Genomic DNA, 57,276 nt, shown 5'->3' with positions numbered 1-57,276 from the left:
ATCCACGAGCGGGCCACCCGAGTTACCGGGGTTAATCGCAGCGTCTGTCTGCAGCCCGTCCATCAACGAGCTCTCCCCACCGCCCTGGGCCGCACGCACCGGGCGGTTCTTCGCCGAGATGATGCCACTGGTTACAGTCGCCGAGAGCCCAAGTGGAGAACCAACTGCGACAACCTGCTGGCCAACCTTCAGCTCGTCCGAGTTGCCGAAGTCAAGCACAGGGAGATTTTCGACGCCATCAACCTTCAGCACGCCAATATCAGTGTTGACGTCCGACGCTACAAACGTAGCCGAGTGCTTCGAGCCGTCGTTGAACACCACCTGAATCTCGGACCGTTCGGTCGCCGCAGCGCCGATCACGTGGTGGTTCGTCAAAATGTAGCCGTCGGAGGAAATAATCGACCCCGACCCTTCCGCGATACCATTCGGCGTCGCCACAGTGATGGATACAACCGAAGGCAGCACTGCGGCCGCAACCTGCTCAACGGAGCCATCAGGCGCAGTCTCTGGCGATGCGAGGCTCGGGTTCTCAAGTGCGTTGTAGTGCTGCTGTTCGCCGTTATCGTTCGCAGCGACGACTGCGTACCCGGCGCCGGCGCCGGCCAACAGCGAAAGCACTACGGAGCACGCCACTGTAGCCGCCCCCAGCCCACGCCGCTGCTTTTGCTGCGGTGCAGACTGCACGAATGCGGTTTCCGGGAAGGCCTCCTGTGGATAGGAGGTCTCGTACGGGTTTTGTTGTGGCGTATTTGATTGTGGTGAATACGGGTTCGTCATGTGCAGTAGTATGCACGACGCCACTGTGGTAGCACTAAAAAGTAAACTCGTTCTCTCGCAATGTTTCCTGAATGTTCACTGTGTTAGCTGAGCTGGGATTTGTTCGGCAATCGCGGAATTTCGATGCCTTCTTCTTCCAGATAAAAATCCTCATCAGCATCCGGAGCCTTCCCCGGGAAGACCACACGGAAGCGCGCCCCGTGGTCATCCGACTCCTCCACGAAGATCCGGGCACCATGCCGGTCCATCACCTGCTTGACGATTGCAAGCCCCAAGCCCGAACCAGGCATCGAACGCGACTCCGCCGAACGGTAGAAGCGTTCAAAAACCCGCTCACGCTCCTCCGGAGCAATGCCCGGGCCGGAATCGTCGACAACCAACACTGCGTACTTCTTCGCTGCCTTCAACGAAATCCTTACCGTTCCGCCTTCTGGCGACCACTTGGCCGCGTTGTCGATCAGGTTTAGCGGAGCGCGGCCCATCGCGAACCGATCACCCATAATCAGCCACGGGTCAGCGTTGAACTGGAACGTAACGTCAGGCCGACGACGCTCAACACGCCGCACAGCCTCCTCCAGGATCACATCCAGGCGGATCTCCTCAAACTCAACGTTCGAGGAATCCTCCCGCGCGAGATCCACCAGGTCTCCGATCAGCGTCGACATTTCTGTCATCTGCGCCAGCACATCCCGCTCAAGATCGGCGCGGTCCTCCGCACTAATCTGATCCTGCCGATCAGCGGAGTACATCATCATGAGCAGCTCAATATTGGTACGCATGGAGGTCAGCGGCGTTTTCAGCTCGTGGCCGGCGTCGGCAACAAGCTGTGCCTGCCTGGTGCGCGAATCCTGCAGCGAAGCCATCATGTCATTAAACGCGTTCGTAATACGCGCCATCTCATCATGGCCCTGCACCGGAAGCGGCTTCAGCTCCTTCGTCCTGGTCACTTCCTTCAGCGCAAGGTGCAATTTACGCAGCGGGCGCATACCGGAACTCGAAACCAGGAACGCCACCAGCGTCGACACTATCCAGCCCAAGCTGAGCAGCACCAACAGCGCCGCGGCAATACTGCGCTGCAGCTGACGCGTCGGGTCGACCGCCTTCGACAGGGCCACGACTGTTCCATCATCCAGCCTTGTAACCAGCACACGGTTACCGTGCAGGGTGCGTGCGGAGACGTCCGCTCCGTAGTTCATTCGAGCAAAGTCCCCACCCACGGGAATTTCATCTCCCACGAACCGGTTCGACTCCGCGCGTGAAGCCGTGGCGAGGATGTGAGGGTTGCGGCGTCGAAAAGTCTCGACCTCAGCCGCCAGCTCCTCATCGCTGGACATTTCCTGCGAGTCGTACGCGAGCATCGCGCCCTGCGTGCGCAGATCGTTGTCCATCATGCCGATAATCGACGTCGACGACGCCCAGTAGCTCACCGATGCCGTGACCAAAATCGTAAGGGCCACGAGCACGCCTGTCAGCACCGCAAGCTGCTGGCGAAGCGTCATCTCCGACCCGAGGTACGCACCACGAATATAGGTATCGAACAGGATCGTCGGCAGGTTCGGACGCGGGGGTTCCTGATCCTGCTCGGCTGCCGACACTTGGCAATCCACCCCCTCAAGGGACATGCCCGTAGTGCGCTCAAAGTGATCCGCCGACTGGCGCAAAATCACAGTGCAGTCTCCCGAAGCACGTAGCCAACCCCACGGACCGTATGGATCAGGCGAGGCTCCCCGCCCGCCTCAGTTTTCTTACGGAGGTACCCGATGTAGACCTCCAAGGCGTTGCCGGACGTCGGGAAGTCGTATCCCCACACCTCTTCAAGAATCTGCTGGCGCGACAGCACCTTGCGCGGGTTCTCAATCAAAACGAGAAGGAGCGCGAACTCGGTACGGGTCAAGGAAATAGCGCGGTCGCCGCGGAAGACGTCGCGGGTATCGGTCTCTACAGACAAGTCCTCAAACTCGTACTTTGTTTTCGGAGCAGACTGCGACTGGATGGCGTCTGCCTGAGCGCGGCGCAGCAGCGAGCGTACGCGTGCCAACAGCTCCTCAAGCGCGAAAGGCTTCGGCAGATAGTCATCAGCGCCGGCATCCAAGCCCGCTACACGGTCCGCGACTCCATCTCGCGCTGTCAGCATCAACACAGGACGGTCGTATCCCGAGGAGCGCAATGTGCGGCACACGTCGAGCCCATCGATCTTCGGCATCATCACGTCCAGAATCGTCAGATCGGGCTGTTCGTCACGGATGACATCGAGCGCCTCCTCGCCGTCGGAAGCAAGCAGTACATCATACCCGTTGAAGCGAAGGGAACGCCGCAGGGATTCACGAACGGCTTGCTCATCATCGGCAACAAGAATCTTCATACGCCCATTATTGCCTATCTGAGAGACTTTTAACACCGGACTGTCAGATACATGAAAAAGCCGGGCCCGTTGGGCCCGGCGAACGCTTATAGTAAGGCGCTTTTAGAACTGCTCGACGTCAATCAAGCCAGCCTGTGCAGCCTTGAGCAGGCGACGTGGGATACGTACTTCCTGGCCGTCAACCTTCGCGGTGATCAGCGGCGCATTGTCAGCCTTCCACTGCGAACGACGCATACGGGTGTTCGCGCGGGACTTCTTAAACTTAGGGGTTGCCATTGTTGTTTCTCCTTACGCCCTATTTTGCGGTCTTCTTCTTGCGGCGAGCCATACCGCCGAAGCGCTGGTTGAACTTCTCAACGCGGCCAGCGGTGTCCATGAGACGCTGTGCGCCGGTCCAGAACGGGTGGGACTCAGCGGTCACATCAACGACGATGAGCGGGTACTCGTTGCCGTCTTCCCAGGTATCGGTGCGGTCGGAGGTCTTGGTGGAGCGCGTCAGGAACTTGTGGCCCGTGTTCGCGTCCTGGAAGATTACCGGGTGGTAATCCGGATGGATATCCTTTTTCATATGTGAGTTCGTCTCCCTCAGGATTGATACTTCAGGTCGGTTCCCCACTTGGGGATCGTGCCTGAGTTGGGTGCGAATGATTCATGTCCGCCCAGCTGTTCACTGGACAACTTTGCACATATTACAGGGTGAATCCGGTTTTACATAATCAAGTTCCACCAACGCCACCGACAAACAACCGGTAGGTGTGCGAAATAGAATTATGCATTTCCTTGCTGGACGTGTATTGTTGACTCTCGCTGTTGTCGAAGTACACGTATACGCCTACGTCAACCGATTACTCAGATACTTTGTCGCGGACCCTCACTCCGCATTTCCGTATCTAACTTTTCAGTGATCAGTGCGTGGGCGGCAGAAGAGAAAGAAGTCAACCCATGTCGGCACATTGCCAGGTCACGGGACGGAAGCCACAGTTCGGCAAGACCGTCTCCCACTCGCACCGCCGCCACTCGCGTCGTTGGAACCCCAACGTACAGAAGCGCCGGTTCTACCTGCCCTCCGAGGGCCGTACCATCACCCTGACCGTTTCCACGAAGGGTCTGAAGGTCATCGACCGCGACGGAATTGAGTCCGTCGTAGCTAAGATCCGTGCACGAGGTGAGAAGATCTAATGGCACGCAACGATATTCGCCCGATCATCAAGCTGAAGAGCACTGCGGGCACAGGTTTCACCTATGTAACCCGTAAGAACAAGCGCAACAACCCAGATCGCATCTCTCTGAAGAAGTACGATCCGGTTGTTCGCAAGCACGTCGAATTCCGCGAGGAGCGATAAGTTATGGCTAAAAAGTCCAAGATCGCCAAGAACGAAAAGCGCAAGGAGATCGTCGCTCGCTACGCTGAGCGTCGTAACGAGCTGAAGGCAATCATCCGCAACCCGGAGACCTCTGACGAGGACCGTCTGGACGCTCAGTTTGAGCTGAACCGCCAGCCTCGCGACGCCTCCCCTGTTCGCGTGCGCAACCGCGACTCCCGCGATGGTCGCCCACGTGGTTACCTCCGTAAGTTCGGTATTTCCCGTGTCCGTATGCGCGAGATGGCTCACCGCGGTGAGCTGCCTGGCGTCCGTAAGTCTTCGTGGTAAGGAGGATGACCAATGAAGCGCAATAATAACCATCGCAAGGCGCGCATGGAGCAGTCCCGCCGCCCGAAGAAGAACCCGTTGAAGGCCAAGGGCATCGAGAAGGTCGACTACAAGGACCTCGACACCCTTCGTCTGTTCATCTCTGATCGTCACAAGATCCGTTCCCGCCGTGTTACCGGTCTTTCCCCACAGCAGCAGCGTGAAGTTGCTACTGCGGTGAAGAACGCACGCGAGATGGCTCTTCTGCCGTTCACCAGCCGCTAAAGTTCGGTTGACGATAACAGCGTAGAGTCTTTCGACGAACTCCCGCCCCCTGGTTTCCAGGCGCGGGAGTTTTTTCATCCCCTGTTGAAGCTGACACGCGGCACGACAAAAGGCCCCCACGTCCGTGGGGGCCTTCGGTATGTCTCGGGTTAGGCGATACTAGTGCGCAAAGTGGCGCGTACCGGTCACGTACATTGCGACGCCAGCGTCTTCTGCGGCCTTAATGACTTCCTCGTCGCGGATGGAGCCACCAGGCTGCACGACGGCACGCACTCCGGCGTCCGCGAGGATCTGGAATCCATCTGCGAATGGGAAGAACGCGTCGGAGGCGGCGACGGCACCGTTGGTACGGTTGCGGCCCTCGTCGAGCGAGTTAGCGCGGTCGACGGCCAGCTTCGCGGAATCGACGCGGTTGACCTGCCCCATGCCGATGCCGACGGTAGCGCCGTCGTGCGCAACGAGGATTGCGTTCGACTTCACGCAGCGTACTGCACGCCACGCGAACACGAGGTCCGACATGGTTGCGTCGTCGACGGCTTCGCCTGCCACTAGCTTCCAGTTTTCTGGGTTATCGCCCTCGGCCTGGAACGCGTCGCGCTCCTGGAGAAGGAAGCCGCCGGAGATCTGCTTGATCTCCTCGGTGTCTTGGCCTGGCTCCACTTCGAGGATGCGAAGGTTCTTCTTGGTCTGCAGCAGCTCGAGTGCATCCGGCGCGTAGGAAGGCGCGATGATGACCTCGGTAAAGATTGGCTTGACCTGCTCGGCAAGCTCGAGCGTGACCTCGCGGTTCGTCGCAATGACGCCGCCGTACGCAGATACAGGGTCGCAGGCGTGCGCCTTTCGGTGCGCGTCAGCGATGGACACCCCAGATACTGCGACGCCACACGGGTTGGCGTGCTTGATGATTGCGACGCACGGTTCTTCGTGGTCCCAGGCTGCGCGCCACGCGGCGTCGGCATCCTGGTAGTTGTTGTAGCTCATTTCCTTGCCGCCGTACTGAGTGGCGTCGGCAAGGCCCCAGCCCTCGTTGATGACGCTTGCCGCCTGGTGCGGGTTCTCACCGTAGCGCAGCGCACCGTCCTCGTCGTCGCCGAGCTGCTCCGCAAACCAGTCTGCAACGGCGGCGTCGTACTCTGCGGTGTGCGCGAACGCCGCAGCCGCCAGTTCGCGGCGCTGCTCGAGGGTGAATCCACCCTGCTCAACTGCTTCTTGCGCCAGCTGGTACTGGTCCGGGGAGGTCAGGATCGCCACTGATGGGTGGTTCTTCGCTGCTGCGCGGACCATGGAAGGACCGCCGATGTCGATCTGCTCGACGCATTCATCGAACTCCGCGCCGGACGCAACCGTTTCCTCGAATGGGTACAGGTTGACCACAACGAGCTCGAACGGTGCAACTCCGAGTTCCTCGAGCTGTTGCTTGTGGCTGTCCTTGCGGAGGTCTGCCAGGATGCCTGCGTGCACGTGTGGATGCAGCGTCTTCACGCGGCCTTCAAGTACCTCTGGAAATCCGGTGACTTCCGATACTTCGGTGACGGGCACACCGCTTGCGGCGATCTTTTTAGCAGTCGAACCAGTAGAGACAATTTCCACACCGGCCGAGTGGAGCGCCTTGGCAAGCGGCTCAAGATCGGTCTTGTCGTACACGCTCACGAGCGCTCGACGAATAGGTGTGCGTTCGTTGTTCATTCGAAAGTGACCTTTCCTTCATGTATCGAAGCAGTAGCTAGTAGCTCAGTAACCTGACGGCGCTCTTCTTGCTTAATCCGTTCGTGCAGCGAGGACTCCGTATCCCCTGGCTGCACCAGCACGGGGCGCTGCGCAATGATGCGGCCTGTGTCCATCCCGTCGTCGACAAAGTGGACGGTGCAGCCGGTGACCTTGACGCCGTAAGCGAGGGCGTCGCGCACCGCGTGCGCTCCTGGGAAAGCAGGCAAGAGCGAAGGGTGAGTGTTAATTGTTTTACCTTCGTAGACATCCAAGAATGGGCGCCCCAAAATGCGCATAAACCCTGCGGAAACAACAAGGTCCGGGCTGCAACTAGAGACGGTTTCCGCAAGGTGGGCATTCCACGCGTCACGGTCCTTTTCCATTTCCACGATTGCAGTCGGGATGCCTGCGTTCTTCGCCCTCTCGATTGCCGGACACACTTGGTCCGCAACAACTAGGTCAACACGGTATACACAAGGGTGGGCGTCCTGGTAGTCCATAATCGCCCGCAAGAGCGTTCCAGTACCAGAAACAAGGACGGCCACAGATAAAGCTTTATCAGCACTCACGGTTCATCAGTGTAGTCATTCTTCTTCCGCGTGTGAGCGGTTCAAGAAAGTTCGCACAAAGCGCACAAGCCACCCCAATCCGCCCACGCCGACGGTCCATATAAAGAGGAAAAGCACTGCGGAAGCTAGGTCAGCGCCAACGACGCCGTACGCCCCCGCGTGCCCACGCGCGAGTAGGAGGCAGACGGCGAACATCGCTGCACTCCACGAGCCAATGGCGGCGACTTCTACCATCGTTGACGTCCGCCGCACGAAGAACGCGCACAGGATGGTCACGGGCACGGCGAGGAGGACGGCTGCCCACGGCGCGACTGTCGCAGGGATTGCCGCGAAGAGTGGGAACGGGGGTAGGGGGACGGAGAGGACGTCGAAAAGCGACACTTCCCCACTGCCGACGTGGAAGGAACCGCCGAGAAGCACTGCGAGCGTGCCCACGACAGCATTCGGAAGGTACAAGATGCTCAGGAGGAGCAGCATGATGGCGCTCCCCCACCCGGAGTTGGGGTATGCCGCGTAGGCTTCGCCAATGCTCTGGTAGCGCGCGGCGAGTACGAGGAGCAGCACAAGTGCGCTCCCCGCGCATAGAAAGAGGAGAAGCAGGCTCGCAGCGCGGGCCGTATCGACGGCCACCACCGGCACACGGACCGTGGTGGCGAGGGCCTGCCAGAGCACATGCCGAATGCCAAAGAGGAAGCCGATGAGATGGATGCAAGGCGGTAGCACTAGCGCTTGCCATGCGGGTGGTGGCTCTATCGCGAAGACTGCGGAGGCGTCAGACACCATGAACAGCGCCATCGCGCTTGCGAGCAGCGGCAGCACAATCACCAGGCCAGCGATCACCGCGAGATCCAAGATGCTGACCTGCTTCGCGGTTGCGGCACGTACTCGCCACGCCATGAGGGCGGCGATCCCAATGGCTGGAAGCAGCGGCACCTGAGACAAGTACACGCCGTCGATCGTGAGGGATACTCCGTGAAGGGCAAACCATGTTTGCCCGATTGCGGCGGGCAGGTACGCAGTCTTCCATCCACCAATCAGGAGCGTCGCGGCGCAGACTGCAACGATGCCAAGGATGACATCGAGCGTCGGGATACCTATATAAGGGAGGTACGTCCGAATACGCGTCTTCCAGGTGCGCTCCTCCGGCGGAACGGTGTCGGCATCAGGCTTTCTTTTCGACGCCCACTTCGCACCGCGCCGTGCATTACTCAGGAAACCGCGACCGCTGCCCCGCGAGGAGCGGTCCACCGGTGATGATTGAGGTCTTGTTTTCTTCGACATTGCGCCTTATATTGCCATTGGTTGACCGTTTTCTGCCGTTCGACACTACCGCATTCCACTCACTGCCTGGCGTTTTAGGCGATGTAACGTAATACGCAAAGAAAACGATTAAGAAATACTCAGGTTATAGCTTGCCTTAGCGCATTCGATTCATTACAGTTACCTCTCGTAGATAACAGGAAGGTTACAAACGTTATAGTTCTGTAACCAACGGGAAGTCTAAAGAGGGTCCATGCTCCACTCAACGAAATCAGCTGGCAAGCACCGCAAGCAGTCCCCTAACAAGGGTCGCGTCGCAATGGTTGCCGTTGCCACTGGCGCCGTCTCCACCGCCGGACTCTCTGGCGCTGCCGCAGCTGCGCTTCAGGGCGATGGCACCCAGCAAGCTGACAGCTACACCTTCGCCGCAGACACCGACCAGCTCACGGCACTGACCGATGAGGCTGCGCCACAGATCCTCGCTATCGCGGAATACAAGCCGGTTGAAAACCTTGCGGATCAGCTCGTGAAGGCAGTCGCACATTCCGAGGAGGTCGCACGCGCCGATGAAGCCGCTCGCGCACCGCTGGTTGTGAAGCCAGCTGAGGGTGTGTTCACCTCCGGTTTCGGCCCACGCTGGGGCTCTTTCCACTCTGGCGTCGACATCGCCAACGTGAATGGCACCCCAATCCTGGCCGTCATGGACGGCACCGTCATCGACTCCGGCCCGGCACAGGGCTACGGTAATTGGATCCGCATCCGACACGAGGATGGCTCTGTCTCCGTATACGGCCACATGGATTCCCTCTACGCAACCGTTGGCCAGGTTGTGCACGCCGGAGAACTCATCGCAGGTATGGGTAGCCAGGGCTTCTCGACAGGTTCCCACCTACACTTCGAGATTCATCCCGACGGCAACACCCCTGTTGACCCGGCGACGTGGCTCGCAGAGCGAGGTATTCAGCTCTAACCCCAAGGCTTCAAACCGTCGTGACTCGTACATGAGTTGCGACGGTTTTTCTTTTTCGACACACCAGCCGGGGGGTATCGTCACCTACCCCCGCCATAAACCACATTGGCACCATTGTTCCCATCTGTCACATTCGTCACGGGCGCCCAGCCAGCGAGTTTGCGGTTATTCTAGAAGCATTCGAACATACTTTTCCCTCCCTACCTGCAGTTACGCATTGCTAAGCCCACGGGAGGTGACTAAGTTTTTTCGCTGTATGTGGCTGCAGCGTGGCCACCCGGATTTTTTAGAAAAGGTTGCTTCTCCGTATGAATCGCACAGTACTTTCGGCACTTGCCGTCGCGACTGCGTCCATGCTCACTCTCACCGCTTCCCCTGCGAACGCTGTAGGTCTCACGCTGAACGGCGCTCCGATTGACCACAATCAGGCCGTGAAGGCCGTTGCGCAAGCAGCAGACACGATTCTGGATAGCGGTGCAACCCTGCGCGTCGGAGACTACTCACTCGTGTACGACCCGCGCGTCATTCAGGAAAACCTCGGTCTCTCCTTCCAGCAGGAAGGTGCGAACGGTGGCGTCCGCTACCAGCGTGGCCGCACCGCCGATGGCCGCACGGTCGTCACCCCGGCAACGGGGACGTTTACGTCCGGGTTCGGCCCACGCTGGGGCACAGTCCACCAGGGAATCGACATCGCGAACAACCTCGGCTCCCCGATCTACGCCGTGATGGATGGCACCGTCATCAACGCCGGTCCGGCCCAGGGCTTCGGCAACTGGGTCGTAATCAAGCACGACGGCGGCGAGGTCTCCGTTTACGGCCACATGGCGGTCTACAACGTCAGCGTCGGCCAACGCGTGACGGCCGGCCAGCAGATCGCGCAGATCGGCAACGAAGGCTTCTCCACCGGGCCGCACCTCCACTTCGAGATCCACCCAGATGGCGTGACACCAGTAGACCCTGTGCCGTGGTTCGCGCAGGCAGGTATCCGCATCCAGTAGTTAGAGCTTTTCCATCGGGACTCCGCCGATCAGCATCAGGCGGACTGTCCCGGAGGAACCAAAGTCTATCGTCACGGTTTCTCGCACTCCCGCGCCATCGACGGCCAGTACGGTACCCAGCCCGTACTTTGCATGGTTAACCCGGTCCCCGACCGCCAGCTGCAGGTCCTTGTTCACCTTGGTCCTGCTGCTACCGCCGCGCGACTGCGACCGCCCAAACCCGTTGCCACGGCTCCGACCACCAGTGGACCACGGTGAATGCGAAGAGCCCGAAGAATACGTGGGCTCCTCACGCTTCCAATCGATGAGTTCCTGCGGAATCTCCCCAAGGAATCGGCTCGCCGGGTTTGTCACCGGGCTCCCCCATGAGGACCGCAACATCGCGCGCGTCAGGTAAAGGCGCTTACGCGCACGGGTGATGCCGACATACGCCAGGCGACGCTCTTCGGCGAGCTCCGCCGGATCCCCCAAGGCGCGCAGGTGCGGGAACTGCCCGTCTTCCCACCCAGTCACAAACACGACGGGGAACTCAAGACCCTTTGCGGTGTGCAGCGTCATCAACGTGACTACGCCCTGATCGTTCTCAGGAAGCTGATCGGCGTCAGCGACGAGCGCCACCTTCTCCAGGAAGGCTTGTAGGGTTCCTGGCAGCGGTTCACCCTCGTCGAAGATCTCCGAAATTTCCTCGTCGCTCAGGTATGCCAGCTGCAGTGCAGACTCCGAGGAATACTCGCGCGCGACGGACACCAACTCATTCAGGTTGTCCAAGCGCGTCGCGTCCTGTGGGTCGTTCGACTGCTCCAACTGCGCTTTGTACCCGGTGACGTCCAGAATCGTGGAGACCAGCTCCCCGAGGTCACTGTTGCCAGCCTCTTCCTGCTGGTCCGCTGCCATTTCCTCGCGCAATTCATCCATCATGGTGACAAAACCATTGATGGCGTTCTTCGCGCGCGTACCCAGTGCGTCAATGCCGCCATCTGCCGCAACCCGCAGCGCTTGGCCGAAGCTCACCGAGTAGGTCTGCGCGTACAGCGCCACCGTGGACTGCGCCTTATCCCCGATGGCACGCTTTGGCTCGTTAATAATCCTGCGTAGGCTGACCGTGTCGTCCGGGTTTTCTAGCGCCTTGAGGTAGGCCACGATATCGCGAACCTCTTTGCGCTCATAGAAGCGCGTGCCGCCTACCACCTTGTACGGGATCCCGGTGCGAATGAAGATGTCTTCCAACGCACGCGATGCATTGTTGGTGCGGTACATGATCGCGATGTCGGAGTAGGGCACTCCACTGTCTGTGAGCCGGTCGATCTCGCCAGCGATAAACCGGGCCTCGTCGTGCTCGTTGTCCGCGACGTAGCCGACGATCTGGTCGCCGGTGCCGTGGTCCGTCCACAGCTTCTTCGGGCGCCGCCCGGTGTTCTGGGAAATCACCGCGTTGGCGGCGTCCAAGATGGTTTGCGTCGAGCGGTAGTTCTGCTCCAGCACGATGGTGGTTGCGTCGGGGTAGTCGCGCTCAAACTCCTCGATGTTGCGGATCGTCGCGCCACGGAACGCGTAAATCGACTGGTCGGAGTCGCCAACTACGGCAAGCTCAGAAGCCTCAGGCCCCTTGCCCACCAGGGTGTGGATGAGTTCGTACTGCGCATGGTTCGTGTCCTGGTACTCGTCCACGAGTACGTGGCGGAAGCGGCGTCGATAATAATCCGCAACCTGCGGGTGCTCCTTAAAAATCCGCACGACCTCCCCGATGAGGTCGTCGAAATCGACGGCGTTCGCGGCGCGCAGGCGGCGCTGGTATTCAGCAAACACCTTGGCCACAGTGGAATCGAATGGGTTGTGAGTGCGCTGTGCGTCATCGGCCGCCTGCTGCTCATCGATGAGCTCGTTCTTGAGGTTCGAGATCGCGTTCGCGAGCACCCGGGGTGAAAACTTCTTCAGGTCGAGATTGTTCTCTTTAGCAATCATCGAGAGCAGCCGGCGGGAATCGTCGGCGTCATAGATACTGAAGTTCGTGTTCAGCCCAGGAACGAGCTGGGCCTGCTGGCGGAGGATCCGCACACAAATCGAGTGAAAGGTTGCCACCCACATCCGCTCGGTCTGCGGCCCGATAAGCGCAGCGACGCGCTCTTTCATCTCCGCGGCAGCCTTGTTTGTAAATGTAATCGCCAGGACCTGCCAGGGCGCGACGCCTCGCTCCTGCAGTAGGAATGCGATGCGCCTGGTCAGCACTGCGGTTTTGCCGGACCCAGCGCCCGCGACAATCAGAAGAGGCGAGCCGCTGTGGCGCACGGCGGCTTCCTGATGGGGGTTGAGTCCTAGCGTCAGATCATTCATGTCACACACCCTAACTCACACCCCGGACACAACCGCTGGAGCAGTGGCATAATGAGCAACCATGAGTGACTTCGAAATCCGCATGCCGTCCGGGACGGACGATCCGCTCTCCGATGCGGAGATCCAGCAGTACCGCAAAGAGATTGACCGCCTCGACCGTGTGATTTTGGACGCGATTAAGCGTCGCACCAAGGTGTCGAAGGCGATCGGCAAGACGCGGATGGGGTCAGGCGGCACAAAGCTTGTGCACACCCGCGAGGTCGCGATCATTAACCAATTCCGCGATGAGCTTGGGGAGGAAGGCCCGGCGCTGGCAAATATCTTGCTGCGCCTGGGACGCGGAAAGCTGGGCTAGCCCCAGCAACGCACTCCCCAACTTTCGTAGTACCATATCAAGGCAGACAACCATCCGTTTCAAGGAGGAACTATGTCCGATATCACCGCCACGCCAGCCTGGTCTCACTTGGAAAAGCTCCACGCCTCCAAGGCTGATACGACCCTGCGCGAGCTCTTCGACCGCGACGCAGACCGCGCGAAGAAGCTCACCTTCGACGCAGCAGGGCTGCACGTTGACCTTTCCAAGCAGCTTATCGACGCCGACGTCGTCGACGCGCTCGTCTCCCTCGCAGATACCGCACAGCTTCGCACCAAAATCGACGCGATGTTCGCGGGCGAGCACATCAACGACACCGAGGACCGCGCGGTGCTGCACACGGCACTGCGCCTTCCGGTAGAGGCCAACCTTGAGGTCGACGGCCAAGACGTAGCAGCGGACGTGCATGAGGTGCTGGGCCGGATGCGTGACTTCGCATCGGCGCTTCGCTCCGGCGAATGGCTGGGCCACACCGGACACACCATTAAGAAGATCGTCAACATTGGTATTGGTGGTTCGGACCTGGGCCCTGCGATGGCAACCAAGGCGCTGCGCGCCTACGCAACCGCGGGCATTACCGCAGAGTTCGTCTCCAACGTCGACCCAGCGGACATCGCCGCAGTCCTCGACCGTTGCAACCCGGAAGAGACGCTGTTCGTCATCGCATCGAAGACGTTCACCACCCAGGAGACCCTGACCAACGCACACGTGGCGAAGCGCTGGCTCATCGAGCAGTTCGACGGCGACGCCTCCGCTGTGGCGAAGCACTTCGTCGCAGTGTCTACGAACGCGGAAAAGGTCGCCGAGTTCGGCATCGATACCGCGAACATGTTCCCGTTCTGGAACTGGGTCGGCGGCCGCTACTCCATGGACTCCGCGATTGGCCTGAGCCTGATGGCCGTCATCGGACCGATGGACTTCATGCGCATGCTCGAGGGCTTCCACGCCATGGATGAGCACTTCCGCACCACCGAGTTCTCCCAGAACGTGCCGGTGCTGATGGGCCTGCTCAACGTCTGGTACCGCAACTTCTACAACGCCGAGACGCACGCCGTCCTGCCCTACTCCGAGGACCTTTCCCGCTTCCCTGCCTACCTGCAGCAGCTGACCATGGAGTCCAACGGCAAGTCCGTGCGCCACGACGGCACCGCAGTGACCTACAACACCGGCGAGATTTTCTGGGGCGAGCCAGGCACGAACGGCCAGCACGCGTTCTTCCAGCTGCTGCACCAGGGCACCTCGCTCGTGCCGGCGGACTTCATCGGCTTCGCCACCCCGAAGGAAGACTTCCCGACCATGACCGGCGAAGGCTCCATGCATGACCTGCTGATGGGCAACTTCTTCGCGCAGACGAAGGTGCTCGCGTTCGGCAAGGACCAGGCCGCCATCGAGGCCGAGGGGGTCGACGCCACGCTGGCCCCGCACAAGGTCATGCCAGGCAACCGTCCGACCACAACTATCCTGGCCGAGGAGCTGACCCCGTTCACGCTCGGCGCGCTCATCGCGCTCTACGAGCACATCGTGTTCACCGAAGGTGTGATTTGGGACATCAACTCGTTTGACCAGTGGGGCGTCGAGCTCGGCAAGCAGCAGGCAAACGACCTGGCCAAGGCAGTCGCGGGCGAAGAAACTCCAGCAACCGGCGATGCTTCCACCGACGCACTGATTGGCTGGTACCGCGAAAACCGTCGCTAGCGCTTGGTGCATCACTCCTTAGTAGGGCAAGATAGGCAGTTGTTTTACCTACAACTAAGGAGTGAACGTGCAAGCCATCATCGACTGGATCGTCAACCTGATGGAGCTTCTCGGCGCCCCCGGCGTCGGGATAGCGATTTTCTTGGAGAACGTCTTCCCACCGATCCCCTCCGAGGTAGTGCTGCCGCTGGCCGGCTTCACGGTCGCGCAGGGCTCGCTGAGCTACCTGGCGGTGTTCATCTGGTCGGTGATGGGGTCCGTCGCGGGCGCGTTTTTCCTTTACGGCCTCGGTGCCTGGCTGGGCGCCGAACGCCTGCGCGCGATCGCTGACTGGATGTGGTTGGTGAAGGCGTCGGACGTCGATAAGTCCCTCGAGTGGTTTGATAAGCACGGCCGATCCTCAGTCTTCTTCGGCCGCCTGATTCCGGGGGTGCGCTCCCTCATCTCGATTCCTGCAGGCCTGGACCGCATGAACCTCGCGATGTTCGCCCTGTGGACCGGGCTCGGCTCCGCAATCTGGAACGCAATCCTGATCACGCTCGGCATGTACCTCGGCGAAAGCTGGGAGACGGTCTCCCATTACGTGGATACGTACTCGACCGTGGTCTACGTCCTGCTGATCCTGATCATGCTCGGCTTCCTGGCGTACTTCATTCGCCGCTCCATGAAGGAGAAGGCGGCTGGCACTGAGGGCACCACCAAATAACTCGTTCTAAGTCGCCCGCTCCCCCGAGGAATCCTTTCTCGATGAGCGTGCCACACCGCCGACACGGCTTGTTGTTCCTTCCAAATACGTAGCTGGTCTCCCCGGCGCGTTTGATCCCCGTGGTCACTCGCACCGGGGAGTCTTTGTTTGCCCACATGAGGCGCCGCGCGATCGCCACATGCTTTTCGACGTCCACCTCCCCCACCTTGCGTGCCGGATGCGTACCAGCGATGAAGTGAATTTCTGCGCGGTACTCATTGCCGATGCCCGCGACGAAACGCTGGTTGAGCAGCGCGCGCCCCATTTCGAGGTGCGGGTGCTCACTGATCCTGTGCACGACCTCTTCCTGGTCGAAGTCGCGTGCCAGCATGTCCGGGCCCAGGTAGCCCATCCGCTGCGGGTACTCGCGCGCGGGGAACACATCGACGAGGCCCAGCGAGTGTCCGACGAGCTCGATATCAGGCTTCGGCGCGTCCGCGAGGCGCAGCACCACCCGGGCGGTGTGGCCGGGCTTGCGCCAGCGGGTGCCCGCACGATGGATCGCCCATGTGCCTTCCATCTTGAGGTGCGTGTGTAGCACTTGTGATTCGTGGCCTTCGCGGGAAAACTCCATGAAGAGGTGCTTGCCGTAGGGCCAGACGCACTCGCAGGTCATGCCGGTGAAATCGACGGTGGCGAAGCGCGGCACGCGAACACTCGTGGCAGTGACTTCACGGTGTTGCATCCACTGCAGGCGCTTCGACAGCTGATAGACGGAATCCCCTTCAGGCATAGTGGTATCCATGTTCCGCTTCTTACAAAACCTTTTCAACTACGGCCCCACGCCGGAGGAGTCGCTCGTCGGGTTCTTCCCCGACATGGATGCCGCCACCGAGTGGGCGCGGGGTGTGCTGGCAGAGACCGGCACCGACCCCGAAGCCGAGTTTGTTCGCGCCGTGAAAGACGTGCGCGTGGCGAACCCGCGCATCGGCCTGGCCGCGGCAGCACACCTGGTCAAGCAACTGCTTTAGAATCTTTGTTCGAATCTCATTTTTTCAAGTCCGACACGTCTGTATAGTCGCCCTTAGCTACTTGAAGGAGGGGACATGAACGACGTGACCAAGCTCGTTGACCAGGTCATTAACGGCCTGACGCAGCTACGCATGCTTTTCGACGACCCCTCCTCCCTCCGCCTTTCCGCCATCGCCGAAGACATCGCACGCCTCGAACACGCGATGGACAAGAAGGCCTACATCGATGCCGCCTTCGCGCAGGTCTGCGCTATCGCCGACGCCGGCAAACTCGTCGGCGCCAACTACCCGGATACCTACCTCATGGAGAAGTTGGGCATCTCCAAGGGTGAGGCATATAACCGGCTCGCGCGCGCCAAGGCGATGTTCGCTCCGGTGACGGAGCCGGACCGTGGCGGCCTGCTCGATGTGGAGGAGGCGGAGCGGCGTCGTAAAGACCAGGTCCAAGCTCGCCGCCACGCCGACGCGGTTCCCGCGGCCAAGCAGGACATCATCCGGCGCGAGACCGACAGGCTGCTCAAGGCCGCCGAGGGCGAGCACATGAGCATTTACGCCCACGCCATGGAGGAAGCGAAGACCCGAGACGAGCAGGACCTGCGCCTCACGGTCAAGCGCCTCGTGGATAAGGCGAACCGGCCACACGCGAAGAAGAACCCCAACGCGGGCTTTGAGAAGCGCGAGGCCACCCTGGGCAAGGAGAACTCCGACGGCACCTACCACGTGCGCCTGGACATGACAGCAGGCGACTACGCCCTCTACAAAGCGCTGACCGACAAGGGGCTTGCGCCAAACTCCAATATCCCGCCCGATCGCCAGCAGGACCGCGATCCTCGCACCCGTGGCCAGCGCCGCTACGACCAGTTCATGGCCATCATGCGCCAATACGAGCACGGCGAGCAGGCCACTCACGGTGGCGCCGCCTCCGTGGTGGTCTCAGTGACTCTCGACGACCTCGCCGACGCCGACGCCACCACACTGTTCCAAACCAACGTCGGCGTGGAGCTGGACGCCTTCGAACTCGTGCGCCTCGGCATGGATGGCACGTCTGACTTCCTGCTCACCGTCGACGGAATCACCGGCGTGCCGCTGCACCTAGGCAGGTCCAAGCGGCTCGCCTCTGTTGGGCAACGCATCGCCATGTTTGCTATCCAGGGCGTGTGCTCCTGGGCCGGCTGCACCACCGCAATGAGCGAGTGCGAAGCCCACCACATCATTTCCTGGCTGCGCCACGGCGGCACCGACATCACCAACCTCACCGGCCTGTGCCCCACCCACCACCGGTGCAACAACGACCACCGGGACGGCTCCTTCAACAAGGGCTACATGGACTACGACTCCACCACCGGCACCGCGTTGTTGGTCAAGGCCGACGGCACCCGCCACACCAACACCTCGGACCCCGCCATGCACTCGGCGGTGAATCGGATCCGGAACAAACGGGCGATGCGGGCAGGGCCACCGGGGACTACTCACCGGCCGGTGCCTCGCGTGATACTGCGACCCTAAACCCAGCCGAAACACTAATCGTCGAAGGAGAGCCCGTCCAGATCCCCTAGGGCCTCCGTCATGCTGCGCCCGCGCCGCTTCGGAGGCGCGGCCTGCTTGCCTCCGATTCTTACGCCCTTGTGCGTCACCGCCACGCCAAGATCGCGGAGCCGGAACGCGGGCTCGCCGTTGACGGTTTCGACGTTGAGCGGGCGCATCCTCCCGGCGGCGACGGCATCCGATAGTGCGTCGATGACAAGTGGTAGCGGATCTTCGATGCCTTCCGGGAAGGTCTCGAAGAAGGTGGTGAGCTTCTTGCCGCCACGGGTGATGTGGGCCGCCAACAGCCCGTCCACGAGCACCACCATCGCGCCTGCCGATCTGGTCGGGCCGGTCACGGGCCACGGCAGCGCGGCCCCGTAGGGGTTGGCCGGGTCGGTGGCGGCGAGCACGTACACCTTTGGCTCACGCGCACCCGATGGCCAACCGGCGACGTCGTCGCTGTCCTGCTGGCCACGCAGCCGATCAATCGTCGCAGGGGTGGAGAACTGCGCTGCGCCAAGCCCCTCGATGAGGTAGCCGCGCAGCGCCTTGCCGGAGTCCTCGAACCCGGAGAGCACCTTGTACGCCAACGCGAAGCCGCCGATGACATTCTCTGCGACGACGGCGCCCTTGGTCACCACCCCGTAGCGGTCCAGCCATGCCTCCCCAAGCGCGAGCGAGCGCCGGGTCGGGTCGGTGTCGGGCTGCGGGGTTGCCGCCCACCTCCCCACCATGTCGGGCGGGGCGGTTTGCGTAAACGAGGTCCTCCCGGAACGGATGCGGGAGCGGGACGGTCTACGCTTCGCGCGGTGCGCGGCCTTACCGCCGGCGAGGCGTGCGCGCAGCGGCGCGAAGGAATCCGGTGAAACGTGGCCGGCCTCGACGAGGTCCCACATGGATTCGCGTAGCTCTTCGGCAGTCGTCGCTGGCGTGAGCAGGTCGCTGAACAGGTAGCCTCCACCTGCTGCGAGCGTGTCCATGATGTGCTGCTGCGTGAGCGAGAGCAACGGCGGGTCGACTTGCGGCAAGAGCTGCGCGGCGTAGTCACTCGGCAGCAGCATGATCCACAGATCGTTCGCCCCCGCCGACCCGGCGCCCACAATGATAACCTCGCCGGAGGCAGTCAGCTCATCCAACATGATCGGCGAGTAGTCCCCCACCCGCGACGGCAAGATGTGGGACTCCCACGCAGAGGCCGGCAGCCGCACGCCCGCGAGCTGCTCGATGACGGAGTACACCCCGTCGGCGCCGCATAAGGGAGGCACCGTTCCCGCCACGGCGACGTTACTCCACGCCGGCAGGAAACGCCCGTACGCCGATGCCGATACCGGCCGGGCCTGCGCCCGCGCGACCGCCAAGGAGCGGGAGCGGATCACGCGCAGGACCTCGTGCGCGACGTACTCCTGGTCGTCAACGCCTTGGCGGAAGCGCCCCTCGATGACGGAGTTGGCGTCGACAAGCGGTTGGAGCACCGCGTAGGCAGCGCCGAGCGCGAGCCCGAAGGCATCGGCAAGCGCGCGCAGCGTGAAAGGGCCGCGGGTGCGCACCCAGCGGCGCACGAGCTGGGCGAGCGCATCGGGGATGGTGGCCACCTGTGCTGCCACCCCAGGCGGAACCGGCACGCCAAGGCCGTCGCGCAGCAGCGGTGCGTCGAGCGCCTGCGCAACGTGTTCCCTGCCGCCGATGCGCACCCGCATCACGCGTGGCCCGAGCGACGCCTCCACCCCCGCGAGCGGCACCGAGGTGTACACCGCGAGCTCGTCCACAGGCACCGGGCCGGTCAGGCGCAGGGTGTCGGCGAACTGCTCCGGTGTCTCGGCGCGGCCGACCCGGCGCAGCGACGCGTCCACCTCGGCGATCACCTCCGGGTCCAGCAGCTCGCGCAGCTCCACGGTGCCCAACAGTTTGGCTAGCAGTGACGGGTCCAGCGCGAGCGCCGCCGCCCGCTTCTCCGCGAGCGGGGTGTCGCCTTCGTACATGAACGCGCCGGTGTAGTTGAACAGCAGCGATGAGGCGAACGGGCTCGGCTGCTGCGTGGTCACCTCCGCGATGCGCACCCGGCGCGTCTGCAGGTCACGGATCACTTCTTGCAGCGCTGGCAGGTCGTAGACGTCCTGGAGACACTCGCGCACCGTTTCCAGGATGATCGGAAACGACGGGTAATTCCGGGCCACATCCAACAACTGCTCGGCGCGCTGGCGCTGCTGCCACAGGGGCGCGCGCTTGCCGGGGTTGCGGCGGCGACTCAAACGTGACCTGGCTGCAGGAGCACGCAGTGCGCATCGGGAACGGGCTGTCTCTTATGCGCATCTCGGCGCGCTGGCGCTGCTGCCACAGGGGCGCGCGCTTGCCGGGGTTGCGGCGCGGCAGCAAGAGGGCGCGGGCGGCGCACTCGCGGAACCGGGAAGCGAACAGGGCGGAGTTTCCCACCTGCTCGGTGACGATGTCGGTGATCTCGTCGGCGTCGAATTGGAACAGGGCCCCGGAGGGTTCGTGGTCGCCTTGGGGCAGGCGCAGAACGATGCCGTCGTCGCCGGCCACGGCCTGGGCGTCCATCCCGGTCTCCTGCGCGATCCGCCACCCGGCGGCCAGCGCCCACGCGGCGTTCACACCCTTGCCGAACGGCGTGTGCAGCACCACGCGCCAGTCCCCGAGCTCGTCGGTGAAGCGCTCGAGCACCAGCGTCGTCTCGTCCGGCAGCACGCCGGTGGCCTCCTCTTGCTCCTCAAGGTAGGCCCGCAGATTGTCGCGCGCGTACGCATCGAGCGAATTATCGACGCCCGCTCCGCCGCGCACCTCCCTCCTGAACGCGCCGAGCGCCTTGCCGAGTTCGTACGGGCGCCTGACGCCCTCCCCCGACCAAAACGGCAGCCTGCCGGTATGCCCCGGCGCGGGAGAGACCTGTACTTGGTCGCGCGTGATGTTTTCGATGCGCCAGCTCGTCGCCCCGAGCGTGAACACGTCGCCGACGCGGGACTCGTAGACCATTTCCTCGTCGAGCTCGCCGACGCGGCGCGGCGCCCCTCCCTCCGCCTCGGAGCCGACGAGGAACACGCCGAACATGCCTCGGTCCGGGATGGTGCCTGCGTTGGTGACCGCGACGCGCTGCGCGCCCTGCAACGCCTTGAGCACGGTGCCGTCGAGCCAGGCGCGCGGCTTGAGCTCCGCGAAGTCCGTTGATGGGTACACCCCGGTGACCAGGTCGATGACGGCGTTGAATACATCCCGGTCGAGGTTGCGGTAGGGCCAGGCGCGGGTGACGGTCTCGTACCAGTCATCAAGCTCGAGGTCCTCGACTGCCACCGCGGCCACCGTCTGCTGGGCGAGCACGTCCAGCGGGGAGCATGGCGTGCGCAGCTCCTCGATGAGCCCGTCGCGCATCCGCGGCACGGTCACGGCCGTTTGCACCAGGTCGGAGCGGTGCTTCGGATAGAACGAGCCGTGCGAGATCGCGCCTACCGTGTGCCCGGCGCGCCCGACGCGCTGCAGCCCGGAGGCGACCGACGGCGGCGACTCCACCTGGATCACCAGCTCCACCGCACCCATATCGATGCCGAGTTCCAGCGAGGACGTCGACACGACCACTTTGAGCGTGCCCTCTTTCAGCATCGTTTCCGTCGTGGCCCGCTCGTCCTTGGACACGCTGCCATGGTGCGCCCGTGCAATCACAGGCGCCGCCTCCCCCGCGAGGTCGACCCCTTTGCCCAGCTGTGCAGGGGGGCGTCGAGTAGCAGGGCTGAGGGCCTCGGGGTCGTGCTCCTTGGCCCACAGCTCGTTGAGCTGGCTGGTGAGCCGCTCCGCTGTGCGCCGCGAGTTCACGAACACGATCGTCGAGCGGTGCGCCATGACCTCCCGGTACACCGATTCCGCGATGTGCGGCCAAATCGACTTCGGCGCCGGTGGCATCAGCGCCGCTGTCTCCCCGCCGAGGTCCAGGGCGTCGTCGACGGTGGCATCCCCAATTGTCGACGCCTCCTCCGGCACCAGCAGGTCACTCATGTCAGCCACCGGCACCCGCACCGCGAGGTCCCAGCGCTTCTCCCCCGGTGGCTGGATGATCGTCGTTCGTGGCCCGAGGAAGTCCGCCACGGCCTCCAGCGGGCGCACCGTCGCAGACAACCCGATGCGTTGAAAGTCCCCAGCGATGCGCCCGAGCCGCTCCAGCGACAGCGCCAGGTGCACGCCCCGCTTCGTGCCCGCGAGCGCGTGAATCTCGTCCACGATCACGGTGTCTACGGTCCGCAGGATGCCCGAGGCCTTCGAGGTCAGCATCAAATACAGCGACTCAGGCGTGGTGATCAGGATGTCCGGCGGCTTGCGCACCTGGCGAGACCGCTCCGCTTGCGAGGTATCACCCGAGCGCACCGCCACCGAAACATCCGGTATGTCCAGCCCCATGCGCTGCGCCACGCGCCCAATCCCGCCGAGCGGGGCCCGCAAATTATTTTCGACGTCCACACCAAGGGCCTTCAGCGGCGAGATATATAAGGTGCGCACCCCGCCGTGGCTGCTGGCGTTCGCCCCATCGATTGGCAGGGCCTGTTGCCCGTCGCGCTCCACGAGCGAATTCAACGACCACAAAAAGGCCGCTAACGTCTTACCAGAACCGGTAGGCGCTACCACCAGGGCGTTGCCGCCGTCGGAAATCGTGGCCCACGCCTGCTCCTGCACTGGCGTTGGCGCCTCGAATACTTCTTCAAACCAGGTCGCCACCTGCGGTTTGAAGCGTTCGAGGATTCCTTTGGCCATGCCCGCCAGAATACAGATAGTGCAGGCAGGCGAAAAGAAATGGTTCCTTTGGCTGGTTTCGCGCTAAAGTCGAAGCCATGACTGCTCAGTATTCAGACTCTCGGCTGACAAACTTAATCGCGCAAGGCACCGGCGAGATCCTCAAGGGTATTCGCGGTGTTGGCCTTCTCCGCGGACGTGAACTTGGAGAAGCCGGCGACGACCTGGCACAGAACTGGATCGCGCGCGTGCTTGAGCAGCACCGCCCGGGCGATGCATTTCTGTCCGAAGAGGCAGCCGACGACCACTCCCGTCTCAGCAACAACCGCGTCTGGATTGTTGACCCGCTCGACGGCACGAAGGAGTTCGCAACCGGCCGCCAGGACTGGGCCGTGCACATCGCGCTCGTCGAAGACGGCGTCCCGACCCACGCGGCGGTAGGTCTGCCGGACCTTGGCGTCGTATTCAAATCTTCCGACGTACGCCACGTCTCGGGGCCGTTCGCGAAGAAGATCGCAATGTCGCGCAACCGCCCGCCGGCGATCGCCCCGTTCGTTGCTGATGCCCTCGGCTTCGAGACCAACCCCGTCGGTTCCGCTGGCGCGAAGGCAATGCATGTCCTGCTCGGCGATTTTGACGCCTACGTACACGCCGGTGGCCAGTACGAGTGGGACCAGGCAGCACCAGTTGGTGTGTCCATGGCTGCGGGCCTGCACTGCTCGCGCCTCGACGGCTCGCCGCTGAAGTACAACAACAAGGACACCTACATCCCGGATCTGCTCATCTGCCGTCCGGAGCTTGCCGACGACATCCTGGAAGCCTGCGCGAAGTACTACGACGAGCACGGCTCCTTCGAAGGGGTCGTCGCGAAGTGAGCCTGGTGACTCCGTACGAAGACCTCCTGCGCGACGTCCTGGAAAACGGCACCGATAAGGGCGACCGCACCGGCACCGGCACGCGAAGCGTCTTCGGCCGCCAGCTGCGCTACGACCTTTCCGAGTCCTTCCCCCTGCTGACCACCAAGAAGGTGTACTTCAAGGGCGTCGTGGGCGAGCTGCTGTGGTTCCTCCGCGGCGACTCCAACGTGACCTGGCTGCAGGAACACGGCGTGCGCATCTGGAACGAGTGGGCCGACGAAAATGGCGAGCTCGGCCCGGTCTACGGTGTGCAGTGGCGTTCCTGGCCTACCCCCGATGGGCAGCACGTGGACCAGATTTCGCGCGCGCTCGAGCTGTTGAGGGAGGACCCAGATTCGCGCCGCAACCTGGTGTCCGCGTGGAACGTCTCCGAGCTCGAGCACATGGCGCTGCTGCCGTGTCACCTGCTGTTCCAGCTGTATGTAGCTGACGGCAAGCTGAGCCTGCAGGTGTACCAGCGCTCCGCCGACATGTTCCTGGGCGTGCCGTTTAACATCGCCTCCTACGCGCTGCTCGCGCACATGTTTGCACAGCAGGCAGGTCTCGAGGTCGGCGAACTCATCTGGACCGGCGGCGACTGCCACATTTACAACAATCACTTCGACCAGGTGCGCGAGCAGCTCTCCCGCGAGCCTCGCCCCTACCCGCAGCTCAAGCTGCGGAAGGCAGAGTCGCTGTTTGACTACGACTTCTCCGACATCGAAGTCGTCGGCTACGACCCGCACCCGACGATCAAAGCGCAGGTGTCCGTCTAATGCTGGGCGCGATCTGGGCCGAAAGCATCGACGGCATCATCGGCGACGGCGTGGGCATGCCCTGGCACCTGCCTGAGGACCTGCGCCACTTCAAGGAGATCACGCTGGGCCACCCGATCATCATGGGGCGCAAGACTTGGGACCACCTCCCCATCAAGCCGCTGCCGGGCAGGACAAACCATGTGTTGTCCTCGCGCGAGCCCGGCGAGTGGTCCGACGGCGCCTTCGTGTCCCGCGACATCCCAGATTTGAAGACGTCCGCCTGGATCATCGGCGGTGGCCAGATTTACGAAGCAACCATCGACGAAGTAGACGTCATTGAACGCACGATCGTCGATGTCCACGTCGCAGACAAGCTCGGAGCGTCCGCCGTCCGCGCGCCCCGCGTCACCGATGACTTCGCTATCGTTTCTGATGGACCGTGGCAAACCTCCGCCAATGGCACCCGTTTCAAGCACCAACGCCTCGAAAGGTTAGGCCCAAAATCATGACCACTCCCGAAACCTCTTCCCACGTCACCATCTTCGCAACCGATTGGTGCCCGTTCTGCAAGAAGCTTCGCGAGCGCCTCGACCGTACCGAAACCCCTTACGACGTCGTTGACGTCGAAGCCGAAGGCGCCGAGGACGCCGCCGCGTGGGTCGAGTCCGTCAACGACGGCAACCGCGTCGTCCCCACCGTCCTCTATTCTGACGGCACGCACGCGACCAACCCTGCCGCGTCCGCTGTTCGCGCGAAGCTGCGCGAACTGACCGGCGAAGAGGCCTAGCACCCGGGCAAATAGCAATGCCGTCGCGGGCGCCCGCGACTTTGGCATCACTTCTGTCCTGCGGTACTGTTAGTCGAGTTGCCCCAGTAGCTCAGGGGATAGAGCACGGCTCTCCTAAAGCCGGTGTCGGAGGTTCGAATCCTCTCTGGGGCGCAAAACACCCCCGCGGCCTGCGCAAATAGGCTGCGGGGGTTTCGCATTTCTGCAAAGAACGCGAATACACTAACTTATCTACCCTCTTTGCGCAAGATTTGGCCGGCCCAGGAACTCCTTGACCACGGTCATCATGTCCGACTTCTTCATGTCCGGCAGGTAACAGTGAATGACTGCTAGCGAGATATTGGCGAGTGACATTTCGTCTTCGTACAGCAGGTACCAGCCTTGGTGCGTCGGGTGGAATTTGTGCTTCGAGGCAGCGAGTGAGCGGAAGCCGTAGAGTGGCTCGATCGTCGCACCGGCCTTATCCAGGATGATTTCTACGAGTGATTCCGGCGCATCCGTTCGAGCCAGCGGCGCTCCGGAGAGGGAGACCCATCCAAGTCCTTGCTCGGCGGCGATCCGGGCGCTTTCCGCAAGGAGGAATTCGATGGCCGGCCGGAACCCGTTCGCGTCGCGGCGCATGAAGTCAAGGGTGTAGCCGACGAGGGCGCCGCCTTCGTAGACGGGCAGCCAGCTCGTCACTGCGTGCAGGCTGCCGTCGTCGCCCACTGCGAGGAGGAGTTTGGTGTCCGGGTCGCGGAGCTCGTCGAGCCCTCCCAAGGTGAAGCCCATTTCTGGAAGCGCTTTATCCGCGACCCATTGTTCTGAGAGCGCGACGATGCGCTCACGCATTTCCACTGGGCTTTCGGCCCAGCTCGTCCACACGGCGCGCACTCCCTCTTTTGCTGCGCGGTTGCGCGCGGTTCGGATGTTTTGAAATTTCTTGCCTTTGAACTCGATGTTGTCCGTCAGCAACATGGATTCTTCGGCGACGTGGATCCGTCGGAAGTCGGGGCGAGCAAAGGTGCCGGGCACTGAGTACCACGCGACTCTCCAGCCTTGACGTGCGGCGAACTCTTCAAACGCACTGGCAACGGCTTCTTCTGTCATCGTGCCGCGGTACACGGGACTTCCGACCGTGACAGCGACGTTGTAGGAGACGCGGTACGCGACGACGCCTTCTCCGTCGCCGGAGTCCGTCCCGCAGAAAAAGTAGCGGTTTCCTTCCCACAGCCCCATCCACGCGAGGTGGTCACCGGACCCATGGACCAGAATCTCCCGCGCTCGCTGGCGGTCCTGCGCGTGTGCTTCGGACGGCGGCGCGGACAGCACCTTAAACAGCGCAATCAGCGCGGTAATCCAGAATATGATTCCCACCCATTCGTAGAAGATCCACGCCACGGAGCTGATGGGGAACGCATGCGTTGGAGCCAGCACAGCTACCACGGGTGGGAGGTATCTGTTCGGCAGCTCAGCAAGCAGCGCGCTTATCGACGCCCCTCCGAGGAAGCCGTCTCGCACAACCCAGGCTCCGCAGATCCACAGTGCTGCGGTTGCTAACCACGCTCCTCCTATGATCGCAGTGCCACGATACCAGTTGGACGGAACCGTGAACCGGCGGCCAGTGGCAATGAGGACTGCAATGGTGACCAGCCACGGGAGAACGACCAGTATTGTATTCACAGCGGTAGAGCCGTCTGCTCCCCCACCGATTGTTTGCCAGCAGATAACCGCAATGGATCCAACGCTGACGAGGACGGCTGCCCACCATGCCAGTTTCCTGCCATGCACGAGCCCCAGTGCAAGGATGGCTGACAAAACGATAGGCAAGGCGTTCATCAGCAAGGGTCCGAGACCATGCTGACTGTTTACCGCCATCGCTTCCGCGCAAGCGACGGATGTAGCGTCAGCGCACCGCTGGGCTACTAGATGCCCTGCGACTGTCGGCTCCCACATCAGCTTGCTCACCCCTGCGAAAGGGCCTTGCGCGGCGGGGTTGATCGCCGTGATTACTGGCCCGATTGCAACACTGAGAAACAGGGCAGCCACCAGGACCCGTGCTTCCCGCAGCGACATTCTGCGTGGCGTACCTGTGTCCGTGACAAGGACGCCAGCGACGGCTCCTGCGACAATGGCGACAAGTGCAACGACGCCTGAGAGTGAACCGTCGTAGAGCACAAGGGTCGTCATCATCGCAAGCATCACGAGGCGGAGGCGGCGTCGCCACAGCACGCCCATGAAGGCAGTGGCGAATGCGGCGGGCCCGAAGATCCACGCGACCGGAGACACAAAGGTCTCGTTGGCAAGGTCTGGGCCCCACAGGTTAAAGCCTGCTCGCTCGATGGCACTACCGATGATGAAGCCGAAAGGAAGCGCTACAAACTCGGAAGCCGTCGCCACAACCGCGAAGCGAGCAGAGCCAAGTCGCACCTCGGCTGGAACTGCGAATAGCAGCGCTGCGACAGTGGCCAGGATGAGCCCGACGAGGTTACCTGCGGTCAGCCCTGCGGTGGCCCAGTGCCAAAGGTCGGGATCAACGGGAAGGCGCAATCCGAAAGCCTCCCGCGGGGCCGCACCCGACAATACGCAGGCTAAATACGTGGCCCACGCAATACTCAAGACGCCGAGCGTGACTGGAACTTTCCTCAAACAGGTGCTGATCAAGTGTTTCATTGAATTCCTCCGCGTTGAGCAACGAAGTCAATGTCTTGGCGCAACGCCACTCGCCACACTTCGAAGCTGTGCCCACCTGGCAGCGAGCGAAATGTGGTGCTCATCTCGGCTTTCTGCGCGAGCTCGTTTTGGTGCGGAAGCGCTGCCATAGCCTCTTGGTCACGCTTGCCGGCGGCAAACCTTCCAGCGATTCCCTTGTAGGTCGCAGTCCCGATTGCCTCCTGAAGGAGCGTTTCCGGGTTCACCGCTTGGAACGCTGCCTCGTCGCCGCCGAACAGCACGTCGACGGTCCGTTGGTGCCCGCCTAGGTTCGGTTCAGCCTCACCCGAGTAATCAAGGAACGTCCCGTAGGCCGTGGGATCGTTGGTAATCACTTGGAGTGCGCACGTGCCGCCGTAGCTTAACCCACCGATTGCCCACGTGCGTTGGTCTTCTTTCACACGGAAATTGTCCTTGACCAGCTGTGGAATTTGCTGGGCAAGGTAGGTCTGGATTTGCAGATCCGGGCCATCCACGCACCCGGGGTTCCCGGTGGTTGTTCCTGTACCGTCCGCGCTGACGACAATCGGGGCTACGCCGTCGTGTGCAACTTGGTAGTCGTCGAGCGTCTGTTGCGCCCCGCCTTCGTCAAACCACCGGATTGGGCTGCCGGGGCTTCCTGCGAGCAGCACGAGGACTGGTAGGTGCTCGCCATGCCAGTAGGCGGGCGGAACGTACACAATTGCATCGCGCAGCGGTGGGGCAGGCAGGGTCACTAGGGCGCCCACTTCCCTGCCGTCGAGGGTCGGGGCGGTCGTCGTTTCGCGGAACTGATCCAAATTCATGGACACGGTGACCGGGACCGGGCGGAAGGACCCGAGGGTCGGGTACTGCTCATAAACAAGGTTGACCGCGAGGTACGCCAGCATCAAAGGAATCACTGCGAGCGGGGCGAGGCGCCACCGCCACCGCGGCGCCAAGAAGATGGTCGCCACCACGAACACGGCAGCTGCACAGCTGGCGTAGATGTGCCACGGAATTGCATCCGGGAACGGCTTCGGCCACACCGTGAGCAACAGGTACGCTGCTGCGAGCAGCGCTGCCGCGATTGCGAGTGCAATGCGCCGGTGCTGACGGCCGTACCACAACGCGACAACCACGGAAGCAGCTAAGGAGAGGTAGATCGCCCAGGTCGCGCCTGTGCTGACCACGGATAACGAACGGATTGCATCCACGGCGAGTAGTTTAAGACGCTATGGCGTTGCTTTCCTACGTGCCACGGATACTTCCATCGCCTTCAACAGTGAACTCCCAGACAACGGGCCGGATTGTGGTCGCCCTCCACGGCACTGGCTCTTCCCCTTTTGTCTTCCGCCGCCTTGCACACGAACTGGAAAAACATGGGATTGGGTTGATTGCGCCTGGCTACGGCCATCGGGCAACGGCAGGTATCGACGCCTCGTCCCAAGAGATTGCGGCGTTCCTCGACAGCCTGGCTGCGCAGCAGGTCGATGTTGTGGGGCACTCGTATGGCGCGCTGATCGGGCTGAGGGCTGTTCAGCTGAGCGCAATAGCCACACGCTGCGGCACGATCGTGGGCCTCGGAGCCTCGTGGCGTGGCACGCACGGCATTGCGCGTCTGTTTCCGCCTGGACTTGTTCGGGCAGTGGTTGGCGACGCGTTCGTCGAATTGGAGCATTTCCGGGAGGAGCCAGTGGCCCCTTCCGGTACCGAAATCGTCTCCATCGTTTCGGATGCTGACCGCATTGTTCCAGCGTGGTCATCACGGTGGGGAGACGTGATCGAGGTGTCTGGTGTATCGCATGCGGCGCTGGCGTTGCGGACGAATGAGATCCTGGCGGCGCTCGGGGTATGCTCTTCCGGCACCGGCTGAACAGCAACAACCCTACATTGTTGATACATCACCAATAATCACCTACACTCGCACCTGCAATCATTTTTGATGACACGTCAACGAAAGTAGGAATCATGTCTCAGCTCACCGGTACATACAAGCTCGACCCGGCACACTCCTCCATCGGCTTCACCGTCCGCCACGCGATGGTGACGAAGGTCCGCGGCGAGTTTACCGACCACGACGCCACCATCACGCTCACCGACGATCTGGCAGCAAGCACGGCACAGGGCACGGTCCGGACTGCGAGCGTCGATACCCGAAACGAGGACCGCGACGCACACGTGCGCGGCGAGGACTTCTTCGATGTGGAGAAGCACCCGGAAATGACGTTTACCTCCACGGCATTCAACGTAGATAATGCCGGCAACGGCACCGTCACGGGCGACCTCACCATCAAGGGCACCACGAAACCAGTCACGTTCGAGGTTGAGACCTTCGGCGTCGAGGAGGACCCGTTCGGCAACACGCGCATCGGGTTCGAGGCCAGCACGTCAATTAACCGCACCGATTTCGGCATCGATTTCCAGGCCCCGCTCAACTCGGGCGGCATGCTCGTGAGTGAGAAGGTCGCCATTGAAATTGAGGGCTCCGCGATCAAGCAGAGCGCCTAGTCTCTGCCGTACCATCGGGGTATGAGCGCTACCAAAATCCCAACCATGTCGGTCCCCGTACAGGACTCCCGCGGGCCGTACGTCCTCGGCATCGACGTCGGCTCGACCGCGAGCCGCGGCGGCCTTTACGACGCCACCGGCCGCCCCGTCAAGGGCGCGAAGCAGCGCGTTGCGCACGCGTTTACTACCACCGCTGACGGCGCGAGCACCATCGATGCCGACCAGGTCGTCGCCGAGGTACGCAAGGTTATCGACGACACCGTTACCTTCGCCGCAGCGCATGACCTGCGCATTGAGGCCGTCTGCATGGACTCGTTCGCCTCGAGCCTCCTCCTTGTCGACGCCCACGGCGACGCCCTGACCCCGCTGTACACCTACGCGGACTCACAATCCCGCGACTACGTCGAACGGCTCCGCAACACAATCGACGAGGCCGAGTACCACCAGCGCACCGGCGTGCGCCTCCACACGAGTTACCACCCGGCGCGCCTCGCCTGGGCAAAGGAGCAGCTGCCCGAGTTTGCGCGCGCAGCCACGGTCATGACGATCGGCGAGTACGTGTACCACAAGCTCACGGGCATCCATGGCCTGGCGGTCTCTACTGCGGCGTGGTCGGGCGTCGCCAATGCACACACCGGGAGGCTCGACACCGAGATTCTCGACGCCATCGGCGTCCCGCACGACATGATCCAGCCGCTGCGCTTCCCCGACGAACCCGACTACCCGGATGACACCGCGTGGCCCGCGCTCAATGGGGTGGCGTGGTTCCACTGCATCCCAGACGGCTGGCCGTCCAATGTCGGCCCCGGCGCGACCGGCCCCGACACCATCGCGGTAGCCGCGGCGACCTCTGGCGCGATGCGCGTCATCCTTCCGGAGGTGCCAGCTGGCATCCCGGAGGGACTGTGGTGCTACCGCATCGCACGAGACAAGGCCATCTTGGGCGGCGCACTCAACGACGTCGGGCGTGCCGTCACCTGGCTCGAGGAAACGATCCAGCCCGTGGCCCCGGATGAGATCGCCGCGGTGCTTTCCTCCGGGCCAGGGCGCGCCCCGCTAGTGCTGCCGTTCTTTACCGGCGAGCGCTCCACCGGCTGGGCCGCGAGCGCGCAAGCGCAGCTCTTGGGCATCACCGCGGCAACTACACCGGCCAATTTGTGGCGGGGCGTGTTTGAGGGCATCGCCATGTCGTACCTGAGGGTCTACGAGCAGCTCAAAGAGGCAGGCGCGGTCCCCGAGCGCGTGGTGGCCTCCGGCCGCGTCACCGCTGACCACCCGGCATGGTTGTCGGTGCTCGCGGACGCGCTCGGCTGCGAGGTCGTCCCCCTGGAGATGAAGCGCGCTACCCTGCGCGGCACCGTGCTCATCGCACTGGATGTCGTCGCCCCCGAGGTGCGGCGGGCAACCCCGCCGTTTGGCCAGGGCCACGGCAGCGTGGATGCGCACCGCGAGTACTTCAAGGAGCTCCACAGCCGCTTCGAAGCTGCGTATCGCACGTTAGTTGCGCGGTAGCTCTACAATCAGTCTGATTGTCCCAGTACTGTTCTCACAAGGGAGCTTCGTTGGCACGCCACGCAACCCAGTCATCGCCATCCCCGCTGCGCACGGCACGCGGCGCGCTAGTAGCGTTCCTCGCGATTGCCGACATCGCCACGGTAGTGGGCCTCGCCCTACTGTGGCCGGGAGGCAAGCAGCCAGAAGTCCTGCCCGGGTTTGAGCAGACCCAGACGTCGACGGCGGAAACCGTCAAGGCCACCGTCATTGAACACTCGGTGGCTTCCTGTGGTGGCGTCGCAACGCCGAACCACCCTGAGTGCGACTTCCTGCGCGTAGAGCTCAAGTCCGGAGGCACCACCACGATCGAGACAGCGCAGCAGCCGGGTACCCCGGAGCTTTCGGTCGGTGACCGCGTGGTGCTCTCGGTGCACCACAACCCCGAGACTTCGTACTCCTTCCTTGACATGGATCGCTCGATACCGCTTGGGCTGTGGCTCGCGCTCACGCTGCTGGTCGTCGTCGTGGTTGGGGCATGGCGTGGGGTGCGCGCGATTTTCGGCCTACTGTGTACGTTGCTTGTCATCTTCGGCTTCCTGGTCCCCGGGCTGCTGCTCGGCTACAGCCCGGTGGGACTTTCGCTGGTCACGGGGGCCGCGGTGCTCTTCCCTGTCATCTTTGTTGTGCACGGCAGGAATTGGAAGTCCGCGTCAGCCCTGGCTGGCACCCTGACCGCGCTGGGGCTCGCGGCACTCGCCGCGCACCTCGCCATCGATACGACGCAGCTGCGCGGCCTTGCCGACGAAAACAACCTCCTCATCCACATGTACCTCCCCCAGGTGCAAGTGCCAGGCATCATGCTCGCCGGATTCATCATCGGTGCCCTCGGCGTGCTCACCGACGTCACCATTGCGCAGGCTTCAACGGTGCAGGAGCTCTACGAAACTTCGCCCGACGCTCGGCCCCGCGCCGTGTTCGCCTCCGCGATGAAGGTCGGCCACGACCACATTGCGTCGATGGTCTACACCCTGGTCCTGGCGTACATGGGCGCTGCCCTCCCCCTGTCGATGCTGTTGCAGGTCGCCGACCGGCCGCTGACCCAGGTGCTCACCTCCGACGTGGTGGCCACCGAGATCATGCGCTCGAGTATCGGCGCGATCGCGTTGGTCCTGGCAGTGCCGATCACCACGGCGATTGCCGCGTGGACAATCCGCGCTCCCCAACCCCAACAGTAATGTTGCTAGAGTTACGGGTGTGACTACTTTTAATCGACGCCGCTTCCTTCAAACCACCGCACTCGCTCTCGCGGGCGCAACCCTTGGCGCCACCGCGCAAGCCCACGCCCAGGGCCGCATCCTCGGCACCGTGATCGACTACGCGGGCGGGGTTCCGTCCGGTCGCGCAGTAAAGGCCGCCGGGCACCTCGGCGCTGTCCGCTACGTGTCGGAGCGCCGCCCCGGCGCGAACTGGATGCTGGGCAAGCCCGTCACGCTGGGCGAAACACAGGACTTCGCCGCGAACGACCTCGCCACGGCGTCCGTCTACCAGTTCGGCCGTGCCGAGACCGCCGACTGGCTCGGCGGCGCCGGGGGGGCGGGGCGGCGGGGGCCGGGGGGTGGGGGGCGGCGGCGGGCCGGGTGTGAGGTGGAGGGGGCGGGAGGGGGGGAGGAGGGGGGGGCATCGCGATCGACGACAACCCCTCGCGTTCCCAGTACCTGAACCAGATCCGCCCCTACCTCCGGGCGTTCTCCGCGGCGCTGACGCTTGGCGGCTACCAGACCGGTGTATACGGAAACATCAACGTGATCCAGTGGTGCATCGAGGACGGCATCGGCTCGTTCTTCTGGCAGCACGACTGGGGCTCCGGCGGCAAACTGCACCCGCGCGCAAACATCCACCAGAAAGCAAAGTGGACCGGAGTGATCGACGGCGTCACGGTGGACATCAACAACGTCTACAGCGCCGATTGGGGCCAGTGGACCCCTGGGCGACGTGGCCCCGGCTTCACCCTTGGCGACCTGGGCAGCTCCCAGCTTTCATCACGCTTTGATTGGCGCGCGCTGCTGCCGAAGTAGCATCACGCAAAGTAGCGTCACCAGGACATGGCAAAACCCCGGTGCACAGAGCGTAAAGGCTCGCCGCACCGGGGTCTTTGCGTTTGTGCTAGCTAGGGTCTCCCGGGAACTCGCGCGGGTCATTCGACATCCGCTCGCCGCTCAACGCGTCGAGCGCTGCGATATCTTCCTGCGAAAGCTCGACCTCGACCGCCCCGAGATTCTCCTCGAGGCGAACTGGATTCGCCGTCTTCGGCACAACCGAGCATCCCAGGCTCATCACGTACGCGAGCGCAATCTGCGCCGGGGTCCGGCCGTGCTTCTCGGCGAGGCGAGTAAACACCGGATCGTCAAGGTTCGCGCCTCGCGCGAGCGGCGCCCACGCCTCGGTGACAATCCCCTTTTCCTGGTGATAGGCGCGCAGCTCCTGCTGAGTAAACCCTGCGTGCAGCTCCACCTGGTTGAGCACTGGCGCGACGCCGGTGTGCGCGATGATCTCATCGAGCACCTCTTCATAGAAGTTCGCCACGCCTACCGACTGCAACCGGCCCATGCCCTGCAGCTGCACCAAAGATTCGTACGCTTGCACGAAGGTCCCGTGCTGCGGCCACGGCCAGTGCACGAGGAAGAGATCGATAAACTCGAGCCCCATCCGCTGCAGCGACTCCTCGTAGGCTTCCGCTGCACGAGTCTGGTCATCGTTCCATAGCTTCGAGGTGATGAATAGCTCTTCGCGAGTCACATCACCGGCCGCAATCGCGTCGGCGACCGCGCGACCAACCTGCTCCTCATTGCCGTAAAAGGAGGCAGTGTCGATGTGGCGGTAGCCCAACTCAATAGCTCGCCGCACGATGTTGACGCAGTCTTCACCTTGCAGCTTGTAAGTGCCCAGACCTAGCAGCGGAAAATCATAACCGTCGTTGAGTGTTGTCACTGGAATGCGCATATCGAATCCTTAGCGCGCGTCAAGCAGGTCGATAATGAACACCAGCGTCAGGCCGGAGAGCGGGTGGCCGCCACCAGCAGGGCCGTACGCCTTCTCCGGCGGAATCGTCAGCTTGCGGCGACCGCCAACCTTCATCCCCGGGATGCCCTCTTGCCAACCCGCGATGAGGCCAGCCAACGGGAACTCCGCGGCCTCGCCGCGGTCCCACGAAGAGTCGAACTCTTCACCGGTTGCATAGTCAACACCCAGGTAGTGCACCTGCACATAACCGCCTGCTACAGCTTCGGCTCCGTCGCCGACTACGAGATCCTCGATGACAAGGTCCGTTGGGGCAGGTGCTTCAGGTACCTCAATCGTGGGCTTTTCCATACGTGAATACTCCTTGCGTCGTTCATTCATGGCGAAACCGCCGGGTACATATCCCCAAAGTATAAAGGAAGATACGTACCCGGCGGTGAACGCTAGAGATTATCGCTGGTCACGCGGCACAAAGTCACGCTTCGTGTAGCCGGTGTAGATCTGGCGTGGACGGTTGATCTTGGAGTTCATCGCCAGCTGCTCGCGGTACTGTGCGATCCAGCCCGGGAGACGGCCGATGGCGAAGAGCACGGTGAAGAAGTCCGTCGGGAAGCCCATCGCGCGGTAGATCAGACCGGTGTAGAAGTCTACGTTCGGGTAGAGCTTGCGCGAGATGAAGTAGTCGTCCTTCAGCGCGATCTCCTCGAGCTTCATCGCCAGGTCCAGGAGCTCGTCGCCACCGAGGTGCTCCAGCACCTCGTGTGCGGTCTCCTTGACGATCGCTGCGCGTGGGTCGTAGTTCTTGTACACACGGTGGCCGAAGCCCATTAGGCGGACGCCCTTTTCCTTGTTCTTCACGCGGTTCATGAAGTCGGTGGCGTCGCCGCCGTGGTTGTCCTTAATGTCCTCGAGCATCTCGAGCACAGCCTGGTTTGCACCACCGTGCAGCGGGCCTGCCAGCGCGTTGATGCCGCCTGCAATGGAGACGAACATGTTCGCCTGCGCGGAAGCAATCATGCGGACCGTGGAGGTGGAGCAGTTCTGCTCGTGGTCTGCGTGCAGAATCAGCAGCTTGTCCAGAGCCTTCACCAGGATCGGGTCAACCTCGTACGGCTCGGTTGGGTAGCCGAACATCATGCGGAGGAAGTTCTCGCGTGCGTTCAGCGAGTTGTCTGGGTACATGTACGGCTTACCGCGGGATGCACGGTATGCGTACGCCGCCAGCATCGGCACCTTCGCCATCAGGCGAACGGTTGCCTTGTCCAGCTGTTCCTCGTCGAGCGGATCCAGCTGGTCCTGGTAGTAAGCAGAAAGAATGTTCACGGACGACGCCAGCACCGCCATTGGGTGTGCGTTGCGCGGGAAGACGTTGAACGCGGCCTTGAAGTCTTCGTCGAGAAGCGTGTGGTGACGAATCTCGGAGTTGAACTTCTTGTACTCATCCGTCGTTGGAAGCTCGCCATTGATGAGGAGGTACGACACCTCGTTGAACGTTGCATTCTGCGCCAGTTCAGCGATGTCGTAGCCACGGTAACGCAGAATGCCGTTGGCGCCATCGATGTAGGTGATCTTCGACTCGGTCGAGCCAGTGGACACGTAGCCCGGATCGAAGGTGACAAGCCCAGTCTCCCCGAGGAGGTTGCCTAGCACCACTCCGTCGTTGCCCTCGGTGGCGGACTTGATGTCCATTTCGAATTCGCCACCTGGGTAGTGAAGTACAGCTTTGTCTTGACCTTCAGAAGCCATAGCAAACCTTTCTCAGAAGTTTCGGAAACCCTATTCCTTGCGGGATGCAAGGAGGTTGCAATTTACTCCCGCAATGCTAGCAAAAAATGTGACTCGCCCGACACAACTCAATAAATCTATTGACCACCACACCCCCATTTGTTCGATTTTCAAGTATCCGGAAAAGAGCTGGCGAAAGGCGCCCCGGGCGCGTCGTTGGGTAATAAGATGCAGTGAGACGCGAGTGGCGTCGTCAAGTTTCTCTACCCCCTGTTACAGGAAAGGCTGTCATGCAAACATTTCCGGTTCTTCCCCCAGCTCTGCTTCCTAGCGATGGGCGTTTTGGCTGCGGCCCTTCAAAGGTTCGCCCGGAGCAGCTCGAGGCTATCGCGAAGGGCGCGGACATCATTGGTACCTCTCACCGCCAGCCAGCTGTGAAGAATCTTGTGGGTGAGGTCCGCCAAGGTTTGCACGACTTCTTCAGCCTTCCGGAAGGCTACGAAATCGTGTTTTCGCTCGGAGGCGCGACCGCCTTTTGGGACGCCGCTACCTTCGGCCTCATCGAGACGAAGTCTGCACACCTGACGTTCGGTGAGTTTTCTGGAAAGTTTGCGAAGGCCTCGGCCGCCGCACCATGGCTGGCTGATCCGCAGATCGTGGACTCCGCACCCGGCACCGCACCTTCGCCGCACGAGCTCGACGGTGCCGACGCCGACGTCGTTGCGTGGGCACACAACGAGACTTCCACCGGCGCGATGGTCCCAGTTCGCCGCCCGGACACCGATGCACTCGTAGTTATCGACGCTACCTCCGGCGCCGGCGGCCTCCCCGTCAATGTGCACGAGGCGGACGTCTACTACTTCTCGCCACAGAAGTGCTTCGCTTCTGACGGCGGCATGTGGTTCGCCGTGATGAGCCCAGCCGCCCTGGAGCGCATTGAAAAGATCCAGGCGTCTGGCCGCTTCATCCCCGCGTTCCTGAACTTGCAGACGGCCGTCGATAACTCACGGAAGAACCAGACGTACAACACCCCGGCAATCAGCCCTCTGTTGATGCTGGCGGAGCAGGTTCGTTGGATGAACGAGCTCGGCGGGTTGGATGCGATGGTTGCTCGCACGACGGCTTCGTCCTCCCTGCTGTACAAGTGGGCTGACAACCACGAGTTTGCAACGCCGTTCGTCGAGGACCCTGCAGCCCGTTCCAAGGTCGTCGGTACGATCGATTTCGACGAGCGCATCGACGCAGCTGAGCTGGCTAAGGCGCTTCGCCAGAATGGTTACCTGGATACGGAGCCGTACCGCAAGCTTGGCCGCAACCAGTTGCGCATCGGTCTGTTCCCTGCAATCAAGTCCGAGGACGTCAAGCACCTGACCAAGTCTATTGACTATCTGATCGAACAGGGCGTGGGCCAGAAGTAGTCCAGAACAAATGGGCTAAGCTGGTGGAGGTATTTGTCAGCGGAAAGGAGCCACATGCGCGAGTTATACCTCATGGATGAGGAGTCCACGGAGACGTTCTTCGTCCTCCGAGATGACGAGGGCATCCGTTACCAGCTCGCGCGTTCCGAGATGCAGGCCGTGGCTGAGGAGGAATCCATCAAGCCTGAGCTTGAGGTTGCACCGGACGCGCAGGAACCATCCGCTGACGCTGACAATGCACTCGGTGACGAGCACTCCGAGGACGCAGCGGAGACAGCCTCCGAGGAGAAGCCCCGCAGCCTGCCGGAACCGGACCCGCTGTACTCCACCCCGCTTTCGATGCGCCCGAACCAGATCCAGGCGCGCATCCGCTCCGGCACCCAGCCATCCGAGTTGGCTGAGGAGATGGGGGTGGCTGAAAGCCGGATCGACCCGTACGCCCACCCGGTGCTCCTGGAGCGCTCGCAGGTTGCCGAGGCCGCAAAGCAGTCGCACCCGATGCGCGAGGACGGCCCGGCGAAGCTGACGCTGTTCGAAATCCTCGCCACCGCATTCGCTGCCCGCGGGCATTCGCTTAGCGACGCCACCTGGGACGCAACCCGTGAGCCCGGCGATGACTGGGTGGTGCATGTCCGGTGGCAGGCAGGCTTAAGCGAAAACGAGGCCTTGTGGTCCTTCCACCGCCAGATGGGTTCCGCACCGACGACGGAGGCGCGAAACTCCATCGCTGCAGACCTCACAGACCCGGATTTTGTGCAGCCAGTTCGTTCACTCACGGCTATCGATCAAGACGTCGATGAGGGCGAAGACGCCACCGACGCCCCCGCTGCTTCGGACGAGGATGCAATCGCGACCGGTGACTTCTTGCAGCACCCGGATGAGGCACCGCAGCCGCAGAAGAGGCGTCGAAAAGCTGTAACTCCGCACTGGGAAGATGTCCTGTTGGGGGTCCGAACAAACACGAAGCGGCCGCGAAAGTAGGGCCCCGCTATGTCTCATAACGCCGTGGTTACCTGCTGGTTTGTCAACGTCGCACACCCGGAGGACGTGCTCGAGGGCGAGCCGAAGGCGGACCGTGGGTTCGGCCGAAAGCTGCTCGCACAGGTTAACCCGGCGTGGCCTATTACCCCGATTGGCCAGTTCCCGCTGAATCGTTCCTCGGTTCCTGGTGTGGACGAGTATTACATCGCGGGGTACCCGGGAGTTGCGGTTGTCCGTTTCTTTGTCAGGGACGCGGAGCGCATCAGCGAAACCGCCAAGGCGCTGCGCACCGCACTGCCTAGCGCTGACACCTACGTCTACGCGGAAGGCACCGATTCGGACTACGCGGCGATCGCCCACTACCAGGGTGAGACGCTGCGCCGCGCGTTCTCTGCCACCCGCGACCACGTCTTCGAGGACGTCGGCTTGCCGGACCCGTTCGAGGCCCCGTACTGGGCCGGGGAAACCGCACCCCAGCTCGGCGGCATTTCGCTACCGTTCGAGCCGCCAGCGCTGATGCGCGAGGCTGAGCGCGCGTGGTTGGGTATCGAGGTCGGCGAGGACGGTCCGGATGTGCACATCATCGGCTACGCGGTGGATGGCCGCCCGGAGCCGAGAGTCGAGGCTCCTGCCCCACGCACCAAGACTGTCAACGAGGTGGCGGCAAAGTTCGCCGAGCAGACCAACACGTACGACGATTACGAGCAGCACGACGAAGAGGCAGAGCGTGACGAGTTTTCCGAGCTTGCCGACGCCTCCGTCGCAGCAGCAAAGCGCGTTGGCCGCGGGCTACGTCGTCGCGCCCGCGACCTGAAGGCTACGATTGCGGAGAAAATCCGCCACGCAGACCGCGGCTGATGAGGTCGCGCTGGCGCTCGTAGAACGCAATCGCCGCAGCCGTGGCCACGTTGAGTGAATCCGTCCCCGGCGCCATGGGGATTTTCGCGCGCACATCGGTCGCGCGCATTGCGTGCTGCGTGAGCCCAGGGCCTTCCCCGCCGACGAGAAATGCCACCTTCTCGTGATCGTTGAGTGCCTCTGAGAGGTACACGGCATCGTCCGCAGGGGTCAGCGACACCAGCCACCAGCCCTGTTCCTGCAGCTGTGCGAGCTCGCGCTGCCACGTGGTTGGGGTGCCGCCGAAGTGCGCAAACGGAGTGCGAAGCACATGGCCCATTGAGACGCGGACGCTGCGCCGGTAGAGCGGGTCGGCGGTGGCGGCACCGAACAGCACGCCATCAACGCCCATGCCGGCGGCGTTGCGAAAGATGGAGCCGATGTTCTCGTGGTCCCCCACTCCCTCAAGAATCACCAGGGTGCGGGCATCTGCCACGACGTCTTCGACGCTCAGCGGTTCGGGTTTATCCGCGGAGACTAGCAGTCCGCGGTGCATGTCATAGCCGGCGACCTCCCCCATCACTGCGCGGCTGATCTCGTAGACCGGTATTCCTTCCGCTTCGAGGCGCTCGCCGTACTGTTCCAAAAAAGACTGGAGGCGGCCACCGAAGCCGAACACCGCGCGGACAGGAAAGCGGGACTCCACAAGGCGTCCCGCAACAAGAGGCCCCTCCGCAAACACCAGGCCTTTCTCGCGGTCTGAGTGCTTCAGGTCGCGGATATCGTCAAGCCGGGGGTCGGAGGGGTCGTCGATAACTATGCTCACGCTTTACGAGATTAGCGACATCAACGGTCCTTGTGCGAAATAGATCAGGAACAGCGCAGAAATCAGCCACATGATCCAGTGGATGTCCTTACGCTTGCCAGCGAAGAGCGCCATCACGGTAAACGCGATGAAGCCGACGCCGATGCCGTTGGCAATCGAGTAGGTCAGCGGCATCATGATGATGGTTAAGAAGGCCGGGAAGGCAACGTCGAAACGGGTCCAGTCGATGTTGCTGACCTGCATCATCATCAGCGCGCCAACCACGACGAGGACCGGTGCGGCGGCCTCGATTGGGACGATTTTGTACAGCGGGGTGAGGAACATCGCCAGCAGGAACAGGATGCCGGTGACCACGTTTGCGAGGCCGGTGCGGGCGCCGTCAGCAATGCCGGCGGACGAGTCCACGAACACCGTGTTCGAGGAACCAGAAAACGCGCCACCGACTACTGCGCCGAAGCCTTCAACAACAAGGGCTTTCTTCATGCCTGGCAGGTTGTCGTTCTCGTCGGTCAGGCCGGCCTGGCGGCCGAGCGCCGTCATGGTGCCCATTGCGTCGAAGAAGTTCGCCAACACGAGGGTGAAGACCAGGAGGCTGGCGGCGACGACACCGACCTCAACGAAGGCACCAACCATGTCGATTTTGCCCACGAGGGACAGATCCGGGATGCCACCCAAAGAATCCGGAAGCGCAGGGACCGCGAGCGACCAGCCGTGGTCATTCTCAGCGGACGAGCCTGCACCGACGAAGGACTCCACAATCATCGAGATGATCGTCGTCGCGACGATGCCGATGAACAGCCCACCCGGAATGTTCCGGATCACCATGAAGCCACAGATGAGCAGGCCGATGACAAACACAGCCGTCGGCCACGAGGCGATCGAACCACCGAAGCCCAGCTGCACCGGGACAGTGGTGTGTGCCTCGTCAGGGATGCGGCGCACGAACCCGGCGTCCACCAAGCCGATCATCGCGATGAACATGCCGATGCCGACACTCATTGCCACCTTCATCGAGTTCGGGATGGCCTCAAAGACGGCGGTACGGAACCCGGAAATCGCAAGAATGCAGATGATAATACCGTCAATCACGATGAGGCCCATGGCCTCTGGCCAGGTCAGGCCCTGTTGCCCAACGAGTGTCACTGCAACGAGTGTGTTCAGGCCAAGGCCCGCAGCAATACCAAACGGATATTTAGCAATAACGCCGAACAAGATACACATCACACCGGCGGCAAGGGCCGTCACCGCAGCTACCTGCGGGATACCAAGCACGACACCTTCGCGGTCGGGGCTCGTGCCCAGGATCAAAGGATTCAGGAGCACGATGTACGCCATCGCAAAGAAGGTCACGATACCGGCGCGGATTTCGCGGCCGACGCTCGAGCCTCGCTCACTGATATGGAAGAATTTATCAAGCCCGCTAGCGGGCTGCTTCGTTGAAGATTCGCTTGGAATACTCACTGCGAAGATCCCCTTTAGTTCGTTGAGGAAGTTATGAAAGAGAGCAAAGTTGTTGCATGCATCGGCTGAAATCTATCTGCCAAAAGCCTGCAATAGACTTTTACCTTAGTGCACACACTTCCTAATAATTTCGACTTGGAGCCCAAAGTGGATGTATTCAGCTTTGTCATTTCGCAAGGCATGGTTGCAGATGCAGATCTGCTCACCTCGAAGCTTCGCGGCTGCGGCATCTCGCACTCGGAGTTTGAACGCCTCCGCGTTACGGTCAGCCAGGTTACGGGCCCTCGCAAAGCGGTCGTCCACGTCAGGGGAGACCATGTGTCCTTGACGCTTCGCCCGGCGCCTGCGCCCTCCACGGAGATCACCATGTTCGCGGAGCCAATCCGGGATCAGCGCGCGCAGCCGAACAGGCACGGGCCGGACCTCGGGTGGCAGTTGCACGCATCGGCAACGCTGGGCACCAACGACGGATTGCTTGCCGACGCCAGCGGCCGCATCATCTCCGCACTCCTCCAACCACTGATCACATTTCCAAGCGCCACGCGGGCGGTCATCTCCGGGCACCCTGCTACCGCGGGGTCATACGCGCTGGAGGGGGTTGTGCGTGTGTTGGAGGAGGCGGGCGTCGAAACGCATGAGGCGCACGACGGCTTCTCACGCTTCGACCTGATGCACCAGGAGACGTGGGCCGTCGATGCTGTGCAGGGTGCCCGGCTTGTCGAGCAATGGCAGGAGTACGGCACACCCAAGCCTGGCCCCCGAATGATTTCGCGCGGTCTACTGCCGACGCACCGCGAGATCAATAAGACCCGGCAGCTGCGGGCATCACTGCTCTAGCGGGTTACTTCCCGTCGTGGCGCGGCGCCTTGGTATCTGCGTGGGCACCGCAGCCGTAGGATGCAGCGACGATGCGGCCATCAGCAGAGTATTCGTTGGTGCACACCCCGAAGTTCTCCCCCACTGGGTGCTCCATTGGAATGTAGAACGCGCAGGTCCGGCAGTGCAGCGTTGCCTGCTCGGCGAACGCAGAATTAGGGCCAAACTTGCCCTTCCGCCACCGCGTCTTCGCCGCGTTGAGGCCTTCTTGCGTGAGGTAGTGGTCAGTTTCCCTGCCTGGGAACGTCACTGCATCCTTTGCAAAGGAGTCTGTGGTCAGGCGCTCGTCGTCAGGCGCTGGCTCCATGATGTCGCCGGGGCCGAGGTCGCCGGGGCGAAGACGCTCGGAGTACGGCACCCAGTCCGGCGCCTGCAGCGCGTCACGAGCCGGCATGAGCGCGACCTCGTTGACGGTCACCCATGTTGAGCCCGTGGCACACGCGACGACCGCGTTCCATTCCCACCCGTTGTAGCCAGGCACGCTCGCTTCGAAGCGGTGCGTGGCCACGTTGCTCGAGAGCCCAGCGACACCGATGTGCGCGCCGACCTCGCCTTCCGCGATCTCGAGGATGGCCTCTCGCGCGACCTCAATTGCTTTGTCGCTCAGCAGTGGTGAAGAGTTCTTGTTCTGAGACACGCTCTCCATTATGGCCCATTTCTGGGGAAATGCTGCATGATGGACGTATGCGTGTTCACTCCCGACGGTTTTGGTCCATCCTGATGTGTCCTTTGGTGCTGCTCACTGTGAGTGGTTGCGATGAAGCTGCCACCGAGGTGGAGCAGCTGAAACCCGAAATCGTACAACGCTACGACTACGACCCTGCCCTGTTCACCCAGGGCCTCGAAGTCGATGAGGACGGCACGCTCCTCGTCAGTACCGGCCAATACGGAGCGTCCGGTATGTATCGGCTCACGGCAGAAGGCGACGTGTTGGGCGAGGTTGCCTTGCCAGACGTGTTCTTCGGCGAAGGCATGACCCGCGTCGGAGATTCGGTTTGGCAGCTGACGTGGCAGGAGGGCACCGCGTTTCGCCGCGATGCAGCGTCCCTAGCAACTGTCGATACCGCCCACTACGACGGCGAAGGGTGGGGGCTGTGCGCCACCGATGATGCACTTATTTTCTCCGACGGTTCCGCCGAGCTGCGCCGCATGGACCCGGACACGCTCGCCGAGCTTGCGCGGTTCGAAGTCACCGACCAAGGCAAACCCGTCGAGGGTCTCAACGAGTTGGAGTGCGTCGGCGACGACGTCTACGCAAACATCTTCACAACCACCGACATCGTGCGTATCGACGCCACCTCCGGCCACGTCACGGCCAGAATCGATGCGTCGTCTCTTCCCAACAACGCCGACGAAGACATAAACAATGTGCTCAACGGGATCGCGCATATCCCTGGCACCGACGAGTTTTACCTCACCGGCAAGCGTTGGCCTGACCTCTACCGCGTCCGGCTGGTCCCGTCCCAGTAGAATTTCGCTCATGACTGCTTCCCGCCGTGCTTCCTCTCGCCTTGCACTCCAACTCGGTGCGACAGTTCTCGCCGTCGCTATCCTGCTCGCTGGGGTGTACGCGTTCATGAACTGGCAGCGCTCGCAGCCAGGTCTTCCCGTAGAAGACCTTCGGATTCACGTCACTGCATCCGACGGCGAGCACGAGATCGCCCCCTACACGCTCTGCCCCCTCGATGAGCAATGTGACGGCGGTGAGCCACCGGCACTCACACGTGATGGCTCCGACGAACTCACATTCCGCATCGACCCAGATATCGCTGCGGGCAGCTGGCGCCTCCTCCTCATTTACGACGACCCCTCCGCCAACGAGGAGCGCCTCCACCAGGCGGGCGAGACCACCGAAGAGACCGCTCCTGCCGTCAAAGAAGGCGGGGCAAAACTCCTCGTTGCTGAAGTCTCGACGCTGGCCGTAAAAAATGACGACCACGGGGAAGAAATCCCGGTGGTCGCCACATGGTCGGTCGCGTTTGAATAACGCTTAGGCGTCAAGCTCCTTCGCCACTGCGCGCAGGATGCCCGCAACCTGTCGAGCCTCTTTGCGCTCAGGGTAGCGCCCAGCCGTCAACGCCGGTTGCACGTCGGACTCGATGAGCGTCATCACATCGGCAAGCATGCTTCCGAGTTCTTCTGGCTTCCTACGGTGCACGGGGCGACGCTTCTGCGTCTCCAAGATGGCGACGCGCAGCGCCTGCGGGCCCTTTCGGCCTGCGGCAAAGTCGAACTCGATGCGCTGTCCAGGCACAAGCTCATCCACACCATCCGGGAGCACCGACTTAGAAATAAATACGTCGTCGTCTCCAGGGTTGGATGCGAAGCCGAAGCCCTTGTCGGCGTCGAACCACTTCACCTTTCCAATTGGCATTAGTCTTCGTTCCTTCTCTGTTCTCTATGCAGACTCAGCAGTGGCTATCCATCATAGTCGTATCGCCCGTTCGAGCCCCAACACGAAAGAAAGTGCCACAAATCACACTCGCGCCAATTTGGCTCGTGAACAGGACAAACAGCCCTACCAGTCTCCCCGCGTCCGCGACACCGACCCCAAAAAGTGCCCGGAGCGTGACTAAATCGTTATAAAGCGTTAGGCTGTCCCGCAGCAAGAAAACGAGGCACGCTGAGTTCTGTTCGCCTCGCACAATTACACAAAGAACAGAAGCGGAGGACCCAACCTTCGGAAACTCCCTCCCGGAGCTTCCTTGGGGTGAAGTTGCTACTGCAACCGGACACCTCAGCCCGAACCCGACAGCTTACTTCGCAAGCGACAACAAGAGAGGACATCGTATTTTCATGGGACGCCATTCCAAGCAGACCACTTCCCTGACCAAGAAGGCACTCGCCGGCGCAGCCGCAACCGCGGCGTTCGCTGGACTGATGGCCCCAGAGGCCACGGCAGCGCCTGACTCTGACTGGGACCGTCTCGCACAGTGCGAGTCCGGCGGCAACTGGGCAATCAACACCGGCAACGGCTACCACGGCGGCCTGCAGTTCTCCGCGTCCACCTGGCAGGCATTCGGTGGCGGCCAGTTCGCTCCAACCGCGAACCTGGCAACCCGTGAGCAGCAGATCATCGTTGCAGAGCGCACCCTGGCACAGCAGGGTTGGGGCGCATGGCCAGCATGCTCCGCTCGCCTTGGACTGAACTCCGCTGCGACAAATCGCGACGCACAGGCTGTCTCACCGGCACCTGCTCCTGCACGCGCTGCCGTTGCATCCCCGGACGCAGCCCAGCGCCAGGCAGAGAACCCAGTTGACGCCCTGTACCGTCAGCTCGGCAGCTCCCTGAGCAACTATGGTTTCGCGATTCCGGCGCACATCCAGCAGTCCTACGCTGCGAACCGCGCGAACTACGATGCGTTCTACAGCCAGAACGCTGCACTGATCAACGCTGTTCGCTCGGGCGATCTCGCCGCTATCGGCGCAGCACTGCTGAACCGCTAAGCACTCAATAGAACGTGCCCGCCACAGAAAGCTTGTGGCGGGCACGTTTGTTTTGCTTTATGAAAGGGGCATAGGGACTGGCCAGCCCACTCTTTCAGGGCTGGCCAAAAGGTTGAACACTTAGCGGTTGATTCGCGTCGTTGGGTGGACGTACCCGATTTCTTCCGCCGGGAGTGGGAGCACGAGCTCGTCCCCAAACGGGCTAGATGCACCGGTAAGCTGCGAGGACAGCTCGGTGACAGGCGAACCATTACCAGGGGTGTTGGTGGGCCACGCCGGGTTCGCGCGACCGATCTTCTCTACGTCTTTAGCCATGCGTACTATTCTTTCACGCCTGGACAAAAATCGCACGTACACTAGCCAACGCTATGACTACGTTCCAGGAAGCGCTCCGCACGATGCGCCCCGAACAACTCCGGGAGCTCATTTATCTCAGGCCAGACGCCTTTTACCCCACCCCGCCATCCTGGGGTTCGCTGGGGACGCGGCTGTCGCTGGCTGGGTCTGCAGCACGAGCGTTACGCCGTCTCAACGCTGCCGAGTTGCGGCTTCTGGAAGCGCTCGGGGACGTCGGCGCCGAGCTCTCTCCCGTCGACACCAACAGTGTCCCCGCAGCGCGTGTTCCCGGGGCCGTCGAGCGTCTCCGTGCGATGGCGCTCATCTATGGCCCGGATACTGCTGTACGGGTCGCACCAGGGGCACTTTCCGCGCTGCCGTCGGGCTGGCGCCTCGGGGACCAGGCCCCACCGAACCTCGACGGGCTGCTGGAAGGACTCAGCGCCCGCGAGCGCTCAGTGCTGGATACGCTAGCGGCGTCAGGTTCCGTCGGCACGACGAGGGCCGCCGCGGCGGACGCGGATCCCACGACGCCAGTTGCAACACTCATTGCGAAAGGGCTGCTCATCCGCGTCGACGCCACAACGGTTCGCCTACCTCGCCCCGTCCGCGACGTCCTCCGTGGCCTGCCACCGCGCGAGTTCCCCGAGCACGCCCCTGCCGTCAACGATCCAGATCAGCCGACGATCGACCGCAACGCTACTGGCGCGGGCCTCGACGCGGTGCGCAAGCTCCGCCAGCTACTGCTCCTGTTACTTGAGTCCCCGGTCGCACTGAACAAGGACGGCTCCCTGGGGGTCCGCGCACATGCGGGGTTAACGCAGGCCCTCGGTTTCGATCCTGCGCTCCTCATTACCACGGGCGAATCCGCCGGCCTTCTCGGCCGTGGAAGCACCGACGAGGCCGACGTACTCGCGGCCACCCACGACGCTCTTTCCTGGTTGGACGCCACGCTCGCCGACCAGTGGGCTATCCTCCTCGCCGGCTGGCTCGCCTCGCCCTGGCGCACCGACAAGACGCCGGAGCACCGCCTCCTTTCGGAGCCCACCCACAACCCCGACGTCAGGCATGCCCGGAGGCGCATCGTCGAGTACGCAGGCCCCGACCAAGAGGCCCGATTACTGTTCCACGTACCGCTCATAGCAGCGAATTTCTCGCCCCAACTTATCGAAACCACCATCGCCGAAGCCGCATTCATCGGCGCGATTGGCGGCGTGGGGAGCTCGGCGTCGACACCCCTGCAAGCACTTCTCAACGACGGCGACGTCGTCGAGGCCACGAAGCAGCTCGTCCCCGCGGAGGTCTCGCAACTCATCGCGCAGGGCGACATGACACTGCTCGCCCCGGGGCCGCTCGATGCGGCGACCGCCGCCGTCGTCGAAGATATCGCCGACCTTGAATCGCCGGGCCTTGCCAGCATGTGGCGCATCAGCGACGCCTCCCTGAAGCGCGCCCTCGACCGTGGGCACGACGCCGACTCACTGCACACATGGTTGAAACAGCACATCATGGGCGAGGTTCCGCAGGCCATCACCTTCCTTATCGACGACCTCTCCCGCACCCACGGCGCAATCCGCGCCGGCAGCGCGCTGAGCTACATCCGCTGCGCCGACCCTGCCCTCCTCGCCGTGGCGGCTGAGCACGCCGATCTGCGGATCTTGGCACCCACCGTCGCCGTCAGCCCGCTTCCGCTGCCACGCTTGCTCCACGAGTTGCAAGCCGCGGGCCTGCAGCCAACCGCCGAAGACGACCACGGCGCCTCCATCACACTTGCGGAGGAACCAGCACTGGTGCGAGCAACACCGTCCTCGCTCCCCCGAACCGCCTCTCTGAGCGAAGGGGACGTCGATAAGATTGTTGCGGCCCTCAACTCGGATACGAGCCAACCTTCCGGGGTCAGCGAAACGTCAACGACTGATATGCTTCGTGCAGCAGCCCGCGCCCGTCGCCGCGTCAAAGTTGAGTACGCGGACTCGCAGGGCGCGCAGCACACCCTAACGGTCATCCCGTTGACGGTGAGTGTCGGCGTCATTGATGCGCAGGACACGGCCACGCAGCGCGTGATCCGCATACCACTGCGGCGCGTCACCACTGTGACGCTGGTGTAGAAAGAAAGGTCCAACAATGACGTTTGGGGACGGCCCACTGATCGTGCAGTCCGATAAAACCGTACTGCTTGAAATCGCGCACCCGGACGCGGCGAAAGCTCGCGCAGCGCTTTCCCCATTCGCTGAACTCGAGCGCGCCCCCGAGCACGTCCATACCTACCGCATCACCCCACTTGCGCTGTGGAATGCCCGCGCCACCGGCTTCGACGCCGAGACCGCAATCGATGTCCTCGAGCGCTATTCCCGGTTCCCCGTCCCCCAGTCGCTCCTCATCGACATTGCGGAGACGATGGCGCGCTACGGGCGCGTCAGCCTACTCAACGATCCACAACGCGGGCTCATCCTCGCCACGGAAGAGCCCCCAATCCTGGATGAGATTACGCGCAACAAGAACATCATCCTGTTTCTTGGCCAGCGCTTCGACGAGCACACGGTAGGCGTACACCCGTCCGCGCGCGGGCGCATCAAACAAGAACTCATCAAGACGGGCTGGCCGGTGGCGGACCACGCCGGATACGTCGACGGCGAATCCCACCCAATCGCGCTCGACTTTGACGGTTGGGAGCTTCGCGACTACCAGCAGTACGCCGCTCAAGCATTCTGGGAGGGCGGCTCAGGCGTGGTGGTCCTGCCGTGCGGTGCGGGCAAAACCATCGTTGGCGCCGCCGCGATGGCGCAGGCAGAGACGACCACGCTGATCCTTGTAACCAACACTATCGCCGGGCGGCAGTGGCGCGATGAGCTGCTGCGCCGCACCACGCTCACCCCGGAAGAAATCGGTGAGTACTCCGGCGAAAAGAAGGAGATCCGCCCGGTCACCATCGCGACCTACCAGGTCGTCACCCGGAAAACGAAAGGCGAATACCGCGCCCTCGAGCTTTTCGACACCACCGACTGGGGCCTCATCATCTACGACGAAGTCCACCTCCTCCCCGCCCCCGTTTTCCGCATGGCGGCCGACCTCCAGTCCCGCCGCCGTCTCGGCCTGACCGCAACGCTCATCCGCGAGGACGGCCGCGAAGACGACGTCTTCTCCCTCATCGGCCCCAAGCGTTACGACGCCCCCTGGAAAGAACTCGAAATGGCAGGCTTCATCGCCACCGCCGAATGCATCGAGGTCCGCACCACGCTCACGGAAGAAGAGCGCCTCAGCTACGCGACGGCCTCCGCACGCGAGCGCTACCGCCTGGCCGCCACCGCATCAGCCAAGCTCTCGACGGTCAAGGACATTCTCGCCCGCCACGAGGGCGAACCGACGCTCATCATCGGAGCTTACGTCGATCACCTGCGCCACATCGCGCAGCAGATCGACGCCCCACTCATCGACGGCCGCACCAGCACCAAAGCCCGCGAAGAAGCCTTCGAGTGCTTCCGCCAGGGCGAGCTCCGCACCCTCGTCGTATCGAAGGTGGCGAACTTCTCCATTGATCTACCCCAAGCAGCGGTGGGCATCCAGGTGTCGGGCACCTTCGGTTCCCGCCAGGAAGAGGCCCAGCGCCTCGGCCGACTCCTTCGACCCAAGCCAGACAGCAGCGAGGTCTTGTTCTACACCGTGGTCACACGAGACACCCTGGACGCCGAGTACGCCATGCACCGCCAACGCTTCCTCGCCGAACAGGGCTACGCTTATCGCATCATGGATGCCTCAGACCTCAAACGCGGCCTATAGACTGTGGCCTATGACTGAACAACCATTCCGCTTCAACGTCGACGAAGAATACGCCAAAGAACACAACGAACTTATTCGAAATACCAAGAACCTCGTTACCTCAAGCATCGCTCTGTTCGTCGTCTGCCTCATCGCGGGCGTCATAGTCTGGTTCCTCGTCGACCCGACCTCCCCCTGGCGCCTACTCGGATCCCTCTCCCTTATCTTTTTCGGCACCATCATGCTGATCGTCGGTCTTGCTATTCCTCGCGCGGTTCCACGTACCCAAGCAATTTACGACGCCAACCCCCTCTCTCCCGCTGTCATCACCGATGACAAGGGCACCACAGTTACCCTCACCGCGTTAGTAAACACAGTCGTTGACCAGCAGTCCCCTGCCGAGTGGGCGCTCACCTCAACTGTGGTGCAACGGATCCCCGGCGTCACTCCTAAGGTTGGCGCTGCAGTTCCGTGCGTCGCTGTGGGAGGCCAGCGCACATCCCGCGACAAGGCACACTGGGCAACGATTACTCCGATGCCAATCGCGTGGGGCACCCCTTCAGAGGAAGTTATCAAACAAGCCACGGACTACATCCCCGACGATCAGTGGCGCGCCCTCAAGCAAGCTATCCGCGACGAGGATCTAGTCAAGAAGTCTAGAAATGAGCTCATAGCTCTTTAGGCCGACATCCTCGCCTCAGCGTACGCCCCAGGGAATGCTTATGTCCCCTGGGGCGTATTGCTTGCGCCATGCCTCAGCCATTGAGGCCAGGTAGCCTGAGAGGCCTAACACTTTGAACGGAGATTCCAAGATGAACGATGCTTTTCCCCTTCGCACCCCTCGCCTTATCCTCACTCCTCCCACGGACCAAGATATAGACGCCATTTTTAGGATCCACGCCGACGCCCGCACCTATCAACACCGTCCCGACCTCGCGATGAAAAACCGCAAAGAGGCAGAGGAGTTGGCAAGCACATGGCAAGAAAACTGGGATGAACAGGGTCTTGGCTACTACGTAGTGTCCACGCTTGACGGAACAACCATCGGGTTTACTGGAGTACGCCACAGTGAGGAAGCCGGTGAACAGGTACTCAACCTATATTACCGATTCGCCCCTGAATCTCAGGGCCAGGGATACGCAAAGGAGGCTGCATCTGCGGCGATTGCCAATGCACAGGAACGTTTCCCGCAGCTTCCAGTCATCGCTATCATCGACCCCACTAATGAGGCATCGATCGGTTTAGCATTGAGGCTCGGATTCCAGCACGTCCATGGTGCGGGTGTACCGAACGATTACGAGGTCTACCGCCTCTCCTGAATTCTGGGCTCAACGCGGCGGGGTTCTCGACGCGAGCCTCTCTAGATACATCCCCGTTTGTTTGTTGTGTGGGGGTGCACAAAAAAATGTGGTGAGTATGTGCCACAACAACACACACTCACCACACACAAGAAAATGAAGTTATAGGCCGGCGGTAACCTACTCTCCCACACCCTCCCAGGTGCAGTACCATCAGCGCGGGCGGGCTTAGCTAACCGGGTTCGGAAAGGGACCGGGCGTTTCCCCGCCGCCATCAACCACCGACACGACCAAAATCGTGCCAACACAATACTGTTGATAACAACGACAATATTCACATATCAGCACAGGCATGTCATGCCAGACACTGCACAGTGGACGCAAACACTACTTCTTTACACGGAAGAACACTCAAAACTCTTGACCATAAACAATGCACACCATGTGTTTTGTTTTAGTCTCGGTGTAATTAGTACCAGTCACCTTACACACCTCACAGTGCTACCAGATCCGGCCTATCAACCCCATCATCTCTAGGGAACCTCAAACGAAACCTCATCTCAAAACAGGCTTCCCGCTTAGATGCTTTCAGCGGTTATCCCTCCCGTACGTAGCCAACCAGCCCTGCTCCTGGCGGAACAACTGGCACACCAGAGGTACGTCCGTCCCGGTCCTCTCGTACTAGGGACAGCCTTCTTCAAGTTTCAACGCGCGCGGCGGATAGAGACCGAACTGTCTCACGACGTTCTGAACCCAGCTCGCGTGCCGCTTTAATGGGCGAACAGCCCAACCCTTGGGACCTACTCCAGCCCCAGGATGCGACGAGCCGACATCGAGGTGCCAAACCATCCCGTCGATATGGACTCTTGGGGAAGATCAGCCTGTTATCCCCGGGGTACCTTTTATCCGTTGAGCGACACCACATCCACAAGTAGGTGCCGGATCACTAGTCCCGACTTTCGTCCCTGCTCGACTTGTAAGTCTCACAGTCAAGCTCCCTTGTGCACTTACACTCACCACCTGATTGCCAACCAGGCTGAGGGAACCTTTGGGCGCCTCCGTTACATTTTGGGAGGCAACCGCCCCAGTTAAACTACCCACCAGGCACTGTCCCCAACCCAGATCATGGGCCAAGGTTAGACATCCACTACGGTCAGAGTGGTATTTCAACAACGACTCCACAATCACTAGCGTGACCACTTCACAGTCTCCCACCTATCCTACACAAACCGCACCGAATACCAATACCAAGCTATAGTGAAGGTCCCGGGGTCTTTTCGTCCTGCCGCGCGAAACGAGCATCTTTACTCGTACTGCAATTTCACCGGGCCTGTGGTTGAGACAGCAGGGGAGTCGTTACGCCATTCGTGCAGGTCGGAACTTACCCGACAAGGAATTTCGCTACCTTAGGATGGTTATAGTTACCACCGCCGTTTACTGGGGCTTAAATTCTCCGCTTCGGACATGCGTCCTAACAGGTCCTCTTAACCTTCCAGCACCGGGCAGGCGTCAGTCCGTATACATCAACTTAACCGTCTTCGCACGGACCTGTGTTTTTGATAAACAGTCGCTCCCCTCTATTCTCTGCGACCCCCACCAGCAACACACCGAAAAAGGCATGCAACCAGCAAGGGCCCCCCTTCTCCCGAAGTTACGGGGGCAATTTGCCGAATTCCTTAACCACAGTTCACCCGACCGCTTTAGTATTCTCTACCTGACCACCTGTGTCGGTTTCGGGTACGGGCCATACACACACATCGCTAGAGGCTTTTCTCGACAGCAAAGGATCACCACCATCACCCAACAATTGGGCTACGCATCACGCCTCACACAAAATATCGACCGCATTTCACAAGTCGACGTGCCACACGCTTACACCAAGATATCCAACACTTGGCGCGGCTACCTGACTGCGTCACCCCATCACTGAACTACCACGGATCAGGCCCCACGCATCACCAACAACCACACACCCAAAAGGATGCGCATGTTGCCAGTTCAGGGTGGTTAGTATCACCGCTTCACTCTTTGTCGCATGCATACGGGTACGGGAATATCAACCCGTTGACCATCGACTACGCCTGTCGGCCTCGCCTTAGGACCCGACTCACCCTGGGAAGACGAACTTGACCCAGGAACCCTTAGTCATCCAGCGGATACGATTCTCACGTATCTCTCGTTACTCATGCCTGCATTCTCACTCGCACACAGTCCACCACCCCTTACAGTATGGCTTCACCCCATGCACGACGCTCCCCTACCCATAGTAAAAACTATGCCGCGGCTTCGGCGGTGTACTTGAGCCCCACTACATTGTCGGCGCAGAACCACTCGACCAGTGAGCTATTACGCACTCTTTCAAGGATGGCTGCTTCTAAGCCAACCTCCTGGCTGTCTTCGCGATCCCACATCCTTTTCCACTTAGTACACCCTTAGGGGCCTTAACCGGCGATCTGGGCTGTTTCCCTCTCGACTATGAAGCTTATCCCCCACAGTCTCACTGCTATAGAACACTTAACCGGCATTCGGAGTTTGGCTGATGTTGCTAAGATGATAGTCCCGCTCAACCAACCAGTAGCTCTACCTCCGGCAAACTACTATAACGCTGCACCTAAATGCATTTCGGGGAGAACCAGCTATCACGGAGTTTGATTGGCCTTTCACCCCTACCCACAACTCATCCCCTCAGTTTTCAACCTAAGTGGGTTCGCGCCTCCACAACCTCTTACAGCTGCTTCACACTGGCCATGGGTAGATCACCCCGCTTCGGGTCCAGGACATGCCACTAAACGACACCCAATTAGGATTCGCTTTCGCTACGACTACCCCACACGGGTTAACCTCGCGACATGCCGCTGACTCGCAGGCTCATTCTTCAAAAGGCACGCCATCACACACACGCGGTGCTCTGACGGATTGTAAGCGCACGGTTTCAGGAACTCTTTCACTCCCCTCCCGGGGTACTTTTCACCATTCCCTCACGGTACTTATTCACTATCGGTCACACTTAGTATTTAGGCTTACCGGGTGGTCCCGGCAGATTCACAGCAGATTCCACGAGCCCACTGCTACTCGGGCAAACAATCACCACAACACGACACGCCTTCACGTACAGGGGCTCTCACCCTCTCCGGCACACCATCCCAGGTGACTTCCGCTAACACGCCGCATCATAGGGGTACATGGCAGCATACCCACAATCATCGCCCACAACACCACACGCGCAACCCCTGCCAGGTATCACACACGCATGGTTTAGCCTCATCCACGTTCGCTCGCCACTACTAGCAGAATCACAATTGTTTTCTTCTCCTACGGGTACTGAGATGTTTCACTTCCCCGCGTAACCCCCACACAGACTATACATTCATCTGCAGGTAACACTCCATAACAAGTGCCAGGTTTCCCCATTCGGACATCCTCGGATCAACGCTTTGTTGGCAACTCCCCGAGGCATAACGCAGCCTCACACGTCCTTCATCGGCTAAGCATGCCAAGGCATCCACCGTACGCCCTTGTAACAAAACAAAAACACACAACAAACAAACAACAAACAACCACCACACACAAACAGCATGACAATCACTTGTTGTTAGGCAAACTTACAATCAAAAAATTCTTCCACAAGAATAAAGATGCTCGCGTCCACTATACAGTTCTCACACAACACACCCCACACACCAACCACCAACCAAACAAGTCAGTGATCAACACGCGGAATCATTCAAGACAACACAACTGCTGTCTCAGACACCCAACAGTGCACCAACACACAATAACTATTACTTCATTTTTGACTACAAAAACCCGGCCACACTGCAACCACAACCACAACCACCACACGAATGCATGACAGTCTGGAGCTGGTGTGTCTCCACCCGGAAACAACAATTGGCAGCCACACCCACGGTGACTCAACCAACAACCAAGCCCACAACTGTGGGCCAACAAAATAAAACTCCTTAGAAAGGAGGTGATCCAGCCGCACCTTCCGGTACGGCTACCTTGTTACGACTTCGTCCCAATCGCCGATCCCACCTTCGACAGCTCCCATGACAGGCCACTGGCTTCGGGTGTTACCAACTTTCATGACGTGACGGGCGGTGTGTACAAGGCCCGGGAACGTATTCACCGCAGCGTTGCTGATCTGCGATTACTAGCGACTCCGACTTCATGGGGTCGAGTTGCAGACCCCAATCCGAACTAAGGCCGGCTTTGTGCGATTAGCATCCCCTCACAAGGTAGCAAACGCGCTGTACCGACCATTGTAGCATGTGTGAAGCCCTGGACATAAGGGGCATGATGATTTGACGTCATCCCCACCTTCCTCCGAGTTAACCCCGGCAGTCTCTCATGAGTCCCCACCATTACGTGCTGGCAACATAAGACAAGGGTTGCGCTCGTTGCGGGACTTAACCCAACATCTCACGACACGAGCTGACGACAACCATGCACCACCTGTATAGCGACCACAAGGGAAACCACATCTCTGCGGCGATCCGCTACATGTCAAGCCCAGGTAAGGTTCTTCGCGTTGCATCGAATTAATCCACATGCTCCGCCGCTTGTGCGGGCCCCCGTCAATTCCTTTGAGTTTTAGCCTTGCGGCCGTACTCCCCAGGCGGGGCGCTTAATGCGTTAGCTACGGCACAAATCCCGTGGAAGGGACTCACACCTAGCGCCCACCGTTTACGGCATGGACTACCAGGGTATCTAATCCTGTTCGCTACCCATGCTTTCGCTCCTCAGCGTCAGTTACTGCCCAGAGACCTGCCTTCGCCATCGGTGTTCCTCCTGATATCTGCGCATTTCACCGCTACACCAGGAATTCCAGTCTCCCCTACAGCACTCAAGTTATGCCCGTATCGCCTGCAGTCCCACAGTTAAGCTGTGGACTTACACAAACGACGCGACAAACCACCTACGAGCTCTTTACGCCCAGTAATTCCGGACAACGCTCGCACCCTACGTATTACCGCGGCTGCTGGCACGTAGTTAGCCGGTGCTTCTTCTCCAGGTACCGTCACAAAAATGCTTCGTCCCTAGCGAAAGGAGTTTACAACCCGAAGGCCTTCATCCCCCACGCGGCGTCGCTGCATCAGGCTTGCGCCCATTGTGCAATATTCCCCACTGCTGCCTCCCGTAGGAGTCTGGGCCGTATCTCAGTCCCAATGTGGCCGTACACCCTCTCAGGCCGGCTACCCGTCGACGCCTTGGTAGGCCATTACCCCACCAACAAGCTGATAGGCCGCGAGCTCATCCCATACCGCAAA

Annotated in this window: 50 protein-coding genes, 1 tRNA gene, 3 rRNA genes, 3 pseudogenes and 1 riboswitch (1 of these 58 only partly in view); of the genes and pseudogenes, 32 read left to right on the top strand and 25 right to left on the bottom strand. The window is 61.5% G+C overall.

Translation table 11 applies throughout. From position 1 onward, the window contains the following. The 5 genes from BQ4436_RS07080 to BQ4436_RS07060 all read right to left on the bottom strand — a co-directional run. Nucleotides 1-777 carry the 5' portion of a S1C family serine protease gene (locus BQ4436_RS07080; RefSeq protein WP_083329488.1) on the bottom strand. Its footprint begins 432 nt before the window's first position, so the window shows 777 of its 1,209 coding nt (coding positions 1-777); its start codon is at nt 775-777; its stop codon lies off the left edge, out of view. Nucleotides 778-860: 83 nt separating this feature from the next. Then, nucleotides 861-2,444 (bottom strand): HAMP domain-containing sensor histidine kinase, encoded by a 1,584-nt coding sequence (locus BQ4436_RS07075; RefSeq protein WP_070976118.1) that lies wholly within the window; start codon nt 2,442-2,444, stop codon nt 861-863. Continuing rightward, entirely contained in the window at nt 2,441-3,139 is a 699-nt protein-coding gene (locus BQ4436_RS07070; RefSeq protein ID WP_070362825.1) for a response regulator transcription factor, read from the bottom strand. Before BQ4436_RS07070 ends, BQ4436_RS07075 begins: the two co-directional genes overlap by 4 nt. 102 nt (nt 3,140-3,241) lie before the next feature. Continuing rightward, on the bottom strand, nt 3,242-3,415 hold the full coding sequence (rpmF, locus tag BQ4436_RS07065; RefSeq protein WP_070362826.1) for a 50S ribosomal protein L32: 174 nt from the start codon (nt 3,413-3,415) through the stop codon (nt 3,242-3,244). Between the two features lie 19 nt (nt 3,416-3,434). Continuing rightward, nucleotides 3,435-3,707, bottom strand: coding sequence for a type B 50S ribosomal protein L31 (locus tag BQ4436_RS07060; RefSeq protein ID WP_038589209.1), 273 nt, complete (start codon nt 3,705-3,707; stop codon nt 3,435-3,437). A gap of 374 nt (nt 3,708-4,081) precedes the next feature. Between BQ4436_RS07060 and rpmB the strand changes: the two genes are divergently transcribed. The 4 genes from rpmB to rpsR are packed head-to-tail and all read left to right on the top strand — an operon-like array spanning nt 4,082 to nt 5,055. After that, on the top strand, nt 4,082-4,318 hold the full coding sequence (rpmB, locus tag BQ4436_RS07055) for a 50S ribosomal protein L28 (protein WP_070362827.1): 237 nt from the start codon (nt 4,082-4,084) through the stop codon (nt 4,316-4,318). Beyond that, complete coding sequence (rpmG, locus tag BQ4436_RS07050) at nt 4,318-4,482, top strand: 50S ribosomal protein L33 (RefSeq protein ID WP_070362828.1); 165 nt, start codon at nt 4,318-4,320, stop codon at nt 4,480-4,482. The genes rpmB and rpmG overlap by 1 nt, the downstream gene beginning before the upstream one ends. Nucleotides 4,483-4,485: 3 nt before the next feature. Next, complete coding sequence (rpsN, locus tag BQ4436_RS07045; RefSeq protein ID WP_070362829.1) at nt 4,486-4,791, top strand: 30S ribosomal protein S14; 306 nt, start codon at nt 4,486-4,488, stop codon at nt 4,789-4,791. A gap of 12 nt (nt 4,792-4,803) precedes the next feature. Continuing rightward, complete coding sequence (gene rpsR / locus BQ4436_RS07040) at nt 4,804-5,055, top strand: 30S ribosomal protein S18 (protein WP_070362830.1); 252 nt, start codon at nt 4,804-4,806, stop codon at nt 5,053-5,055. A gap of 159 nt (nt 5,056-5,214) precedes the next feature. On the opposite strand, the gene purH is transcribed toward rpsR, so the two are convergent. From purH to BQ4436_RS07025, 3 genes are read right to left on the bottom strand one after another with little or no spacing between them, the layout of a single operon-like run. Further along, on the bottom strand, nt 5,215-6,741 hold the full coding sequence (gene purH / locus BQ4436_RS07035) for a bifunctional phosphoribosylaminoimidazolecarboxamide formyltransferase/IMP cyclohydrolase (RefSeq protein ID WP_070362831.1): 1,527 nt from the start codon (nt 6,739-6,741) through the stop codon (nt 5,215-5,217). Beyond that, nucleotides 6,738-7,331, bottom strand: coding sequence for a phosphoribosylglycinamide formyltransferase (gene purN / locus BQ4436_RS07030; RefSeq protein WP_070976117.1), 594 nt, complete (start codon nt 7,329-7,331; stop codon nt 6,738-6,740). Before purN ends, purH begins: the two co-directional genes overlap by 4 nt. Nucleotides 7,332-7,346: 15 nt before the next feature. Then, nucleotides 7,347-8,612, bottom strand: a complete 1,266-nt coding sequence (locus tag BQ4436_RS07025) for a cell division protein PerM (RefSeq protein ID WP_143000849.1) — start codon at nt 8,610-8,612, stop codon at nt 7,347-7,349. Nucleotides 8,613-8,844: 232 nt separating this feature from the next. Here BQ4436_RS07025 and BQ4436_RS07020 point away from each other — a divergent pair, with 232 nt between their 5' ends. Together BQ4436_RS07020 and BQ4436_RS07015 are read left to right on the top strand one after the other, a co-directional pair. Beyond that, nucleotides 8,845-9,561, top strand: a complete 717-nt coding sequence (locus tag BQ4436_RS07020) for a M23 family metallopeptidase (protein ID WP_070976113.1) — start codon at nt 8,845-8,847, stop codon at nt 9,559-9,561. Between the two features lie 308 nt (nt 9,562-9,869). Further along, nucleotides 9,870-10,559: a M23 family metallopeptidase gene (locus BQ4436_RS07015; RefSeq protein WP_070976111.1), complete on the top strand. Its 690-nt coding sequence runs from the start codon at nt 9,870-9,872 to the stop codon at nt 10,557-10,559. On the opposite strand, the gene pcrA is transcribed toward BQ4436_RS07015, so the two are convergent. Beyond that, entirely contained in the window at nt 10,560-12,890 is a 2,331-nt protein-coding gene (gene pcrA, locus BQ4436_RS07010; protein WP_070976109.1) for a DNA helicase PcrA, read from the bottom strand. A 61-nt stretch (nt 12,891-12,951) separates the two neighbouring features. Between pcrA and BQ4436_RS07005 the strand changes: the two genes are divergently transcribed. The 3 genes from BQ4436_RS07005 to BQ4436_RS06995 all read left to right on the top strand — a co-directional run bounded on the left by BQ4436_RS07005 (nt 12,952) and on the right by BQ4436_RS06995 (nt 15,664). Then, nucleotides 12,952-13,245, top strand: coding sequence for a chorismate mutase (locus BQ4436_RS07005; protein ID WP_070362837.1), 294 nt, complete (start codon nt 12,952-12,954; stop codon nt 13,243-13,245). A gap of 72 nt (nt 13,246-13,317) precedes the next feature. Beyond that, nucleotides 13,318-14,958 (top strand): glucose-6-phosphate isomerase, encoded by a 1,641-nt coding sequence (gene pgi, locus BQ4436_RS07000; RefSeq protein WP_070976107.1) that lies wholly within the window; start codon nt 13,318-13,320, stop codon nt 14,956-14,958. A 67-nt stretch (nt 14,959-15,025) separates the two neighbouring features. Then, entirely contained in the window at nt 15,026-15,664 is a 639-nt protein-coding gene (locus BQ4436_RS06995; protein ID WP_143000848.1) for a DedA family protein, read from the top strand. Here the strand turns inward: BQ4436_RS06995 and BQ4436_RS06990 are convergent. Next, the gene (locus BQ4436_RS06990) at nt 15,609-16,436 is read right to left on the bottom strand and encodes a DNA-formamidopyrimidine glycosylase family protein (protein ID WP_070976444.1); all 828 of its coding nucleotides are present in this window, start codon (nt 16,434-16,436) and stop codon (nt 15,609-15,611) included. The genes BQ4436_RS06995 and BQ4436_RS06990 overlap by 56 nt on opposite strands. Before the next feature lie 10 nt (nt 16,437-16,446). Here BQ4436_RS06990 and BQ4436_RS06985 point away from each other — a divergent pair, with 10 nt between their 5' ends. Together BQ4436_RS06985 and BQ4436_RS06980 are read left to right on the top strand one after the other, a co-directional pair. Further along, nucleotides 16,447-16,674: a hypothetical protein gene (locus tag BQ4436_RS06985; RefSeq protein WP_070362839.1), complete on the top strand. Its 228-nt coding sequence runs from the start codon at nt 16,447-16,449 to the stop codon at nt 16,672-16,674. Nucleotides 16,675-16,749: 75 nt separating this feature from the next. Continuing rightward, nucleotides 16,750-18,180 carry an HNH endonuclease signature motif containing protein gene (locus BQ4436_RS06980; RefSeq protein WP_070362840.1) on the top strand — a complete coding sequence of 477 codons (1,431 nt, stop codon included), beginning with the start codon at nt 16,750-16,752 and terminating at the stop codon, nt 18,178-18,180. A 14-nt stretch (nt 18,181-18,194) separates the two neighbouring features. On the opposite strand, the pseudogene BQ4436_RS12685 reads toward BQ4436_RS06980, so the two are convergent. After that, a pseudogene (locus BQ4436_RS12685) lies at nt 18,195-20,441 on the bottom strand (DEAD/DEAH box helicase); the annotation flags it as partial. A gap of 82 nt (nt 20,442-20,523) precedes the next feature. Continuing rightward, nucleotides 20,524-22,950 (bottom strand): annotated as a pseudogene (locus tag BQ4436_RS12680) (DEAD/DEAH box helicase); the annotation flags it as partial. Between the two features lie 77 nt (nt 22,951-23,027). Here BQ4436_RS12680 and BQ4436_RS06970 point away from each other — a divergent pair. The 5 genes from BQ4436_RS06970 (at nt 23,028) to BQ4436_RS06950 (ending at nt 25,523) form a co-directional block, all read left to right on the top strand. Continuing rightward, nucleotides 23,028-23,804 carry a 3'(2'),5'-bisphosphate nucleotidase CysQ gene (locus BQ4436_RS06970; protein WP_070976106.1) on the top strand — a complete coding sequence of 259 codons (777 nt, stop codon included), beginning with the start codon at nt 23,028-23,030 and terminating at the stop codon, nt 23,802-23,804. Then, nucleotides 23,801-24,601: a thymidylate synthase gene (locus BQ4436_RS06965; protein ID WP_070976104.1), complete on the top strand. Its 801-nt coding sequence runs from the start codon at nt 23,801-23,803 to the stop codon at nt 24,599-24,601. The genes BQ4436_RS06970 and BQ4436_RS06965 overlap by 4 nt, the downstream gene beginning before the upstream one ends. Next, on the top strand, nt 24,601-25,092 hold the full coding sequence (locus tag BQ4436_RS06960; protein WP_070976102.1) for a dihydrofolate reductase: 492 nt from the start codon (nt 24,601-24,603) through the stop codon (nt 25,090-25,092). Before BQ4436_RS06965 ends, BQ4436_RS06960 begins: the two co-directional genes overlap by 1 nt. Next, nucleotides 25,089-25,370 (top strand): mycoredoxin, encoded by a 282-nt coding sequence (locus BQ4436_RS06955; protein ID WP_070362845.1) that lies wholly within the window; start codon nt 25,089-25,091, stop codon nt 25,368-25,370. The genes BQ4436_RS06960 and BQ4436_RS06955 overlap by 4 nt, the downstream gene beginning before the upstream one ends. A gap of 80 nt (nt 25,371-25,450) precedes the next feature. After that, a tRNA-Arg gene (locus tag BQ4436_RS06950) sits at nt 25,451-25,523 on the top strand. A 78-nt stretch (nt 25,524-25,601) separates the two neighbouring features. Here BQ4436_RS06950 and BQ4436_RS06945 read toward each other — a convergent pair. Together BQ4436_RS06945 and BQ4436_RS06940 are read right to left on the bottom strand one after the other, a co-directional pair. Beyond that, a complete protein-coding gene (locus tag BQ4436_RS06945; RefSeq protein WP_070976100.1) occupies nt 25,602-28,022 on the bottom strand; it encodes a bifunctional lysylphosphatidylglycerol flippase/synthetase MprF in 2,421 nt (806 codons plus the stop codon). After that, complete coding sequence (locus tag BQ4436_RS06940) at nt 28,019-29,236, bottom strand: alpha/beta hydrolase (protein ID WP_070976099.1); 1,218 nt, start codon at nt 29,234-29,236, stop codon at nt 28,019-28,021. Before BQ4436_RS06940 ends, BQ4436_RS06945 begins: the two co-directional genes overlap by 4 nt. Before the next feature lie 68 nt (nt 29,237-29,304). Between BQ4436_RS06940 and BQ4436_RS06935 the strand changes: the two genes are divergently transcribed. The 5 genes and pseudogenes from BQ4436_RS06935 (at nt 29,305) to BQ4436_RS11670 (ending at nt 34,099) form a co-directional block, all read left to right on the top strand. Continuing rightward, entirely contained in the window at nt 29,305-29,895 is a 591-nt protein-coding gene (locus BQ4436_RS06935; protein WP_176754829.1) for an esterase/lipase family protein, read from the top strand. Between the two features lie 95 nt (nt 29,896-29,990). After that, a complete protein-coding gene (locus BQ4436_RS06930) occupies nt 29,991-30,530 on the top strand; it encodes a YceI family protein (RefSeq protein WP_070976095.1) in 540 nt (179 codons plus the stop codon). 21 nt (nt 30,531-30,551) lie between these two features. Next, nucleotides 30,552-32,042: a gluconokinase gene (locus BQ4436_RS06925; protein WP_070976093.1), complete on the top strand. Its 1,491-nt coding sequence runs from the start codon at nt 30,552-30,554 to the stop codon at nt 32,040-32,042. Nucleotides 32,043-32,092: 50 nt separating this feature from the next. Next, nucleotides 32,093-33,259 (top strand): YibE/F family protein, encoded by a 1,167-nt coding sequence (locus BQ4436_RS06920; RefSeq protein ID WP_070976091.1) that lies wholly within the window; start codon nt 32,093-32,095, stop codon nt 33,257-33,259. Nucleotides 33,260-33,278: 19 nt separating this feature from the next. After that, a pseudogene (locus BQ4436_RS11670) lies at nt 33,279-34,099 on the top strand (glycoside hydrolase domain-containing protein). An 88-nt stretch (nt 34,100-34,187) separates the two neighbouring features. Here BQ4436_RS11670 and BQ4436_RS06905 read toward each other — a convergent pair. The 3 genes from BQ4436_RS06905 to BQ4436_RS06895 form a co-directional block, all read right to left on the bottom strand. Beyond that, entirely contained in the window at nt 34,188-35,024 is an 837-nt protein-coding gene (locus BQ4436_RS06905; protein ID WP_070362853.1) for an aldo/keto reductase, read from the bottom strand. Nucleotides 35,025-35,033: 9 nt separating this feature from the next. Continuing rightward, on the bottom strand, nt 35,034-35,393 hold the full coding sequence (locus BQ4436_RS06900) for an FKBP-type peptidyl-prolyl cis-trans isomerase (protein ID WP_070362854.1): 360 nt from the start codon (nt 35,391-35,393) through the stop codon (nt 35,034-35,036). A 99-nt stretch (nt 35,394-35,492) separates the two neighbouring features. Then, nucleotides 35,493-36,788: a citrate synthase gene (locus tag BQ4436_RS06895; protein ID WP_070362855.1), complete on the bottom strand. Its 1,296-nt coding sequence runs from the start codon at nt 36,786-36,788 to the stop codon at nt 35,493-35,495. Nucleotides 36,789-37,057: 269 nt separating this feature from the next. On the opposite strand from BQ4436_RS06895, the gene serC reads away from it, so the two are divergent. Genes serC through BQ4436_RS06880 form a run of 3 tightly spaced genes read left to right on the top strand, consistent with a single transcriptional unit; the run spans nt 37,058 to nt 40,024 of the window. Next, nucleotides 37,058-38,185: a phosphoserine transaminase gene (gene serC / locus BQ4436_RS06890; RefSeq protein ID WP_070362856.1), complete on the top strand. Its 1,128-nt coding sequence runs from the start codon at nt 37,058-37,060 to the stop codon at nt 38,183-38,185. Between the two features lie 54 nt (nt 38,186-38,239). Beyond that, nucleotides 38,240-39,166: a septation protein SepH gene (sepH, locus tag BQ4436_RS06885; protein ID WP_070362857.1), complete on the top strand. Its 927-nt coding sequence runs from the start codon at nt 38,240-38,242 to the stop codon at nt 39,164-39,166. Between the two features lie 9 nt (nt 39,167-39,175). After that, entirely contained in the window at nt 39,176-40,024 is an 849-nt protein-coding gene (locus BQ4436_RS06880) for a DUF6928 family protein (protein WP_070976085.1), read from the top strand. Here BQ4436_RS06880 and BQ4436_RS06875 read toward each other — a convergent pair. Both BQ4436_RS06875 and BQ4436_RS06870 read right to left on the bottom strand, forming a co-directional pair. Beyond that, nucleotides 39,984-40,823: a TrmH family RNA methyltransferase gene (locus BQ4436_RS06875; protein WP_070976443.1), complete on the bottom strand. Its 840-nt coding sequence runs from the start codon at nt 40,821-40,823 to the stop codon at nt 39,984-39,986. The two genes, BQ4436_RS06880 and BQ4436_RS06875, sit on opposite strands and share 41 nt — an antisense overlap. Nucleotides 40,824-40,832: 9 nt before the next feature. After that, on the bottom strand, nt 40,833-42,290 hold the full coding sequence (locus BQ4436_RS06870) for an NCS2 family permease (RefSeq protein WP_255366151.1): 1,458 nt from the start codon (nt 42,288-42,290) through the stop codon (nt 40,833-40,835). A 147-nt stretch (nt 42,291-42,437) separates the two neighbouring features. On the opposite strand from BQ4436_RS06870, the gene BQ4436_RS06865 reads away from it, so the two are divergent. Further along, the gene (locus tag BQ4436_RS06865; protein WP_070976081.1) at nt 42,438-43,127 is read left to right on the top strand and encodes a hypothetical protein; all 690 of its coding nucleotides are present in this window, start codon (nt 42,438-42,440) and stop codon (nt 43,125-43,127) included. A 4-nt stretch (nt 43,128-43,131) separates the two neighbouring features. Here the strand turns inward: BQ4436_RS06865 and BQ4436_RS06860 are convergent, their stop codons facing one another. Continuing rightward, nucleotides 43,132-43,803: a DUF3027 domain-containing protein gene (locus BQ4436_RS06860; protein WP_369822037.1), complete on the bottom strand. Its 672-nt coding sequence runs from the start codon at nt 43,801-43,803 to the stop codon at nt 43,132-43,134. Between the two features lie 47 nt (nt 43,804-43,850). Between BQ4436_RS06860 and BQ4436_RS06855 the strand changes: the two genes are divergently transcribed. Both BQ4436_RS06855 and BQ4436_RS06850 read left to right on the top strand, forming a co-directional pair. After that, nucleotides 43,851-44,636, top strand: a complete 786-nt coding sequence (locus tag BQ4436_RS06855; protein WP_070976442.1) for a glutaminyl-peptide cyclotransferase — start codon at nt 43,851-43,853, stop codon at nt 44,634-44,636. Between the two features lie 10 nt (nt 44,637-44,646). Then, nucleotides 44,647-45,153, top strand: a complete 507-nt coding sequence (locus BQ4436_RS06850; protein ID WP_070362862.1) for a DUF2771 domain-containing protein — start codon at nt 44,647-44,649, stop codon at nt 45,151-45,153. A 3-nt stretch (nt 45,154-45,156) separates the two neighbouring features. Here BQ4436_RS06850 and BQ4436_RS06845 read toward each other — a convergent pair whose 3' ends face one another. After that, the gene (locus BQ4436_RS06845) at nt 45,157-45,540 is read right to left on the bottom strand and encodes a cold-shock protein (RefSeq protein WP_070976079.1); all 384 of its coding nucleotides are present in this window, start codon (nt 45,538-45,540) and stop codon (nt 45,157-45,159) included. Between the two features lie 237 nt (nt 45,541-45,777). Further along, a riboswitch (cyclic di-AMP (ydaO/yuaA leader) is annotated at nt 45,778-45,953 on the top strand. Between the two features lie 9 nt (nt 45,954-45,962). Between BQ4436_RS06845 and BQ4436_RS06840 the strand changes: the two genes are divergently transcribed. Then, nucleotides 45,963-46,613: a resuscitation-promoting factor Rpf1 domain-containing protein gene (locus tag BQ4436_RS06840; RefSeq protein ID WP_070362865.1), complete on the top strand. Its 651-nt coding sequence runs from the start codon at nt 45,963-45,965 to the stop codon at nt 46,611-46,613. Nucleotides 46,614-46,733: 120 nt separating this feature from the next. Here BQ4436_RS06840 and BQ4436_RS06835 read toward each other — a convergent pair whose 3' ends face one another. Next, a complete protein-coding gene (locus tag BQ4436_RS06835) occupies nt 46,734-46,928 on the bottom strand; it encodes a hypothetical protein (protein WP_070362866.1) in 195 nt (64 codons plus the stop codon). Between the two features lie 53 nt (nt 46,929-46,981). On the opposite strand from BQ4436_RS06835, the gene BQ4436_RS06830 reads away from it, so the two are divergent. From BQ4436_RS06830 to BQ4436_RS06815, 4 genes are all read left to right on the top strand, one after another. Continuing rightward, nucleotides 46,982-49,057 (top strand): helicase-associated domain-containing protein, encoded by a 2,076-nt coding sequence (locus BQ4436_RS06830; protein ID WP_070976077.1) that lies wholly within the window; start codon nt 46,982-46,984, stop codon nt 49,055-49,057. A 16-nt stretch (nt 49,058-49,073) separates the two neighbouring features. Further along, on the top strand, nt 49,074-50,726 hold the full coding sequence (locus tag BQ4436_RS06825) for a DNA repair helicase XPB (RefSeq protein WP_070976076.1): 1,653 nt from the start codon (nt 49,074-49,076) through the stop codon (nt 50,724-50,726). A 10-nt stretch (nt 50,727-50,736) separates the two neighbouring features. Continuing rightward, on the top strand, nt 50,737-51,387 hold the full coding sequence (locus BQ4436_RS06820; protein WP_070976074.1) for a DUF3239 domain-containing protein: 651 nt from the start codon (nt 50,737-50,739) through the stop codon (nt 51,385-51,387). Between the two features lie 130 nt (nt 51,388-51,517). Next, nucleotides 51,518-52,024 (top strand): GNAT family N-acetyltransferase, encoded by a 507-nt coding sequence (locus BQ4436_RS06815; RefSeq protein WP_070362870.1) that lies wholly within the window; start codon nt 51,518-51,520, stop codon nt 52,022-52,024. A 146-nt stretch (nt 52,025-52,170) separates the two neighbouring features. On the opposite strand, the gene rrf is transcribed toward BQ4436_RS06815, so the two are convergent. The 3 genes from rrf to BQ4436_RS06800 form a co-directional block, all read right to left on the bottom strand. Beyond that, a 5S ribosomal RNA gene (rrf, locus tag BQ4436_RS06810) occupies nt 52,171-52,289 on the bottom strand. Nucleotides 52,290-52,450: 161 nt separating this feature from the next. Continuing rightward, nucleotides 52,451-55,532: ribosomal RNA gene (locus tag BQ4436_RS06805) — 23S ribosomal RNA — on the bottom strand. A gap of 437 nt (nt 55,533-55,969) precedes the next feature. Beyond that, a 16S ribosomal RNA gene (locus tag BQ4436_RS06800) occupies nt 55,970-57,276 on the bottom strand; the annotation flags it as partial.

Source organism: Corynebacterium sp. MC3 (assembly GCF_900099485.1).
Lineage (GTDB): Bacteria > Actinomycetota > Actinomycetes > Mycobacteriales > Mycobacteriaceae > Corynebacterium > Corynebacterium pseudogenitalium.
Note: the sequence above shows the minus strand (reverse complement) of the source record. Positions and strands in the feature narration are given on the sequence as shown.

Bases quoted from the DNA above. Each gene is read 5' to 3' on its own strand.
- BQ4436_RS07070 (WP_070362825.1), bottom strand. From the start codon at position 3,139: ATGAAGATTCTTGTTGCCGATGATGAGCAAGCCGTTCGTGAATCCCTG.
- rpmF (WP_070362826.1), bottom strand. From the start codon at position 3,415: ATGGCAACCCCTAAGTTTAAGAAGTCCCGCGCGAACACCCGTATGCGT.
- BQ4436_RS07060 (WP_038589209.1), bottom strand. From the start codon at position 3,707: ATGAAAAAGGATATCCATCCGGATTACCACCCGGTAATCTTCCAGGAC.
- rpmB (WP_070362827.1), top strand. From the start codon at position 4,082: ATGTCGGCACATTGCCAGGTCACGGGACGGAAGCCACAGTTCGGCAAG.
- rpmG (WP_070362828.1), top strand. From the start codon at position 4,318: ATGGCACGCAACGATATTCGCCCGATCATCAAGCTGAAGAGCACTGCG.
- rpsN (WP_070362829.1), top strand. From the start codon at position 4,486: ATGGCTAAAAAGTCCAAGATCGCCAAGAACGAAAAGCGCAAGGAGATC.
- rpsR (WP_070362830.1), top strand. From the start codon at position 4,804: ATGAAGCGCAATAATAACCATCGCAAGGCGCGCATGGAGCAGTCCCGC.
- purH (WP_070362831.1), bottom strand. From the start codon at position 6,741: ATGAACAACGAACGCACACCTATTCGTCGAGCGCTCGTGAGCGTGTAC.
- BQ4436_RS07025 (WP_143000849.1), bottom strand. From the start codon at position 8,612: ATGTCGAAGAAAACAAGACCTCAATCATCACCGGTGGACCGCTCCTCG.
- BQ4436_RS07020 (WP_070976113.1), top strand. From the start codon at position 8,845: ATGCTCCACTCAACGAAATCAGCTGGCAAGCACCGCAAGCAGTCCCCT.
- BQ4436_RS07015 (WP_070976111.1), top strand. From the start codon at position 9,870: ATGAATCGCACAGTACTTTCGGCACTTGCCGTCGCGACTGCGTCCATG.
- pcrA (WP_070976109.1), bottom strand. From the start codon at position 12,890: ATGAATGATCTGACGCTAGGACTCAACCCCCATCAGGAAGCCGCCGTG.
- BQ4436_RS07005 (WP_070362837.1), top strand. From the start codon at position 12,952: ATGAGTGACTTCGAAATCCGCATGCCGTCCGGGACGGACGATCCGCTC.
- pgi (WP_070976107.1), top strand. From the start codon at position 13,318: ATGTCCGATATCACCGCCACGCCAGCCTGGTCTCACTTGGAAAAGCTC.
- BQ4436_RS06990 (WP_070976444.1), bottom strand. From the start codon at position 16,436: ATGCCTGAAGGGGATTCCGTCTATCAGCTGTCGAAGCGCCTGCAGTGG.
- BQ4436_RS06985 (WP_070362839.1), top strand. From the start codon at position 16,447: ATGTTCCGCTTCTTACAAAACCTTTTCAACTACGGCCCCACGCCGGAG.
- BQ4436_RS06980 (WP_070362840.1), top strand. From the start codon at position 16,750: ATGAACGACGTGACCAAGCTCGTTGACCAGGTCATTAACGGCCTGACG.
- BQ4436_RS06970 (WP_070976106.1), top strand. From the start codon at position 23,028: ATGACTGCTCAGTATTCAGACTCTCGGCTGACAAACTTAATCGCGCAA.
- BQ4436_RS06960 (WP_070976102.1), top strand. From the start codon at position 24,601: ATGCTGGGCGCGATCTGGGCCGAAAGCATCGACGGCATCATCGGCGAC.
- BQ4436_RS06955 (WP_070362845.1), top strand. From the start codon at position 25,089: ATGACCACTCCCGAAACCTCTTCCCACGTCACCATCTTCGCAACCGAT.
- BQ4436_RS06945 (WP_070976100.1), bottom strand. From the start codon at position 28,022: ATGAAACACTTGATCAGCACCTGTTTGAGGAAAGTTCCAGTCACGCTC.
- BQ4436_RS06930 (WP_070976095.1), top strand. From the start codon at position 29,991: ATGTCTCAGCTCACCGGTACATACAAGCTCGACCCGGCACACTCCTCC.
- BQ4436_RS06925 (WP_070976093.1), top strand. From the start codon at position 30,552: ATGAGCGCTACCAAAATCCCAACCATGTCGGTCCCCGTACAGGACTCC.
- BQ4436_RS06905 (WP_070362853.1), bottom strand. From the start codon at position 35,024: ATGCGCATTCCAGTGACAACACTCAACGACGGTTATGATTTTCCGCTG.
- BQ4436_RS06900 (WP_070362854.1), bottom strand. From the start codon at position 35,393: ATGGAAAAGCCCACGATTGAGGTACCTGAAGCACCTGCCCCAACGGAC.
- BQ4436_RS06895 (WP_070362855.1), bottom strand. From the start codon at position 36,788: ATGGCTTCTGAAGGTCAAGACAAAGCTGTACTTCACTACCCAGGTGGC.
- serC (WP_070362856.1), top strand. From the start codon at position 37,058: ATGCAAACATTTCCGGTTCTTCCCCCAGCTCTGCTTCCTAGCGATGGG.
- sepH (WP_070362857.1), top strand. From the start codon at position 38,240: ATGCGCGAGTTATACCTCATGGATGAGGAGTCCACGGAGACGTTCTTC.
- BQ4436_RS06880 (WP_070976085.1), top strand. From the start codon at position 39,176: ATGTCTCATAACGCCGTGGTTACCTGCTGGTTTGTCAACGTCGCACAC.
- BQ4436_RS06855 (WP_070976442.1), top strand. From the start codon at position 43,851: ATGCGTGTTCACTCCCGACGGTTTTGGTCCATCCTGATGTGTCCTTTG.
- BQ4436_RS06850 (WP_070362862.1), top strand. From the start codon at position 44,647: ATGACTGCTTCCCGCCGTGCTTCCTCTCGCCTTGCACTCCAACTCGGT.
- BQ4436_RS06845 (WP_070976079.1), bottom strand. From the start codon at position 45,540: ATGCCAATTGGAAAGGTGAAGTGGTTCGACGCCGACAAGGGCTTCGGC.
- BQ4436_RS06840 (WP_070362865.1), top strand. From the start codon at position 45,963: ATGGGACGCCATTCCAAGCAGACCACTTCCCTGACCAAGAAGGCACTC.
- BQ4436_RS06835 (WP_070362866.1), bottom strand. From the start codon at position 46,928: ATGGCTAAAGACGTAGAGAAGATCGGTCGCGCGAACCCGGCGTGGCCC.
- BQ4436_RS06830 (WP_070976077.1), top strand. From the start codon at position 46,982: ATGACTACGTTCCAGGAAGCGCTCCGCACGATGCGCCCCGAACAACTC.
- BQ4436_RS06825 (WP_070976076.1), top strand. From the start codon at position 49,074: ATGACGTTTGGGGACGGCCCACTGATCGTGCAGTCCGATAAAACCGTA.
- BQ4436_RS06820 (WP_070976074.1), top strand. From the start codon at position 50,737: ATGACTGAACAACCATTCCGCTTCAACGTCGACGAAGAATACGCCAAA.
- BQ4436_RS06815 (WP_070362870.1), top strand. From the start codon at position 51,518: ATGAACGATGCTTTTCCCCTTCGCACCCCTCGCCTTATCCTCACTCCT.